The 57,093-nt window shown below is 52.7% G+C and carries 56 protein-coding genes and 1 pseudogene (1 of these 57 only partly in view); 25 read left to right on the forward strand and 32 right to left on the reverse strand.

What is annotated here, in order from left to right; genetic code table 11:
• From mbhE to WKJ03_RS13870, 6 genes are all read left to right on the forward strand, one after another.
• The coding region (mbhE, locus tag WKJ03_RS13845) for a hydrogen gas-evolving membrane-bound hydrogenase subunit E (RefSeq protein ID WP_337842813.1) at positions 1-910 on the forward strand (910 nt) is incomplete at its 5' end.
• Complete coding sequence (locus tag WKJ03_RS13850; protein WP_337842814.1) at positions 910-1,263, forward strand: Na+/H+ antiporter subunit C; 354 nt, start codon at positions 910-912, stop codon at positions 1,261-1,263. The genes mbhE and WKJ03_RS13850, both read left to right, overlap by 1 nt.
• Positions 1,260-2,756, forward strand: coding sequence for a monovalent cation/H+ antiporter subunit D (locus tag WKJ03_RS13855; RefSeq protein ID WP_337842815.1), 1,497 nt, complete (start codon positions 1,260-1,262; stop codon positions 2,754-2,756). Before WKJ03_RS13850 ends, WKJ03_RS13855 begins: the two co-directional genes overlap by 4 nt.
• Positions 2,756-3,253 carry a Na+/H+ antiporter subunit E gene (locus WKJ03_RS13860; protein WP_337842816.1) on the forward strand — a complete coding sequence of 166 codons (498 nt, stop codon included), beginning with the start codon at positions 2,756-2,758 and terminating at the stop codon, positions 3,251-3,253. Before WKJ03_RS13855 ends, WKJ03_RS13860 begins: the two co-directional genes overlap by 1 nt.
• On the forward strand, positions 3,253-3,522 hold the full coding sequence (locus WKJ03_RS13865; RefSeq protein ID WP_337842817.1) for a K+/H+ antiporter subunit F: 270 nt from the start codon (positions 3,253-3,255) through the stop codon (positions 3,520-3,522). Before WKJ03_RS13860 ends, WKJ03_RS13865 begins: the two co-directional genes overlap by 1 nt.
• A gap of 12 nt (positions 3,523-3,534) precedes the next feature.
• Entirely contained in the window at positions 3,535-3,876 is a 342-nt protein-coding gene (locus WKJ03_RS13870) for a Na+/H+ antiporter subunit G (RefSeq protein WP_337842818.1), read from the forward strand.
• 9 nt (positions 3,877-3,885) lie between these two features.
• Here WKJ03_RS13870 and WKJ03_RS13875 read toward each other — a convergent pair whose 3' ends face one another.
• Genes WKJ03_RS13875 through WKJ03_RS13920 form a run of 10 tightly spaced genes read right to left on the reverse strand, consistent with a single transcriptional unit; the run spans position 3,886 to position 10,614 of the window.
• Complete coding sequence (locus tag WKJ03_RS13875) at positions 3,886-4,161, reverse strand: HPr family phosphocarrier protein (protein WP_337842819.1); 276 nt, start codon at positions 4,159-4,161, stop codon at positions 3,886-3,888.
• Complete coding sequence (gene rapZ, locus WKJ03_RS13880) at positions 4,151-5,008, reverse strand: RNase adapter RapZ (protein ID WP_337842820.1); 858 nt, start codon at positions 5,006-5,008, stop codon at positions 4,151-4,153. The genes WKJ03_RS13875 and rapZ overlap by 11 nt, the downstream gene beginning before the upstream one ends.
• Positions 5,005-5,475, reverse strand: coding sequence for a PTS IIA-like nitrogen regulatory protein PtsN (ptsN, locus tag WKJ03_RS13885; RefSeq protein ID WP_337842821.1), 471 nt, complete (start codon positions 5,473-5,475; stop codon positions 5,005-5,007). Before ptsN ends, rapZ begins: the two co-directional genes overlap by 4 nt.
• 10 nt (positions 5,476-5,485) lie before the next feature.
• Positions 5,486-5,773, reverse strand: a complete 288-nt coding sequence (hpf, locus tag WKJ03_RS13890; protein WP_337842822.1) for a ribosome hibernation promoting factor — start codon at positions 5,771-5,773, stop codon at positions 5,486-5,488.
• A gap of 25 nt (positions 5,774-5,798) precedes the next feature.
• Complete coding sequence (locus tag WKJ03_RS13895) at positions 5,799-7,283, reverse strand: RNA polymerase factor sigma-54 (protein ID WP_337842823.1); 1,485 nt, start codon at positions 7,281-7,283, stop codon at positions 5,799-5,801.
• A gap of 45 nt (positions 7,284-7,328) precedes the next feature.
• Complete coding sequence (gene lptB / locus WKJ03_RS13900) at positions 7,329-8,051, reverse strand: LPS export ABC transporter ATP-binding protein (RefSeq protein ID WP_337842824.1); 723 nt, start codon at positions 8,049-8,051, stop codon at positions 7,329-7,331.
• The gene (gene lptA / locus WKJ03_RS13905; protein WP_337842825.1) at positions 8,048-8,548 is read right to left on the reverse strand and encodes a lipopolysaccharide transport periplasmic protein LptA; all 501 of its coding nucleotides are present in this window, start codon (positions 8,546-8,548) and stop codon (positions 8,048-8,050) included. The genes lptB and lptA overlap by 4 nt, the downstream gene beginning before the upstream one ends.
• Positions 8,535-9,089 carry an LPS export ABC transporter periplasmic protein LptC gene (gene lptC, locus WKJ03_RS13910; protein ID WP_337842826.1) on the reverse strand — a complete coding sequence of 185 codons (555 nt, stop codon included), beginning with the start codon at positions 9,087-9,089 and terminating at the stop codon, positions 8,535-8,537. The genes lptA and lptC overlap by 14 nt, the downstream gene beginning before the upstream one ends.
• Entirely contained in the window at positions 9,086-9,646 is a 561-nt protein-coding gene (gene kdsC / locus WKJ03_RS13915; RefSeq protein WP_337842827.1) for a 3-deoxy-manno-octulosonate-8-phosphatase KdsC, read from the reverse strand. Before kdsC ends, lptC begins: the two co-directional genes overlap by 4 nt.
• Positions 9,646-10,614: a KpsF/GutQ family sugar-phosphate isomerase gene (locus WKJ03_RS13920; protein WP_337842828.1), complete on the reverse strand. Its 969-nt coding sequence runs from the start codon at positions 10,612-10,614 to the stop codon at positions 9,646-9,648. Before WKJ03_RS13920 ends, kdsC begins: the two co-directional genes overlap by 1 nt.
• Positions 10,615-10,953: 339 nt before the next feature.
• On the opposite strand from WKJ03_RS13920, the gene WKJ03_RS13925 reads away from it, so the two are divergent.
• The 7 genes from WKJ03_RS13925 to murA are packed head-to-tail and all read left to right on the forward strand — an operon-like array spanning position 10,954 to position 15,483.
• On the forward strand, positions 10,954-11,757 hold the full coding sequence (locus WKJ03_RS13925) for an ATP-binding cassette domain-containing protein (protein ID WP_337842829.1): 804 nt from the start codon (positions 10,954-10,956) through the stop codon (positions 11,755-11,757).
• Positions 11,754-12,536 carry a lipid asymmetry maintenance ABC transporter permease subunit MlaE gene (gene mlaE, locus WKJ03_RS13930; RefSeq protein ID WP_337842830.1) on the forward strand — a complete coding sequence of 261 codons (783 nt, stop codon included), beginning with the start codon at positions 11,754-11,756 and terminating at the stop codon, positions 12,534-12,536. Before WKJ03_RS13925 ends, mlaE begins: the two co-directional genes overlap by 4 nt.
• A 3-nt stretch (positions 12,537-12,539) precedes the next feature.
• A complete protein-coding gene (mlaD, locus tag WKJ03_RS13935; RefSeq protein ID WP_337842831.1) occupies positions 12,540-13,007 on the forward strand; it encodes an outer membrane lipid asymmetry maintenance protein MlaD in 468 nt (155 codons plus the stop codon).
• Positions 13,007-13,669 (forward strand): ABC transporter substrate-binding protein, encoded by a 663-nt coding sequence (locus WKJ03_RS13940; RefSeq protein ID WP_337842833.1) that lies wholly within the window; start codon positions 13,007-13,009, stop codon positions 13,667-13,669. Before mlaD ends, WKJ03_RS13940 begins: the two co-directional genes overlap by 1 nt.
• Positions 13,662-13,982, forward strand: coding sequence for an STAS domain-containing protein (locus WKJ03_RS13945; protein ID WP_337842834.1), 321 nt, complete (start codon positions 13,662-13,664; stop codon positions 13,980-13,982). Before WKJ03_RS13940 ends, WKJ03_RS13945 begins: the two co-directional genes overlap by 8 nt.
• Positions 13,963-14,220 (forward strand): BolA family protein, encoded by a 258-nt coding sequence (locus WKJ03_RS13950; protein ID WP_337842835.1) that lies wholly within the window; start codon positions 13,963-13,965, stop codon positions 14,218-14,220. The genes WKJ03_RS13945 and WKJ03_RS13950 overlap by 20 nt, the downstream gene beginning before the upstream one ends.
• Before the next feature lie 6 nt (positions 14,221-14,226).
• Positions 14,227-15,483: a UDP-N-acetylglucosamine 1-carboxyvinyltransferase gene (murA, locus tag WKJ03_RS13955; protein ID WP_337842836.1), complete on the forward strand. Its 1,257-nt coding sequence runs from the start codon at positions 14,227-14,229 to the stop codon at positions 15,481-15,483.
• 78 nt (positions 15,484-15,561) lie between these two features.
• On the opposite strand, the gene WKJ03_RS13960 is transcribed toward murA, so the two are convergent.
• From WKJ03_RS13960 to WKJ03_RS13975, 4 genes are all read right to left on the reverse strand, one after another.
• Positions 15,562-16,119, reverse strand: a complete 558-nt coding sequence (locus WKJ03_RS13960) for a hypothetical protein (protein ID WP_337842837.1) — start codon at positions 16,117-16,119, stop codon at positions 15,562-15,564.
• Between the two features lie 35 nt (positions 16,120-16,154).
• Positions 16,155-17,225, reverse strand: coding sequence for a trypsin-like peptidase domain-containing protein (locus WKJ03_RS13965; protein ID WP_337842838.1), 1,071 nt, complete (start codon positions 17,223-17,225; stop codon positions 16,155-16,157).
• A gap of 90 nt (positions 17,226-17,315) precedes the next feature.
• On the reverse strand, positions 17,316-18,659 hold the full coding sequence (locus tag WKJ03_RS13970) for a DegQ family serine endoprotease (RefSeq protein ID WP_337842839.1): 1,344 nt from the start codon (positions 18,657-18,659) through the stop codon (positions 17,316-17,318).
• Positions 18,660-18,718: 59 nt separating this feature from the next.
• A complete protein-coding gene (locus tag WKJ03_RS13975) occupies positions 18,719-19,171 on the reverse strand; it encodes a DUF1043 family protein (protein WP_337842840.1) in 453 nt (150 codons plus the stop codon).
• Between the two features lie 124 nt (positions 19,172-19,295).
• Between WKJ03_RS13975 and zapE (WKJ03_RS13980) the strand changes: the two genes are divergently transcribed.
• The 8 genes from zapE (WKJ03_RS13980) to WKJ03_RS14015 all read left to right on the forward strand — a co-directional run bounded on the left by zapE (WKJ03_RS13980) (position 19,296) and on the right by WKJ03_RS14015 (position 25,536).
• Complete coding sequence (gene zapE, locus WKJ03_RS13980) at positions 19,296-20,390, forward strand: cell division protein ZapE (protein WP_337842841.1); 1,095 nt, start codon at positions 19,296-19,298, stop codon at positions 20,388-20,390.
• Positions 20,391-20,566: 176 nt separating this feature from the next.
• Positions 20,567-20,995 (forward strand): 50S ribosomal protein L13, encoded by a 429-nt coding sequence (gene rplM, locus WKJ03_RS13985; protein WP_337842842.1) that lies wholly within the window; start codon positions 20,567-20,569, stop codon positions 20,993-20,995.
• Positions 20,996-21,007: 12 nt separating this feature from the next.
• Complete coding sequence (rpsI, locus tag WKJ03_RS13990) at positions 21,008-21,400, forward strand: 30S ribosomal protein S9 (RefSeq protein ID WP_337842843.1); 393 nt, start codon at positions 21,008-21,010, stop codon at positions 21,398-21,400.
• Positions 21,401-21,809: 409 nt separating this feature from the next.
• Entirely contained in the window at positions 21,810-22,400 is a 591-nt protein-coding gene (gene petA / locus WKJ03_RS13995) for a ubiquinol-cytochrome c reductase iron-sulfur subunit (protein ID WP_337842844.1), read from the forward strand.
• A 14-nt stretch (positions 22,401-22,414) separates the two neighbouring features.
• On the forward strand, positions 22,415-23,674 hold the full coding sequence (locus WKJ03_RS14000) for a cytochrome bc complex cytochrome b subunit (protein ID WP_337842953.1): 1,260 nt from the start codon (positions 22,415-22,417) through the stop codon (positions 23,672-23,674).
• A complete protein-coding gene (locus WKJ03_RS14005) occupies positions 23,674-24,414 on the forward strand; it encodes a cytochrome c1 (protein WP_337842845.1) in 741 nt (246 codons plus the stop codon). The genes WKJ03_RS14000 and WKJ03_RS14005 overlap by 1 nt, the downstream gene beginning before the upstream one ends.
• A gap of 68 nt (positions 24,415-24,482) precedes the next feature.
• Positions 24,483-25,112: a stringent starvation protein SspA gene (sspA, locus tag WKJ03_RS14010; RefSeq protein WP_337842846.1), complete on the forward strand. Its 630-nt coding sequence runs from the start codon at positions 24,483-24,485 to the stop codon at positions 25,110-25,112.
• A gap of 4 nt (positions 25,113-25,116) precedes the next feature.
• Positions 25,117-25,536 (forward strand): ClpXP protease specificity-enhancing factor, encoded by a 420-nt coding sequence (locus WKJ03_RS14015; RefSeq protein WP_337842847.1) that lies wholly within the window; start codon positions 25,117-25,119, stop codon positions 25,534-25,536.
• 27 nt (positions 25,537-25,563) lie between these two features.
• Here the strand turns inward: WKJ03_RS14015 and ilvY are convergent, their stop codons facing one another.
• Positions 25,564-26,460, reverse strand: a complete 897-nt coding sequence (gene ilvY / locus WKJ03_RS14020; RefSeq protein WP_337842848.1) for an HTH-type transcriptional activator IlvY — start codon at positions 26,458-26,460, stop codon at positions 25,564-25,566.
• A gap of 141 nt (positions 26,461-26,601) precedes the next feature.
• Here ilvY and ilvC point away from each other — a divergent pair, with 141 nt between their 5' ends.
• Positions 26,602-28,077, forward strand: a complete 1,476-nt coding sequence (gene ilvC, locus WKJ03_RS14025) for a ketol-acid reductoisomerase (RefSeq protein ID WP_337842849.1) — start codon at positions 26,602-26,604, stop codon at positions 28,075-28,077.
• Between the two features lie 127 nt (positions 28,078-28,204).
• On the opposite strand, the gene WKJ03_RS14030 is transcribed toward ilvC, so the two are convergent.
• From WKJ03_RS14030 to WKJ03_RS14090, 13 genes and pseudogenes are all read right to left on the reverse strand, one after another.
• On the reverse strand, positions 28,205-28,708 hold the full coding sequence (locus WKJ03_RS14030) for a methyl-accepting chemotaxis protein (protein WP_337842954.1): 504 nt from the start codon (positions 28,706-28,708) through the stop codon (positions 28,205-28,207).
• A 30-nt stretch (positions 28,709-28,738) separates the two neighbouring features.
• Positions 28,739-29,512, reverse strand: a pseudogene (locus tag WKJ03_RS14035) (PAS domain-containing protein); the annotation flags it as partial.
• Positions 29,513-30,306: 794 nt separating this feature from the next.
• Positions 30,307-31,395 (reverse strand): LacI family DNA-binding transcriptional regulator, encoded by a 1,089-nt coding sequence (locus WKJ03_RS14040; RefSeq protein ID WP_337842850.1) that lies wholly within the window; start codon positions 31,393-31,395, stop codon positions 30,307-30,309.
• Complete coding sequence (locus WKJ03_RS14045; RefSeq protein WP_337842851.1) at positions 31,325-32,755, reverse strand: MFS transporter; 1,431 nt, start codon at positions 32,753-32,755, stop codon at positions 31,325-31,327. Before WKJ03_RS14045 ends, WKJ03_RS14040 begins: the two co-directional genes overlap by 71 nt.
• A gap of 77 nt (positions 32,756-32,832) precedes the next feature.
• The gene (locus WKJ03_RS14050) at positions 32,833-35,424 is read right to left on the reverse strand and encodes a hypothetical protein (protein WP_337842852.1); all 2,592 of its coding nucleotides are present in this window, start codon (positions 35,422-35,424) and stop codon (positions 32,833-32,835) included.
• Positions 35,425-35,426: 2 nt separating this feature from the next.
• On the reverse strand, positions 35,427-36,986 hold the full coding sequence (locus WKJ03_RS14055) for a sodium/sugar symporter (RefSeq protein WP_337842853.1): 1,560 nt from the start codon (positions 36,984-36,986) through the stop codon (positions 35,427-35,429).
• A 26-nt stretch (positions 36,987-37,012) separates the two neighbouring features.
• Positions 37,013-37,990: an aldose epimerase family protein gene (locus WKJ03_RS14060; protein WP_337842854.1), complete on the reverse strand. Its 978-nt coding sequence runs from the start codon at positions 37,988-37,990 to the stop codon at positions 37,013-37,015.
• Positions 37,987-39,138 (reverse strand): galactokinase, encoded by a 1,152-nt coding sequence (gene galK / locus WKJ03_RS14065; protein ID WP_337842855.1) that lies wholly within the window; start codon positions 39,136-39,138, stop codon positions 37,987-37,989. Before galK ends, WKJ03_RS14060 begins: the two co-directional genes overlap by 4 nt.
• A complete protein-coding gene (locus WKJ03_RS14070) occupies positions 39,138-40,199 on the reverse strand; it encodes a UDP-glucose--hexose-1-phosphate uridylyltransferase (protein WP_337842856.1) in 1,062 nt (353 codons plus the stop codon). The genes galK and WKJ03_RS14070 overlap by 1 nt, the downstream gene beginning before the upstream one ends.
• Before the next feature lie 34 nt (positions 40,200-40,233).
• Positions 40,234-41,265 (reverse strand): UDP-glucose 4-epimerase GalE, encoded by a 1,032-nt coding sequence (gene galE / locus WKJ03_RS14075; RefSeq protein WP_337842857.1) that lies wholly within the window; start codon positions 41,263-41,265, stop codon positions 40,234-40,236.
• Between the two features lie 12 nt (positions 41,266-41,277).
• The gene (locus WKJ03_RS14080; RefSeq protein ID WP_337842858.1) at positions 41,278-43,620 is read right to left on the reverse strand and encodes a glycoside hydrolase family 2 TIM barrel-domain containing protein; all 2,343 of its coding nucleotides are present in this window, start codon (positions 43,618-43,620) and stop codon (positions 41,278-41,280) included.
• Positions 43,621-43,658: 38 nt separating this feature from the next.
• Positions 43,659-44,366: an SDR family oxidoreductase gene (locus WKJ03_RS14085; protein ID WP_337842859.1), complete on the reverse strand. Its 708-nt coding sequence runs from the start codon at positions 44,364-44,366 to the stop codon at positions 43,659-43,661.
• A gap of 61 nt (positions 44,367-44,427) precedes the next feature.
• Entirely contained in the window at positions 44,428-47,070 is a 2,643-nt protein-coding gene (locus WKJ03_RS14090) for a TonB-dependent receptor (protein WP_337842860.1), read from the reverse strand.
• Between the two features lie 262 nt (positions 47,071-47,332).
• Between WKJ03_RS14090 and WKJ03_RS14095 the strand changes: the two genes are divergently transcribed.
• On the forward strand, positions 47,333-47,755 hold the full coding sequence (locus tag WKJ03_RS14095; protein ID WP_337842861.1) for a methylglyoxal synthase: 423 nt from the start codon (positions 47,333-47,335) through the stop codon (positions 47,753-47,755).
• 303 nt (positions 47,756-48,058) lie between these two features.
• Here the strand turns inward: WKJ03_RS14095 and WKJ03_RS14100 are convergent, their stop codons facing one another.
• The 4 genes from WKJ03_RS14100 to WKJ03_RS14115 all read right to left on the reverse strand — a co-directional run bounded on the left by WKJ03_RS14100 (position 48,059) and on the right by WKJ03_RS14115 (position 52,671).
• Positions 48,059-48,625, reverse strand: coding sequence for a hypothetical protein (locus WKJ03_RS14100; RefSeq protein WP_337842862.1), 567 nt, complete (start codon positions 48,623-48,625; stop codon positions 48,059-48,061).
• 163 nt (positions 48,626-48,788) lie between these two features.
• On the reverse strand, positions 48,789-49,532 hold the full coding sequence (locus tag WKJ03_RS14105; protein ID WP_337842863.1) for a DedA family protein: 744 nt from the start codon (positions 49,530-49,532) through the stop codon (positions 48,789-48,791).
• Positions 49,532-50,644, reverse strand: a complete 1,113-nt coding sequence (gene zapE, locus WKJ03_RS14110) for a cell division protein ZapE (RefSeq protein WP_337842864.1) — start codon at positions 50,642-50,644, stop codon at positions 49,532-49,534. The genes WKJ03_RS14105 and zapE (WKJ03_RS14110) overlap by 1 nt, the downstream gene beginning before the upstream one ends.
• Positions 50,641-52,671 carry a S9 family peptidase gene (locus WKJ03_RS14115; protein WP_337842865.1) on the reverse strand — a complete coding sequence of 677 codons (2,031 nt, stop codon included), beginning with the start codon at positions 52,669-52,671 and terminating at the stop codon, positions 50,641-50,643. The genes zapE (WKJ03_RS14110) and WKJ03_RS14115 overlap by 4 nt, the downstream gene beginning before the upstream one ends.
• A 381-nt stretch (positions 52,672-53,052) precedes the next feature.
• Between WKJ03_RS14115 and WKJ03_RS14120 the strand changes: the two genes are divergently transcribed.
• On the forward strand, positions 53,053-56,007 hold the full coding sequence (locus WKJ03_RS14120) for a TonB-dependent receptor (RefSeq protein ID WP_337842866.1): 2,955 nt from the start codon (positions 53,053-53,055) through the stop codon (positions 56,005-56,007).
• Positions 56,008-56,068: 61 nt separating this feature from the next.
• Positions 56,069-57,093, forward strand: partial view of a sulfotransferase gene (locus WKJ03_RS14125; protein ID WP_337842867.1) — the 5' portion only. It continues 448 nt past the right edge of the window; 1,025 of the gene's 1,473 nt are visible here — the first part of the coding sequence; it begins with the start codon at positions 56,069-56,071; its stop codon lies beyond the right edge, outside the window.

The raw sequence follows: 57,093 nt of genomic DNA on the forward strand, positions 1-57,093 counted from the left end.
GTTGATCTCTGTGGTCGGTTTGGTGGTGACGCTGGTGTTTGTGCGTTTTTCAGCACCGGATCTGGCGTTGACACAGTTGGCTGTTGAAGTGGTGACCATAGTGCTGCTGATGCTGGCGCTGTTTTTTCTGCCGCATAAAATCAACCGGGCGTCACAGGCTGGCCAGCTGATGCGCGACGCAGCCATTGCTTTGTTGTCCGGTGTCGTGATTGGCAGTTTGAGTTATGTCTTGATGTTGCAGCCACAACAGCGTATTTCGGAGTTCTTCCTGCAAAACGCCAAATCCGGTGGAGGAGGGTATAACGTCGTCAACGTGATCCTGGTCGATTTCCGCGGTTTTGACACTTTAGGTGAAATCACAGTGCTGGGTATTGCTGCATTGGGTATTTTCAAATTATTGACACGACTGCCTTTATTTAAACCTACTTCGGATGCCGAAGGCCGCAGCTGGGCGCTGGATAAACACCCTTTATTATTAGCGGTCATCTCTCAGGCTCTGTTACCTATGGCACTGATGGTGTCTGTGTATATTTTCTTCCGTGGCCATAACCTGCCGGGAGGCGGTTTTGTGGCCGGTCTGATCACCGCTATTGCCGTCATTCTGCAATACGTGGCTCAAGGCGTGGATTGGGTGAAACAGCGGCTGACTCTGGAATATCACCGGCTGATTGCCACGGGGGTACTGATTGCCGCTGCCACCGGAGCTATGAGCTGGTTGTTTGACCGGCCTTTCCTGACCTCCTGGTTTGACTATTTTGAGCTGCCGCTGATTGGTGAAATTGAGCTGGCCAGTGCCATGGCCTTTGATCTCGGAGTCTACCTGACGGTGGTCGGGGCTACCCTGATGATTTTAGCCAACTTGGGCAAGATGACCACCAGCCACAGGCCTGTGCATGAGGAGAACCGCTGATGGAATTATTGATGGCCGTGTTGATCGGAACCCTGACCTGCTGTGCTGTATTTCTGATGCTACGGGGCCGCACTTTTGCTGTGATGTTAGGGCTGACCATGCTGTCCTATGCGGTGAACCTGTTTATTTTTTCCAGCGGTGGACTGAAAATTGGCGCTGGTGCCGTGCTAAAGGCCTCAGAGGAATACGCAGACCCTTTACCTCAGGCGTTGGTACTGACGGCAATAGTGATAGGTTTTGCAATGACCGCCTTTTTAGTGGTACTGGCCATTCGTGCCCGGGCCGATTTGGGCAATGATCATGTGGATGGCAAACTGCCTGTGCCTAAGCAAAACAGAGGAGGGCAGTCGTGACCAATCATTGGATGGTATTGCCCATTGTCTGGCCTATGCTGGTGGCTTTGTGTTGTCTGCTGCCCCCCTTTGATGCGCTGGCCCGCTACCGCCGGGGCTTGAGCCTGGCTGGCGCTCTGGGGCTGGTGCTGATTAGCCTGGTGTTATGGCAGCAGAGTGCGGACGGACAAAGCCAGCTCTATCAGTTAGGCAACTGGCCAGCGCCGTTCGGCATCAGTTTACTGCTCGACAAAGTCTCGGTGCTGATGCTGGTGCTGACTGCTGTACTGGGTCTGGCTGCTCTGGTGTATGCCTGTGCCGGCGAAGATGAGCATGGGCCTTTTTTTCATAGCCTGTTTCACTTCCAGTTGATGGGGATTAACGGTGCCTTCCTGACCGCTGACTTATTTAACCTCTTTGTGTTTTTTGAAGTCCTGCTGATTGCCTCTTATTCCTTGTTGATCCATGGCGGCGGCAAAGCCAAAACCAAAGCCGCTGTGCACTATGTGGTACTGAATTTACTGGGATCGGCCTTGTTTTTATTTGCGCTGGCGCTGATTTATGGCGCCACAGGCACGCTGAATATGTTGGATCTGGCGGTCCGGCTGCACAGTCTGAGCAGCAGCCAGCAGCTGCTGATGCAAGCGTCAGCCGCCTTGTTACTGCTGGTGTTTGGTCTGAAGGCTGCGATGATGCCGCTGCATTTCTGGCTGGGCTCTGCTTATGCTTCAGCATCACCTGCTGTGGCTGCGTTGTTCGCCGTGATGACCAAAGTGGGCATTTTCAGCCTGTTGCGTGTGTTTCTGCAGGTGTTTGCAGAGGCGGATTATATCGGCAGCTGGGCGTTGTCGTTGTTATGGTGGGCCGGCTTACTGACGATTTTGCTGGCGGCTATAGGCGTAGTGGCCAGCGAGGATTTCCGAAAGCTGGTCGCCTACCTGGTGATTTTATCGGTAGGTGCTATGGTCGCAGCGCTGTCGTTGGCAACACCACAGGCCGTACAAGCGGTGTTGTACTACGCGATACATTCCACTTTGGCGGCGGCGGCACTGTTTTTACTGGCTGATCTGATTGCGGAACAGCGGGGAAAAGCAGGTGACCGGCTGGTCACGGGGCGCAGGGTGGCACAACCGGTGTTGCTCGGCAGTTGCTTTGTGGTGCTGGCGCTGAGCATCACTGGGATGCCTCCTTTTTCCGGTTTTATCGGTAAGCTGATGTTGCTGCAGTCTGTCGGTCCAGGGGCGCAGATGCTTGCATTTTGGCCTGCCATCCTGCTTAGCAGTTTTGTGGTATTGCTGGCATTAAGCCGTTCTGGTGTGGTTCTGTTCTGGCAGGTGTCAGGCCCGAACCAGGGCAGCCGACTGGTCGGCAAATCGCGTACTGTCGCAGTACTGATGCTCTCTGCTGCCAGTGTGCTGCTCAGTGTGATGGCTGGTCCTTTGGCTGCCTGGTGTTTGCAGGGGGCAACGCAGTTTGTTGAGCTGATTCGTCTGTTTCAGGGAGGGCTGCTTTGATGTGGGCACAACTATGGCCGACGCCGATCCGCAGTTGTATTCTGTTTGTGCTGTGGTTACTGCTGAATAACAGTCTGGCCCCCGTGCATCTGGTAGCGGGACTGTTCCTGGCTTGGGCGATCCCCTTACTCAGCCATAAGTTTCGTCTGGTTCAACCTGCACTGAAACGCCCTGGTCTGGCGTTGCACTATGCGCTGCTGCTGCTTTGGGACATTGTCGTGGCTAATCTGCAGGTGGTGCGGTTGGTGCTGGGGTCGAATAAGAAACTGCGGCCAGGTTTTGTGCTGTACCCGCTGGAGCTGAACAATGATCTGGCGGTGACCATCCTGGCCGGGACTATCTCATTGACGCCTGGTACTGTCAGCGCTGACGTGCTGACAGCCGATGACAGCGGCAGACGGGCTTTGTTGTTGCATGTACTGGATGTGAGCAATGAAGCCGCATTGATCGCCGCGATTAAACAGCGTTATGAAAGACCATTGAAGGAGATGTTCTGATGCTGCAAATGATCTTACAGGGCTGTTTTTGTCTGGTGGGTCTGGCGCTTTTGCTCAATCTGTATGCAGTGGTGCGGGGGCCGTCCAATGTTGATCGCTTATTGGCGCTGGATACCATGTACATCAACAGCATTGCGCTGTTATTGCTCTATGGCATTTATCTGGGCACAGGGCTGAATTTTGAGGTGGCGTTGCTGATCGCCATGTTGGGTTTTGTCAGTACTGTGGCCGTGTGCAAGTTTTTGTTGCGCGGCGACATTATTGAATAAGGAGACAGGCAAATGAGTTGGAGTGAAAGCTGTATTGCGATCCTGTCGGTAGCGGGGTCTTTATTTGTGCTGCTGGGGTCTCTGGCTTTGGTCAAACTGCCGGATTTTTATACCAGATTGCATGGACCGACCAAAGCCACCACTTTGGGGTTGGGCAGTCTGGTACTGGCGTCTTTACTGTATTTTAATGGCGTAGAGCAGGTACTGAGTTTGCAGCAGCTATTGATAGCACTGTTCTTATTTATTACGGCCCCCATTACCGCTCATATGCTGATCAAGGCCGCATTGCATCATCAGTTAAAAACCGCAAAATCGACCTCTGGTAAGACTCAGGCGAAACTGGAGTCAGACTGAAAAAGTGGTTCAGTTCTCATCAAAGCCGTTTTCAATCAAAGAGACAACCGCTGTTAAAGCTTCCTGTGCCTGGCTGCCGCTGGTGCAGACTTCCAGGGATTTTCCTTTACTGCTGGCAAGCATCAGCAGCGCTAACACACTGCTGGCATCGGCATTTTTTCCATCCTGCTGCAGTTCTATCTGAGCGTCAAACTGGCGGCATAACTGCACCAGTTTGGTTGCGGCTCTGGCATGTAACCCCAGCTGGTTGACGATGGTGACGGTTTGACTCAGTTTAGCGCCCATGATGCCTCACCAGTTCGCGATGACGGATTTGCACGTCCTCACGTTGTAATCGATAACTCTCAGCCAATGCTTCGGCAATGTATACAGAGCGGTGCTGACCACCGGTGCAGCCGATGGCAATGGTCAGATAACTGCGGTTATTACGTTCCAGCTGAGGCAACCAGGTGGCAATAAACTGATTGATTTGCCAGATATAACGAGCAACGTCTGGCTGAATAACCAGATAGTCTTTTACCGGTTGATCCAGGCCGGTCAGGATCTTCAGTTCCGACTGCCAGTGTGGGTTAGGCAGAAAGCGGGCGTCAAAGACGTAATCGGCATCTTTGGGGATACCATATTTGAAGCCAAAGGATTCAAATAAAATCACCAGGCGGCCTGTCTTCAGGCCCAAAATCCGTTCTCTGAGCTGTTCCGCCAGCTGATGCACATTGAGCTCAGTGGTGTCGATATAAAGGTCGGCACGGCTGGAAACCGGATCCAATAACTGCTGCTCCCGCTGAATGGCTTCGTCCAGCGACATTGCCTGATGGGACAGTGGGTGCAAACGACGGGTTTCGCTGAAACGTTTAATCAAACAGGTGTGATCGGCGTCCAGGTATAGAATCGTCAGGTCCACTTTATTGGGCAGGTAGCAGAGGATATCGGTCAGCTCATCCTGATTTTGAGGCAGGTTACGCACATCTATGCTGACGGCCACCCGTTCATATTGACCCATCACTGACGTGGCCAGGGTAGGTAACAGGTTCACCGGGATATTATCCACACAATAGTAACCCAGGTCTTCCATCACCCGCAGTGCCACGGATTTCCCTGAACCTGATCGTCCGCTGACCACTAAAAGTTTCATTTGTCCTGAACCTGCTCCGCACCCGACAACAGTAACTGATACAGCGCCTGATCGCCCTGACTGTGGCGGATTTTTTTGGTGAAATCTTTCTGGCTCAGCATCCGGGCAATACCTGACAAGGTCGACAGATGCGTCTGGCACTGGTTTTCCGGGATCAGAATGGCACAGAAAATATCGACGGCCTGGTTATCAATGGCATCAAACTGGATCGGATCCTGGCTCACCACAAACACCAGCAAAGGGCTGCTGACCTCTTTCAGTTTGCCATGCGGAATAGCAATGCCACCGCCTATACCGGTAGAACCCAGCTTTTCCCTGGTCATCAGTGCTTCCAGAATACTGTATTCAGGGATCTGGGGCAGATGCTGATGCGCCAGTTCGGCAATGTATTCCAGAATTCGTTTTTTACTGTTAAAAAGGACCGCACTCTTAGTGCAGTCCTCCGATAACATTGAGCTAAGATTCATAAGTTTAGGATCAATGGCGAGAAATTTTCTCTTTATGTTTAATCACTTGGCGATCCAGTTTATCAATCAGCTGGTCAATCGCCGCGTACATATTTTCGTCTTCCGACACCGCAAACACTTCACCACCGTTGAGGTGTAATTTAGCCTCTGCAATCTGCTTTAATTTTTCCACGTTCAGCACTACATGTACATTGTTAATATGATCAAAATGCCGTTCAAGCTTGGAAAATTTGCTGCCAACGTACTCTCTTAATGCTTCAGTGATTTCAACATGACGACCAGTTAAGTTGATTTGCATAGACTCTTCCTTCTTATGCGAGCTTTTAAATCAAGCTCTTGCGCTGATTAGACGGCGGAATAAACATAGCTTCACGGTACTTGGCGATAGTACGCCGTGCAACGTTAATGCCCTGTTCGGACAGAATTTCTGCCATCCGGCTGTCGCTTAACGGCTTGGCCGGGTTTTCCGCCGCCACCAATTTTTTAATAAAGGCGCGGATGGCGGTAGACGAGCATTCGCCACCGCTCTCTGTACTCACATGACTGGAGAAAAAGAACTTAAGTTCAAAAATTCCTCGTGGTGTGTGCATGTACTTTTGAGTCGTGACCCGCGAAATGGTGGATTCGTGCATACTCACCATTTCAGCAACGTCATTGAGTACCATGGGTTTCATCGCCTCTTCGCCATGCTCAAAAAAAGCCTGTTGCTGCTGAACAATGCAGTTGGCCACTTTGAGTAAGGTTTCGTTGCGACTCTCCAGGCTTTTTAAAAACCACTTTGCTTCCTGCAGGTGGGAACGGATGAACTGACCATCCGATGCATTACGCGCCTGCCGGGACATGGCCGCATATTGCTCATTGATACGGATTTTCGGCATTGCATCCGGATTCAGTTCAACCACCCAACGTCCTTTGATTTTTGCGACTGAGACATCAGGAATGATGTAGCTTTGCTCTTGCCGTATCACATCTGCCCCTGGTCTGGGGTTCAGGCTGTGGATCAGCCGCATCACTTCTTTTAATTCCTCTTCTTTGAGTTTAGTCACGCGCATCAAAGAACGGAAATCACGGTTGGCTAAAAAGTCGGTATGATCCCGAATAATGTGTTGGGTTTCTTTCAGATAAGGTGTATTGGGATCAAACTGACGCAGTTGCACCAGTAAACATTCCTGAATGCTGCGGGCTCCGACTCCAACAGGATCAAACAGCTGAATGCGTTTGAGCACAGCTTCCACTTCATCGGCTTCAACATCCGGCAAGCCAAGGGCTTCCAGAATTTCGTCGACGTCAATGGTCAGTAAGCCATTATCATCGATGGCTTCAATAATCACTTCGGCAATGGTGCGGTCGGTTTCAGAAAATGGGGTCAGTTGCATTTGCCAGCGCAGGTAATCCTGCAGGGTTTCTGAGGTTTCACCCTGATAGACAGTATCTTCGTCACCACTGAAGTTATTGTTGGCGACAGGGGCGGCACTGACTAAATCATCCCAGTGACTGTCCAGTGGCAAGTCTTCGGCAATGTTCTGCTCAGCCATGGCCTCGCTACTGTCCGGCACTTCAGGTTCATAGCTGTCATCAGCTGTGACCGAATCGGCGCCGTTGGCATACTCTTCAGTGTTGGCCTCTTTCGACGGAGCCTGGTACTGCTCAAATTCTTCATCCGATTCCAGCAGGGGGTTGGCATCCAGCGCTTCCTGAATTTCCTGCTGCAATTCGATACTGGACAGCTGCAACAGCTTAATGGCCTGCTGCAGCTGCGGCGTCATCGTAAGTTGCGTGCCAATGCGAAGTTGCAAAGAAGGTTTCATCTACTTCCGATCTGCTCCGGACAATCCTTTAACGGATATGGTTACTTACAGCCTGAATTGTTCACCTAAATACACGTCCCGAACCTGTTGATTGGCCAGGACTTCCTGCGGCGTCCCTGCGGCTATCAGCTCGCCATGGCTGACAATATAAGCCAGCTCACAGACATCCAGGGTTTCGCGCACATTGTGATCGGTGATCAGGACTCCTATGCCACGTTGGCATAAATGTTGGATGATTTTTTTTATATCTAACACTGAAATCGGATCAACGCCAGCAAAAGGTTCATCCAGCAGAATAAAAGCCGGATCGGCGGCCAAAGCACGCGCAATTTCCACCCGACGGCGTTCACCGCCTGACAGACTCATGCCCAGGCTGTTGCGGATATGGCCTATATGGAATTCATCCAGTAAAGCATCGGCTTTTTCTTCCCGTTGTTCTTCAGTCAGGTCTTTGCGGTGTTGCAGAATCGCCAGTAAATTGTCATAGACCGTCAGTTTACGGAAAATAGAGCTTTCCTGCGGCAGATAACCAATTCCCAAACGGGCGCGGGCATGGATAGGGTCAAAGGTAATGTCTTTGCCATCCAGGGTAATGCTGCCCTTGTCGGAGGGGACTAAACCGACAATCATATAAAAAGTGGTGGTTTTTCCTGCGCCATTCGGGCCAAGTAATCCGACAATCTGGCCGGCTTTCACTTCAAGGCTGACGTCTTTCACCACCTGGCGGCCTTTATAGCTTTTAGCCAGATGAGCGGCGACTAACTTCATTGGTCCTGTTTTCCTTCCGGTGTAAAGACTGTGGTCACCCGTTCAGACTTCTTGCCATCGGCTTCAGCAGCCAGCTCCTGCTTTTCCAGGTTGTAGCGGATCACTGAGCCCTGCACCATACTGCCCGCCTGGCTCAGTTCAGCGTCGCCGGTCAGGATCAGCAAAGCGGCACCCACGTCGTATTTGATTTCTTTGGCTTTGGCGGTAATTTTTTTGCCCTGTTCAAACTCTTGTGAGTAATGAGCCGGATTACCGCTGGCAATAAAGACTTCTTTGCCTTTGCCCTCGGTGGCGATCACTTCCAGCTTGTCGGCTTCAATCAGCAGGCTGCCCTGTTGTACCTTCACATTGTCGACAAAGGTCATCACTTTGTCTTTCAGCGAGCCAAACTGGCGATCGGAACCAACCTGAATTTCCTTTTTATGATCGTCCTGAGCCGCCTGCACGACCAGACTGGCTGTGCAAAGCAACAAGGCCAGAACCTTAGTTATCTTCATTGTAATACACCGTTTTTGTGTGCTGTTTCAGTTCAATTTGTTGTTGGTTCAAATCCGCCACCATACCCTGACCTGAGATTTGAAAGCCATGGCCGAATATTCTGACCTGCTCTGTGGACTGCAACAGATTGTCGGCAAGCAGCAATTCCACAGCAGGCATTTCGATTCGGGTGAATAAGGAATCCTGGGACATGCTGCGCAATTCCACCCGGCGTTCCAGGATCAGTTTGTCATCAGGATAAAGCACGGCCTGTTCACTTGTCACTTGCCACATGGCTGCTTTTTGCTGGTACAGGGTGTAAATGGGAAATTCAAACTGAATAAAACCGAAACGGTCAAAATGTTCCATGCGCTGGGCCCGGATCAGGTCGGATAAATGCCCTTCCTGATCGTAGACAAACCGCGTCATATTGGTGGCGATAAAATCGGGTTGATTGTCCTGAGCTTGCTGCAACTGAGTTTCCTGTTGTTGCATCAACAGGCTGAACATCACGGCGGCACCCACCGCCACCAGCAACCACCATAAAAATTGTTTAATCATGAACTGCTTCCACAGAATTCTGCGAACTTACCTCTGCTGCACAGCAGCAGATCGGCCAGTTCCCGTACAGCACCAAAACCCCCGGCTTTGCTGGTGCGGTAATGGGCATTCAGGGCCAGATAGGGGTGTGCATCTGACACGGCGACCGCCAGGCCACAGTGCTGCATCACCTGCCAGTCAGCCAGATCGTCACCAATAAAGGCTATCTGAGTCGCTTCGAGTTGCAATTGTTGCCCAAGTTCAGCAAAGGCTGTGTTTTTATCTTCCTGCCCCTGATAAATGTAAGGCACGGTCAGGGCTTTCATTCTGTGTTCGACAATGGCGGAGCGCCGGCCTGTGATCACGGCCACTTCAATTCCGGCCTGGCGCAGTGCTTTAATGCCGTAGCCATCGCGCGTATGAAATGCCTTCAGTTCTTCGCCGTCATTGCCTAAATAAATCCGGCCGTCAGAAAAGACACCGTCGACGTCACAAATGAGCAAGCGGATTGCCGCTGCTTTTTGCCACAAGTCGGGGCTGACCTGCTGATACATCTGACTAAATAATTGCTGCTGCATCAGAGGACCCCTGCTTTTAACAAGTCGTGCATATTCAGCGCACCAATGGGTTTATGTTCGGCATCGACCACAATCAGACCATTGATTTTGCGCTGTTCCATAATTTTCAGGCCTTCGGCGGCCAGCATTTGCGCTTTGGCAGTGATGCAGTTTCTGGTCATTAACTGCGCGATGCCAGCACTGTGGATATCAATATTCAAGTCCAGCACCCGGCGTAAATCACCATCGGTGAACAACCCCGCCAATTTACCCTGGTCGTCGGTGACACAAGTCATACCCAGGCCTTTGCGGGAAATTTCCAGCAATGCTTCTTTCAGGCTGACGCTTTGATGCACCTGCGGCAGGTCGTCGCCTTTGTGCATGATATCGTCCAGCCGCAACAACAGCCGTTTGCCCAAACTACCGCCTGGGTGCGACAACGCAAAATCATCGACGGAAAATCCCCTTGCATCCAACAGTGCTACTGCCAGCGCGTCACCCATGGCAAGAGTGGCTGTGGTGCTGGCAGTCGGCGCCAGCCCAAGAGGGCAGGCTTCTTTTTCCACTCGGACACAGAGATGGACATCGGCCAGGGTCGCCAGGGTGGAATCCGGCCGACCTGTCATCGCAATCAGCCGGATGCCACGGCGTTTGAGTACAGGTATTAAACTCAGCACTTCGCTGGTTTCGCCTGAATTGGAAATGGCCAATACAATATCAGCATCGGTAATCATGCCCAAATCACCGTGACTGGCTTCGGCCGGATGCACAAAAAAGGCCGGGGTGCCGGTTGATGCCAAGGTCGCTGCTATTTTGTTGGCAATATGTCCGGATTTTCCCATACCCAACACCACGACACGGCCAGCCCCTTGAAATATCAGGGAGCAGGCCTCATTAAAGCGGGAATCGATGTATTGAGCCAACTGAGCCACAGCTTCAGCTTCGATGCTCAGTACCTGCAGCGCGTGCTGACGAAAATCAATATTCATAACTCAGACCTTGTAAGCAATACATCCAGCTGACCCCCTGTAAATCAGGCACATAGCGCCGATGTTAAGCCGGCATTCAGTTAAGTCTGGTCAGACTGCAAACCCGTAAGTGGCGGTATTTTCGGATCAATCCGGCGTAAATGCAAAAGATTCAGGGCAGGGCAGTGGAATATTCGGTTTTAGCAAACAGTTGTTACGAATTTTTCTAAACCTTTGACAGTTAAAACCCTTTACAATAACGGCTTGTGCTTTCGTCACATTGCTTGATGCGTTCTAGCTGCAGTTGTATAGTGCGCGCCGCTTTGCCCAAGGCTGTATCAGACTTTAAAGAGGAACTTTGTGTCAGATATTCTGATAGATATTCAGCACCTTACCTTTAAACGTGGTGACAGGGTCATTTACGACGATCTGAATATGCAATTTCAGCGTGGCAAAGTGACAGCCATTATGGGGCCCAGCGGTATAGGGAAAACCACCTTATTGCGCCTGATCGGCGGGCAGTTGAAACCTGAGCAGGGCAAAATTCTGATCAACGGTCTGAATATTCCGACCCTGAATCGTAAAGACTTGTACAAAGCGCGGCAGAAAATGGGCATGTTGTTTCAAAGTGGCGCGTTGTTCAGTGATATGTCCGTTTACGACAATGTGGCGTTCCCTATCCGTGAACATACCAAGCTGCCAGAAGCGCTGATCCGGCTGATGGTATTAATGAAACTGGAAGCCGTGGGTTTACGTGGTGCCCGTGACCTGATGCCTGCGGAGTTATCCGGCGGTATGGCCAGACGGGCCGCTCTGGCCCGCGCCATTGCATTGGACCCTCAGCTTATTATGTATGACGAGCCTTTTGCCGGACAGGATCCTATTTCTATGGGCGTGATAGTGCGGCTGATCCGTTCGCTGAATAATGCCTTGGGTCTGACCTCTGTGGTGGTGTCGCATGACGTGACCGAAGTGATGAGCATTGCCGATTATGTCTATGTGGTGGCCGAACAAAAAGTGATTGGCGAAGGCACGCCGGAACAGTTGCGTCAGCATCCTTCCGCGCTGGTTCAGCAGTTCCTGCAGGGCGAAGCAGATGGTCCTGTGCCTTTTCATTTTAAAGCCAACAACTACAGCGCAGAATTAATGGAGTCAGGTTTGTGATGCTGAATCAACTTCAACAACTGGGGCAACATAGCATTGCCCAGGTACAAGGCCTGGGCAAAGCGGCGCTGATGCTGTTTGGTGCTCTGGTGGCATTGCCAACCCCTCGTAAGAGTTTTCCGTTACTGCTGAAACAACTTTATGTGGTTGGTGTGTTATCCCTGCTGATCATACTGGTGTCCGGTTTGTTCATTGGCATGGTGCTGGCGCTGCAGGGCTACACTGTATTATCAAAATTTGGTGCAGAGCAGATGTTGGGACCTTTGGTGGCGCTCAGTCTGCTTCGTGAACTGGGGCCTGTGGTGACCGCCTTGTTATTTGCCGGCCGGGCTGGCAGTGCACTGACAGCTGAAATTGGGTTGATGAAGGCCACGGAGCAGCTGTCTGGGATGGAGATGATGGCGGTAGACCCCCTGCGCCGTGTTATAGCGCCGCGCTTCTGGGCTGGTGTGATCAGTATGCCGTTACTGGCCGTGATTTTCTCCGCTGTGGGTATTCTGGGTGGCCACCTGGTTGGTGTTGACTGGCTGGGTGTGGATGCCGGGGGCTATTGGTCCGCCATGCAAGCCAATGTGGATTTTCAGCAGGACATTGTTAACGGTCTGATTAAAAGCCTGGTATTTGCCTTTATTGTGACCTGGATAGCACTGCACAAAGGCTTTGATGCAGTGCCAACCTCTGAAGGTATCAGCAGGGCAACGACACAAACAGTGGTCACTTCGTCGTTGGCCGTCCTTGGTTTTGATTTTGTATTAACAGCTTTAATGTTTGGTGGATAGAACATGACCTCGCGCAAAGTAGAAGTGTTAGTGGGTTTATTTGTGGCCCTGGCCATTGCAGCTTTTTTAATGTTGTCGCTGCGCGTAGCCAATTCGGGTTCTGCAGGCTCCGGCGAAACTTATTCGCTTTATGCCAAGTTTGAAAATATAGGCGGTTTAAAAGTGCGCTCGCCGATCAAAGTCGGCGGCGTGGTGGTAGGACGGGTCAAAGCGATTCGGTTGGACCCGACTGAATATGCACCTGTGGTGGAGATGGAAATCAGCAGTCAGTACAACAACTTTCCTGAGACCAGTTCGGTGGCCATTCTGACCTCAGGTTTGCTGGGAGAACAGTATCTGGGCTTACAACCGGGTTTTATTGATGAGACTGTCTCTATCCTGAAAAACGGTGATTCGGTGGAGGACACCAAATCGGCTCTGGTGTTGGAAGAGCTGATAGGCCAATTTTTATTTAACAGAGGGAGCAACTAATGAGCAAAGCTCTGATGAAGCTGGTATGGGTACCAGTGGTTCTGATGCTGAATTTTGGCGGTGCTGTGCAAGCGGCAGATGTGCCTCAATACAAGGACCCATCCAAAATGATGGAAGCTGTGGCGGATAAAACTTTCCGCCGTATTGCGGCAGACCAGGAGATCATTAAAAAGGATCTGGAACATTTGCGAGTGGTCGTTAATGAAGAGCTGGTGCCGTACATTGACACCCGTTATGCCGCCTTTCGGGTGATTGGCAACTACATCAAACAAACCAGTGAGCAGGACCGCGAAGACTTTGTGAAGGCCTTCACTGATTATATGGTGGGTACTTACGCTGGTGCTTTTACCCAGTACAAGAACCAGAAAGTGATTATTGAACCGGCGAAAGTGGGGGACGGCCAGAAGATTATCTCCATTAAAACCCGGGTGGTTGATCCGGGTAAACCAGACATCAATATTGAGTTTAAATTGCGTCGTGTGAAAGACAGCGAGCATTGGCTGGTGTTTGATATGGTGGCTGAAGGTATTTCCTTGCTGGACAGTAAACGTGCCGAGTTGGGCTCCATGATCCGCCAGCAGGGCTTGCCGAAAGTAACAGCGCTGCTGGCTGAAAAAGCCAAGACTCCTGTAGCACCACTGGTTAAAAGCAACAATGCTTAAAGTTGAACAGCGTGAGCAGTTACTGCTGCTGAGCGGTGCGATGGACAGAGACACAGTCTCTGCCCATTTTCCTTTTAAGCTGCTGCAAAAGATGAGCGGTGAGGTGTTGTTTGACCTGAGCGGACTGACCTTGGTGGATACAGCAGGCCTGGCCTGGTTGTTACATCAGGTGTCATCGGCGAAACAACAGGGTCTTACCATTCGTATGCTGAATGCGCCGGAGCAGTTAAAGTCTTTGGCCGCTTTGTCAGACGTGGTATCTTTATTGCCTTTAGTCGACGGAGATGCCGGGTATGCAAACCCAACAAATTGAGCAGTTGCTGCAACAGCAGCTGCAGCTGGCCGAAGTGTATGTCAGCGCAGAAGGCAACCATTATGCAGTCACCGCTGTGGGGGACTGCTTTGATGGAGTCAGCCGGGTCAAACAACAGCAAATGATCTATGCCCCTCTGATGGGTGCTATTGCAGACGGCAGTATTCATGCTGTTTCGATCAAAACTTTTACGCCCGGTCAGTGGCGTCGTGAAAAATTACTTAACCCTCCGGTGTAACCCTATATGCAACAGTTTCTGGTTTCCGGCGGCGCCACCTTAAAAGGCGACGTCGTTATTTCCGGCGCTAAAAATGCCGCTTTACCCATTTTATTCGCCACTATTCTGGCTGAACAACCCTCAGTACTGAGCAATGTGCCTGTGCTGAAAGATATTGATACCACCTTTAAACTGTTGCGTTTGTTTGGAGCTGATGTGTCAAGCGAAGGCCATCAGGTCACAGTGGATGCCACAGCTATCAACAACCAGGTGGCGCCTTATGAGCTGGTGAAAACCATGCGGGCTTCTATTCTGGCGTTGGGCCCGTTGCTGGCCCGTTTTGGTTATGCCGAGGTGTCATTGCCTGGGGGTTGTGCTATTGGCGCCCGTCCGGTCAACCTGCATATCGATGGTCTGAAAAAAATGGGCGCTGATATTGTCGTCGAAAACGGTTATATCAAAGCCAAAGCCAGCCGCCTGCAAGGGGCTCACATTGTGATGGATATGGTCAGCGTTACAGGCACAGAAAACCTGATGATGGCCGCTGTACTGGCGGACGGTGTCACTGTGATTGAAAACGCTGCCCGTGAACCAGAAGTGGTGGATTTAGCCAAATATCTGACTGCGATGGGGGCTCAGATTGAAGGTGCCGGCACCGACAGTATCCGCATTACCGGCAAAGCCAGGCTGTTAGGGGCTGCCCATACCGTATTACCGGATCGAATTGAAACCGGTACTTTCCTGGTGGCTGCTGCAGTCACAGGTGGCGATGTGACCTGCCGTAATACAGACCCGACCGAACTGGAAGTGGTGCTGGAAAAACTACGCGAAGCCGGAGCAGAAGTCACAACAGGTGCTGACTGGATCCGGCTGAATATGACAGGCCGGGTACTGAAATCGGTCAATATCAAAACGGTGCCGCACCCGGGTTTTCCAACCGATATGCAGGCGCAGTTTACTGTGCTGAATGTGGTGGCAGAAGGGGTGGGTCTGGTCACAGAAACCATTTTCGAAAACCGCTTTATGCATGTGCCAGAACTGCAACGTATGGGCGCAGATATTCAACTGGAAGGTAATACGGCCCTGGTGAAGCATAGCGCCAGCCTGACCGGTGCCCAGGTGATGGCAACGGACCTGCGAGCGTCTGCCAGCCTGGTGATTGCTGGACTGGTGGCTCAGGGGCAAACTGTGGTGGACCGCATTTACCATATCGACCGCGGTTATGAGCAAATCGAACACAAACTGCGTGGCTTGGGCGCACAGATTGAACGTATTAATGGCTGAACCTAAGGGGTAGCGGCAGAAATAAAAACGGCAAGAGTGGTCACTTGCCGTTTTCTTTTTTCACTGCAGCTAAAAGGATCAGCTGCTGCTATCGCAGTTGAACCCGGCGATATCCAGCCGCTTTTCGTGCTCACCTTCATAGTCCTTATGCTGAATAAGCAATTCATCTCCTTGCTGCTGAAAGCTAAATTCACCCAGCCAGTCGAGCGTTTCGATGGGTTGTAATCTGTAAAACCAGAAGTCATCCCGGCAGATCAAACTGAAATGATGGTAGGACTTTGCCATCGCCCCCGCGTTTGCGGTGTAAACATGAATAGTGCCGCTTTCCCTGAATAAATCTGCTTTTGTACCGAAGATTAAATAAGACAGACAGACCAGGCTCAGCAGCAAGGCGTGGCAGAGGCCGATACAATAGGGGGCCATGTGCAGGTAAGACAAAGGGGACCGAAACCCGGTCCGATAGATCAGTATCGTGCCAGCAATAGTCAGCAGCATTTTTATCGGCACCAGAAAAGTGCTGATTTGGTACATCAGTTTGGGGCTATGCCAGTTCAGACCAAAGGTATTCCCCAGCAACAGTGTTTCTGCCAAGGGCAGCAGGATCAGGCTATAGCCGAGTAATAACCTGTGGTTCATCAGATATCCATATCTTCATTGTGAATGCTGTCGTGTTAATTCAGTTCCTGAATCACCACCGGAATGGTCAGATTCTGGCCTTGTCGGTCTACCAGCATATTCAGCGTGGAGTTCGGGGCCGTTTCGGCAATAATATCCAACGCATGGTGCACACTGGACAACTGGACTCCGTTAATCTGCCGCAGTATATCGCCGGTTTTGATGCCAGCAATGGCGGCAGGACTTAAGGGTTCAATAGAAGTAATACGCACACCATACAGGGTTTGTGCTGTGGAGATTAAGGGTTCACCGGCCTGATTCACCACAGGGTCACCACTGACGCCGAGATAACCGCGGATCACCCGGCCGTGCTGGATCAGTTTCTGCAATACGCTATTGGCCAGTTTGTACGGCACCGCAAAAAAGATGCCCTGAATATCCTGATTCCGCTGACGCTGAAAGGCGGCGGTGTTAATACCCACCAATGTGCCGTTGCTGTTGATCAGCGCACCGCCTGAGTTACCGGCGTTAATGGCCGCGTCCATTTGCATAAAGTCGGCATAGCCATTGGCAGGGCTCAGACCGGCCCGCCCTGTCGCGCTAATCACCCCTTGGGTAATGGCCTGACCGAGGTTAAAAGGGTTACCTATGGCCAGCACCAAGTCACCTACCTGAGGGTCAATGCTGGCATCCTGTGGGATCACAGGCAGATTGCTGGCTTCGACATAAAGTACAGCCAGATCGGTGAGCTGATCCTGACCAATCAGAACTGCATCAAAGACCCGGCCATCCTGCAAAGCCACCGAAATCTGGTCGGCACCGTAGACCACATGGTAGTTCGTCAGAATATAACCCTGCGCATTCATAATGACGCCAGAACCCAATTCCTGACGCTGAATAGTGCGGTTTTGATAAGACCGAGGATCAGCGGATGTCGCTTTGGTATAGACATTGACCACAGCCGGAGCGGCAGAACGCACCGCACGGGCATAAGACACAGGTTCGGCTTTGGCTTGTTCTGCAGACGTGAACCGCAATGGCGTATTACTGAAGAAAATCAGCCAAATCATGGCAGCGGCAAGACCATAAGCAATACTGCGCAACAGGCTGAACAAAATTTTTGGCACGGAGATTCAATAAAAAGTGAATAGTGTCAAAAGCATAACACTAAATGAATGGTTGCAGTAGCAAGCCTTTGGCCTGCTACTGCAAAATAGTTAACGGATCAGAATGTATAAGATACGGTTACCCCGTTGAATTTGCAGCGCTGTGGTGCCAGAGGCTTTACCCAGTAATTCCCTCAGCTCTTTGGTGTTGCCCACTTTAATGCGGCTGACCCCAATGATCAGATCATCCTTTTCCAGGCCAATCATGGCGGCAGGCGAACGGTTAGCCACTTCCTCCACCAGCACGCCGTTTTCGCTGTCTTTCAGCGTGGCACCTTCCAGCATGGGGTGCAGGGTTTTAGCTTCAGCAACTGTATCTTCACGCGCCTGCAGTTTGGCGGTCAGCGTCAGCTCTTTGTCTTCACGCAGAATACCCAGTTTAATTTCTTTGCCAACGCCCAAAGTGGCCACTTTGGCCTGCAGTTCAAGGAAAGAGTCGATTCGTTTGCCATTTAAGTGGGTAATCACATCACCGCTTTTCAGGCCGGCTTTTTCGGCCGCCGAACCCGGCACTACCTCTTGCACAAAACCACCTTTATTGGCTTTGACATTCATGGACTTGGCAATTTCCGGGTTCAAATCGCGGCCAGTCACCCCAAGAGCGCCACGACGCACTTCACCAAACTCAACAAACTGGGACACCAGGTTCTTCATCATATTGGCCGGAATGGCAAAACCAATACCTATATTGCCGCCGTTGGGGCCCAGAATAGCGGTGTTAATACCGATCAGTTCACCTTTCAGGTTCACCAAAGCACCACCGGAGTTGCCGCTGTTAATAGCGGCGTCGGTCTGAATAAAATCTTCGTAGCCTTCAATACCCAAGCCGCTACGGCCCAGTGCACTGACGATACCTGAGGTGACAGTCTGGCCCAGACCGAAGGGGTTTCCGATGGCGATGGTGAAATCACCGACACGCAACGCATCGGAATCGGCCAGTTCAACCTGGGTCAGGCCGTCGGCTTCAATTTGCAGCAGCGCAATATCACTTTCGGGGTCTTCACCAATTTTTTTGGCTTTTAACACTCGGCCATCTTTTAGGGTGACTTCGATTTCGGACGCGTCGTTGATCACATGGTGATTGGTCACCACATAACCTTTTTTCGCATCAATAATGACGCCAGAACCTAAACCACGGAATGGCTGTTCCTGGCGCAATTCGCCACGACCAAAAAACTGCTCCAGCCCGCCTGGTAACCGGGCCCGGACTTCGCGGCTGCCTGCCACTGAGATATTGACTACGGCAGGGGTGACTTGCTCCAGCATAGGCGCAAGGCTTGGCATTTCCTGCGAGTCAGAGCCAAAAAAAGGAATTTTTGCCTGAGCTGGCGCTACAGGCGCCAGCACCAAGGCCGTCAGAATAGCTGCGGTTAAAACAGAAAACTGCGACTTCATAAGAGGTAATGCTCCTTACAGGGACGACGCCACTAAGAATGCGTTACCAGTCAAAAAGTTCAATTGTCTGAAGCAGTTCGCTCAGTGGTTGAACGCATCAACCCGCTGGCATCAGCCGAATAATCCAAGGGCTGATGTGAAGCCTGATCCTTCACTTTGCGACGCTCATCCAGTTTATGAATTGACTGGCGGATTTGGGCCGCAGTGTCACCAGCTAAATAATTGACGTCACTGCGGGGTTCAAAACCAGGCCGTTCAATTAACTGCATTTTGGTTTGTGCCATATGGCGGGCTATTTTGTCATAGTGCTCATGCAGCTGATTCATCAACTGATGAGTGGTCTCTATATGTTCAGTGACATCAGTACGGTACTGCTGTAACTGTTGTTTGGTGTCATTCAGTTCCAGCTGCAATTTGTTCTGATTAAACTGACGTACACAATAAAACCGGGTTGCCACTATGCCAACCACCAAACCTGCAATTAACCAGGCCAAGGCAAAAGTAACAGTCATATCCACTCCTGATAAATAATCTCGTCCAACAACAGTTTAACTCAACTTGTTATCCAAAGTGGTAGAGCATGTTACTATTACGACCATTATCTAAGGCTGAAACAGTAGTTTTTCAATCCGTCGTATGACCACTCCATTACAAAAATATCAGCAGGACCTGACCCGGGACGATTTCCAGTTTGATGCGGCGCAGCAACATGCAGTGAATCAACTGCAACGGTTGTTTGATGATTTTGTCAGCCGCACTCCGGCCAAAGCCAGTTTGTGGCAAAAGCTGACAGGGAAAACCAATGCAGAGCAGCCGCTCAAAGGGCTGTATTTTTGGGGCGGTGTAGGTCGGGGCAAAACCTATCTGGTCGATACCTTTTATGAGTGCCTGCCGACAGAGCGCAAGTTACGTATTCACTTCCACCGCTTTATGCATAAAGTACATGACGAGCTGAAGACCCTGGCCGGTGTCTCTGACCCGCTGAAAGTGGTCGCTGACCGCTTCAAAGCGGAAACCGATATTTTGTGTTTTGACGAGTTTTTTGTGTCTGACATTACTGATGCGATGATCCTGGGCACCCTGATGCAGGAATTATTTGCCCGCGGTATTACCCTGGTGGCCACGTCCAATATTGAACCGGACGGCCTGTACCGTAACGGTTTGCAGCGGGCCCGTTTCCTGCCAGCTATTGCATTGATCAAACAGCACACGCAGATCGTCAATGTCGACAGTGGCATTGATTACCGGCTGCGTACGCTGGAGCAAGCCGAAATTTACCACTCCCCTCTGGATGAGAAAGCCGAAGCCAATTTGCATTGTTATTTCCAGGCTTTGTCGGTTGACCCCCGACAGGATGCGGTTGCCATTGAAATCGCTGGCCGAAAACTGCAAAGCCGAAAAGAGGCGGATGGCATTATCTGGTTTGAGTTTTCAGAGCTTTGTGAGACCGCCCGTAGCCAATACGACTATATGGAATTAAGCAAACTCTACCATACGGTGCTTATCTCCAATGTCACCCAAATGGGGCAAAGCAAAGACGATGTGGCGCGGCGTTTTATTGCGCTGGTGGACGAGTTTTACGAACGTCATGTGAAGCTGATTATTTCTGCGGCGATACCTATGGAACAGCTCTATACCGAAGGCATTCTGTCTTTTGAGTTCAAGCGCTGCCTGAGCCGTCTGCAGGAGATGCAGTCGCGTGACTATCTGGCGCGCGAGCATTTACCGTAATTTTTAGTGAAGTGGCTGTTTTTTGTTAATTCCTCCTGTATAATCCCGCGCTGGCCCACGTTACAGCCTGAAATCTGCCTTAGCCAGGCAGTGTTGTACTCGAAGGGGTACGTTCAAGCGATCCGGTGAAGGCCGGATTATAGGTGTAACAGCTTTATTTAATTGGGTAGTTTTTGATGAAAACTTTTACTGCTAAACCAGAAAGCGTACAACGCGACTGGTACGTTGTTGATGCTTCAGGTAAAACCCTGGGTCGTCTGGCAACAGAAATCGCCGCTCGCCTGCGTGGCAAGCACAAGCCAGAATACACTCCTCACGTTGACACCGGCGATTACATCGTTGTTGTAAATGCTGAGAAAGTAGCTGTGACTGGCAAAAAAGCACAAGACAAAATGTACTACTCTCACAGTGGTTTCCCAGGTGGTATCAAAGAAATCAACTTTGAAAAATTAATCGCCAAGAAACCGGAGATGGTACTGGAAGCTGCTATTAAAGGCATGCTGCCAAAAGGCCCACTGGGCCGTGCTATGTTCCGTAAACTGAAAGTGTATGCAGGCGCCGAGCATCAACATGCTGCTCAGCAACCGCAAGTATTAGACATCTAACGGGAGCAGAACATGGCAACTAATCAATATTACGGTACTGGTCGTCGTAAGACCTCTACAGCTCGCGTATTCATCAAAGCAGGTTCAGGTAACATCGTTATCAACCAACGCTCTATCACTGAATACTTCGGTCGTGAAACTGCTCGTATGGTTGTAATGCAGCCGTTAGAGCTGGTGGATATGGTTGGCAAATTTGACCTGTACGTCACTGTAAAAGGTGGTGGTATCTCTGGTCAGGCCGGCGCTATCCGTCACGGTATCACCCGTGCGCTGATGGAATTCGACGAATCTCTGCGTCCAGCTCTGCGTAAAGCCGGTTTCGTTACACGTGACGCCCGTCAGGTGGAACGTAAGAAAATCGGTCTGCACAAAGCACGTAAGCGTCCACAGTACTCCAAACGTTAATTCGTTTGTTGTCTGCCAAAAACCCGGCTTTATGCCGGGTTTTTTTATGGCTGCAACCGGCCTTCCATGCCGGAGCACCTTTGTGGTTTTGTTGCAAAGGCCGCCTGCACGCTGCCAACAAAGTTTGTAGCTGAACCTGTCTTTCCTTACTGAATCTGCTAAGTTTTTTGACAAAGTTTTAGCCTGGGTCATTGTCAGTATTAATAATTTGTGAAAGGGCCATTTACACTGTGATCGGCTAGGGGCATTCGTCGAAAAAATGCCGCTCAACCTCAATTGAATTGGGCTTAATCCTTGTGTAAAGCAGGGCTTTTCTTTATGATCCGCCGTATTTTTCAACTTATAATAATTGCTGAAAATCAGCCGCTTAAAAAAACAACATTTAAGCGTTTAACGTGGAGATGAGTGGATGAGCAATGCGCCTGTAGACCATGGTCGCCGCCGCTTTCTGACCATTGCGACCTCTGTGGTCGGTGGGGTTGGTGCGGTTGGAGCTGCTGTTCCCTTTTTAGCATCCTGGAATCCGAGTGAAAAAGCTAAACAAGCAGGTGCTGCGGTGACTGCCGACATTAGCAAACTCGAAGACGGGCAGCTGATCCGGGTAGAGTGGCGAGGCAAACCCGTGTGGATCGTCAAACGGACTCCGGCCATGCTGGAAAGTCTGGCAAAAGCTGAAGAAAAACTGCGTGACCCGGCTTCTGAAGAACCACAACAACCAGATTATGCCAAGAACCAACACAGGTCGAAAAAACCAGAAATTTTCGTGGCTGTGGGGATCTGCACCCACTTGGGTTGTTCTCCAACCTATCTGATTAATGATTTTGCCGCTCAGGTTGAAGGTATTCCTTCCGGTTTCTTCTGCCCATGCCACGGGTCAACCTACGACATGGCCGGCCGGGTCTTCTCTGGTGTACCAGCACCGAAAAACCTGATGATCCCACCTTATATGTTCGTCGACGACACCACCATTCTGATTGGTGCAGATGAGGGGACAGCCTGATGTTTAAAAATCTGATGAGCTGGATTGAATACCGCATGCCATTTATGGAGAAAATGAATCTCCACGTGCTGCAGTACCCAGCGCCAAAAAACTTTAACTTCTGGTACTTCTTCGGCTCTCTGGCCATGCTGGTACTGGTCAATCAGATCCTGACCGGGATCTGGCTGACAATGAACTTCGTTCCTACCTCAGAAGGCGCTTTTGCTTCTGTTGAATACATCATGCGTGATGTCGACTACGGCTGGTTGCTGCGTTATATGCACTCCACCGGTGCTTCGGCGTTTTTCGTTGTCGTGTATCTGCACATGTTCCGCGGCATGATGTATGGCTCTTACCAGAAGCCACGTGAGCTGCTGTGGATCTTCGGTATGCTGATTTTCCTGGTGCTGATGGCCGAAGCCTTTATGGGTTACCTGTTGCCTTGGGGCCAGATGTCGTTCTGGGGAGCTCAGGTAATTATCTCCATCTTCGGTGTGATTCCGGTGATTGGTGATGATTTAACGCTGTGGATCCGTGGTGACTACGTGATTTCAGGCGCGACGCTGAACCGTTTCTTTGCCCTGCACGTGATCGCTTTACCTCTGGTGCTGGTGATTCTGGTGTTCCTGCATATCATCGCACTGCACGAAGTGGGCTCAAACAACCCGGATGGTATCGACGTGAAACGTGCCAATGACGGTACGCCTTACGAAGACAACGTGTCTGAGAAGTTCAAATTCCATGAATACTTCACCAAAGGTGGTAAGAAAATTATTGTGGATGCCATTCCATTCCACCCTTACTACACAGTGAAAGATATTGTGGGTGTGGTCGGTTTCCTGCTGGTGTTCTGCTGGGTGATCTTCTTTGTGCCTGAAGGCGGCGGTTTCTTCCTGGAACCACCAAACTTTGAACCGGCTAACCCAATGAAAACCCCTGAGCACATTGCGCCAGTGTGGTACTTCACCCCCTTCTACGCCATTTTGCGTGCGGTTCCGGACCAGCTGTTTGGTGCCATTGCAATGTTTGTGGCCATTATCCTGCTGGCACTGTTGCCATGGCTGGACCGTTGCCCGGTGCGTTCAGTACGTTACCGCAGCACCTTCCACAAACTGAACCTGGTGAACTTTGTGATCAGCTTTATCGCACTGGGCGTGTTAGGGGTGTTGCCTGCAACTCCAACTTACACTCTGTTTGCGCAAATTTTCTCGCTGACCTACTTCGCTTACTTTGGCCTGTTATGGTTCTACAGTAAAAACGAAAAAACCAAGCCGCTGCCAGTGAGGTTATCATAATGATGAAGAAGTTATTGACTGTGCTGGCGCTGGTTGCATCCGGCGCCGCAATGGCGGCAGGTGGCCATGCGGTGCACCTGGACAAAGCACCCATCAACCTGCATGACAAAGAATCGCTGCAGCGTGGTGCCCGTACTTTCCAGAACTATTGTCTGGGTTGTCACCAGATGCAGTACCAGCGCTATTCCCGTACCTTCCGAGATCTGGGTATTCCGGAAGATATCGGTATGGCAACTCTGGCTTTTGGTGCGGAAAAAGTGGGTGAACACATCACCAACGCTGCCCCCAAAGAAGACCTGGCCCGCTGGTTTGGTGCCGCACCACCAGATTTAACCAACGTGGCCCGTGTTCGGGGTCCGGACTGGATTTACACTTATCTGCGTTCATTTTATGTGGACCCAAGCCGCCCATTTGGTGTGAACAACAAAGTGTTCCCAATGGTGGGTATGCCTCACGTGCTGCAGGAATTGCAAGGGGTGCCTTATGAGGCCACCGAAACCCGTCTGGTGGACGGTGTACCAGTGGAAGTTCATGTCGGTATCAAAACCGACGGTTCAGGTGAGCTGAGCACGGAAGAATACGACCGTACAGTGGCCGACCTGGTGAACTATCTGGAATACGCAGGTGAACCTTCTAAGCTGGAATCACACAGCTTAGGTATTAAGGTTATGATCTTCTTAGTGATCTTCTTTATCTTCGCTTTCCTGCTGAAGAAAGAATACTGGCGCGACGTACACTGAGTTCGCAGCCAACGCCGATAAAGGGGCCATCAGGCCCCTTTGTATTTTTGCCAACAGTGGAGGAAAACATGAGTCAACACGCCAACAGACGTACTGGCATGACCTTATTTTCAGACAAAGACGAACTGTACAGCCATCTGGTCCGGATTGTGCTGGCAGAAAAAGGCGTGGCCTACGATCTCGTGTTAGTGCGGCCAGAGCAGGTGCCGGAAGATGTCTACGAGGTGAACCCCTATGGCAGCCTGCCAACTTTAATTGATCGTGAGTTGTCGGTATTTAAAGCGCCCATTATTAATGAATACCTGGACGAGCGTTTTCCGCATCCGCCTTTAATGCCGGTGTACCCGGTGGCCCGCGCCAACAGCAGGGTGATGATGCACCGTATTGAACAGGACTGGTTTAGCCTGGCCAAAAAAATTCTGAGCCACAGCGATGATGCAGTTATAGCCCGACGCGATCTGCGCGAAGGCTTATTGGCGATGGCACCATTGTTTCAGGAACATCCGTATTTTATGAGTGACGAATTCAGCCTGGTGGATTGTTATCTGGCAGCCTTATTGTGGCGTTTACCTGCGATGGGCATTGAGCTGTCCGGTATGGGCAGCAAAACGCTGAACCTGTATATGGGGCGTATTTTTGAACGTGATGGTTTTCAGTTGTCTCTGACCGCTGCTGAGCGTGAGATCAGAAGAGGGTAATACGATGGAAATGACGTCCAATAAGCCTTATTTGGTGCGTGCTTTTTATGAGTGGATTGTTGATAACAACCTGACACCTTATCTGGTGGTCAATGCGACTTTGCGTGGGGTGAAAGTGCCTCAACAGCACGTGCAAAACGGCCAGATAGTGCTGAATATCAACCCTTCAGCCATTGGCAATCTGCAAATGGGCAATGACATCATCAGCTTCAACGCCCGTTTTGGTGGCCAGCCTTTTGCGCTTTCTGTGCCATTAAAAGCTGTGCTGGCCATTTATGCCCGTGAAAACGGCGCAGGCACTATGTTTGAAGCCGAGACGGAAGACGACGACATCGAACTGGACAGTGAAGAGCATTCACCAGAGCCACCTGAGCCCACGTCCCCTGCCGGCAAAAAAGTGTCTCACCTGAAAGTGATCAAATAAGCAACAAGCGGGCGTTCGCCCGCCGCTTTATTTCAATTCCGAGGCCACTTGCCAGAAAGCCCGTAGCAGCGGCTCGTGCAAACGTTTCGACAGTACACACAAACCCAAATCAAAAGGCTCAAACTCATGGTGCTGGCTGATAAAACGCACCCTGTCTTTGGCCGGGCTTTGCAGCGCCACAATAGAAGGTGCGAGCGCGACACCTGTGCCCAAGGCCACCATACTGACCATGGCTTCGTGGCCTTCTGCTTTGGCGACAATTTTCGGCTCTATGCCACGGGGTTTACGCCAGTGTTCAAAGCGGTCCCGCAGTGGGCCATGCTCAGGCAAAATCAGCGGCACCTGGTCCCAGGGCACCGGGTTTTGGCTTAGTAAGTCATTGGCTTTGCAGGGGATCACCGGTGCGATCAACTGCAGCTGCACTTTGGCAATGCTGCGAAACGCCATATTCATCGGCAAATGCTCCGGATACACCGCCAGCGCAATATCGGCTTCATCCTGTTTGACTTTGTCCAGCGCCTGACCGGCATCACCGGTGATCAACTTAATTTCCGCCAAAGGGCAGATCAGCCGGAACTTATCCAAAATGGCTGGCAGGTGGCTGAAGCTGGCTGTCACAGTACAAAACAGCCGGATTTCCCCTGTGAGATTTGCACTGTTTTGGTTCAAATCCAGCTGCAACTGATGCCACTGCTCCAGGTAATTTTTCACAAAACTCTGCAGCCGGATACCAGCGGCGGTTAAGCGCACCGAGCGGTTGTCGCGGATAAATAATTCCACATGCAGTTCCTGCTCCAGCCGCTGAATGGTGCGGCTTAAGGTGGAGGGGCTGACATACATCTGTTCACTGGTACGGGCAAAGTTCAGGCTGCTGGCCAAATGCAGAAATAACTGTGCAGTGCGGATATCCATTCTGTGTTGCATAAAGTGAAATACTGTATTGTGAATATATCACTTCACGCAATGAATGCACTGTTTTATTCTCAGTCGCATCAAAACAGTGCGAAGTGTCAGCCACTGTTACGCTGTGCCAGAGAGCCGGCCCAAAGAATATGTGAGACCTGTATGAGCAATTATTTCAACACCTTAAATCTGCGTCAGCAGTTAAAGCAGTTAGGCAAATGCCGCTTTATGGCCAAAGAAGAGTTCGCCAATGGTTGTCAGCTGTTAAAAGGCTGGAAAGTTGTGATTGTAGGCTGCGGTGCTCAGGGTCTGAATCAGGGCCTTAATATGCGTGACTCTGGTTTGGATATCAGCTACGCCTTACGTGCGGAAGCCATTGCCGAAAAACGCAAGTCGTTCCAGAGCGCTTCATCCAACGGTTTTAAGGTAGGCACTTACGAAGAGTTAATTCCAACGGCTGACCTGGTGTTAAACCTGACGCCGGACAAGCAGCACACTTCAGTGGTGCAGGCCATTATGCCATTGATGAAACAAGGCGCGACGCTGGCGTATTCACATGGGTTCAACATAGTGGAAGAAGGCACCCAAATTCGTAAAGACATCACAGTAGTGATGGTAGCGCCTAAGTGCCCGGGCACTGAAGTACGGGAAGAATACAAACGTGGTTTTGGTGTGCCAACGCTGATTGCAGTGCACCCGGAAAACGACCCGAAAGGCCTGGGTTTAGAAATTGCCAAGGCGTACGCTTCAGCCACAGGCGGCGACCGTGCCGGTGTACTGGAATCGTCCTTCGTGGCTGAAGTGAAATCCGACTTAATGGGTGAACAAACCATTCTGTGTGGCATGTTGCAGACAGGTTCCATCCTGGCCTACGACAAAATGGTGGCTGAAGGTATTGAGCCAGGTTATGCCGCCAAGCTGATCCAGTTTGGTTGGGAAACCACCACAGAAGCGCTGAAGCACGGCGGTATCACCCATATGATGGACCGTCTGTCGAACCCGGCGAAGATCAAAGCTTTTGATCTGGCAGAAGAGTTAAAAGTAAAACTGCGTCCGCTGTTTGAAAAACACATGGACGATATTATCAGCGGTGAGTTCTCCCGCACCATGATGGCCGACTGGGCCAATGACGACAAAAATCTGCTGGGCTGGCGTGAAGAAACCCGTCAATCCGGTTTTGAAAGTGCACCAGTGTCGGACGAACAGATTGCCGAGCAGGATTACTTCGACCGCGGCATCTTGTTTGTTGCCATGGTCAAAGCAGGTGTCGAACTGGCGTTCGAAACCATGGTGGCGGCTGGCATTATCGAAGAGTCTGCTTACTATGAATCGCTGCATGAAACGCCGCTGATTGCGAATACCATTGCCCGTAAGCGCCTGTACGAAATGAACGTGGTGATTTCGGACACTGCAGAATACGGTAACTACCTGTTCAGCAACGCTGCGGTGCCGCTGCTGCGCGATTTTGTGAACCAGTTAAGCACTGAGTATGTAGGTAAAGGTTTAAGTTCCGCCGCCACCGGCGTGGACAATATCCGTCTGATTGCGGTGAACGAAGCGATTCGTCAGCACCCGGTAGAGCAGGTGGGTAAAAAGTTACGGGGCTATATGACCGCAATGAAGAAGATTGTCGGTTAGTAGCGAGGCTCCCTAAGCCTCATCCCCAGGTACCGAGTTTTTACGTGGACCTTGGTTGTTTGCCCGGCTATGCCGGGCTTTTTTTTCAGCAATCAGGCCGCTGAGCACGACCTGACTGAAGGTGATATTAAGAGGTCATAATCACGTTAGAAATTTGGCTGACCACGTTGTCTGCCCCCGCTTTAATATCAGACATCACATCTTCAACTTCACTAATGCGCTCGTTGACCTGCTGAGCTGACTGATTGACACCAGTCATGACAGTCATCATTGAGTCAACAATCTGCTGGGTTGCAGAAATCACAGTTGCAATTTCTGATGTTGAATTCGCTGTTCTTGAAGCAAGACTGCGCACTTCGTCGGCAACCACAGCAAAGCCCCGCCCTAAATCTCCGGCCCTGGCCGCTTCAATGGCAGCATTTAAAGCCAGCAAATTGGTTTGTTCCGCAATAGAGCGAATGGTGCCAACGATACCATCTATATTTTTTGCGTGCGAAGTCAAGGTTTCCGCCTGCTGGTATGCGTTGCCTATTCTGCCAACCATAGTGTTGGTGACGCTGACGGTTTCCAGTAACTTTTCTACACCTATGGCAACAATCACCGAGGTTTCTTCTGACGTGTTACCTGCCATGTCTGCAGCATGTCTCACTGCCTGTTCTTTATTCACTGCCGCTGTGATGTCGGAAGCAAATTTTATAACCCGTACTACTTGACCACTGCCGTCAAAAATGGGGTTGTACGTAGCTTCAATCCAGACAATCTGACCATTTTTAGCTACACGTTTGTAGCGTCCAGAGCAATGTTTTCCGGCAGCCAGCTCACTCCAGAAGCGAGGGTTTTCTTTATAAAACTCTTCGTCACAGAACATCCGGTGGTGTCGTCCCACCAGCTCAGTCCCGCTGTACCCCATGAGCTGTTGGAAATTAGTATTCGCTTCCAGCACATTGCCTTGTGGATCAAAGTGAATTACAGCCGTAGAAAGGTTGATCGCATCAAAAACTGCGTTTTTTGTATCAAGCTCTATTTTGGAAGCCGTAACATCGGAGGCAATTTTGATCACTTTTTCAACAGTCCCATCACTGTTTCTGACTGGGAAATAAGTCGCCTCCAACCAGGCGATCTGTCCATCTCCGCGCACTCTTGGAAACTGACCGCCGAAACAATCCCCTTGTTTTAGCCTCGACCAGAACTGGTTGTATTCACGCGAATTTATATAGTCTCTGCTACAAAACTTACTGTGATGCTGTCCTATGATGGCATCTGGCTGCACCCGCATCATGGAGTTAAATAACGCATTACTCTTGAGCACATAACCATCGGGACTAAACTCAATTACCGCTAAATAGGTTTCAATAGCGCTCAGGTCAGCAGTAGCTAAGTTCACCTGTGTTGTTAAGCTTTCAATTAAGTCTTTCGTTTTACGGCCAAAAATCATAAGTCACCCCATATCGTTGAAATAAAGCGCTCGTAACTTTGTCGACAATGGATATCAACACAGTGAATTCACTTGCGCTTCTTTGCTTGGGTCCAGTTCCTGCTGAACATACAAGAACAGGCGACAAAACACTTAGCCTGTAACATCAATCCATGCTGCCAGAATATCAGGGTAAATACGAAAAATCAATAAAAATGATAAAAGTGATAAATTCAATCAAATCATCATACTGCCAACGCAATTTCTATTTATTGGGAAGCGTCATTTGAGAAATCGCCTTTGGCATCAGTCGCTGTCAGGTGAAATTCTGCCGCCACTGGCGTGGACGATATCCGTCTGATTGCGGTGAACGAAGCGATTCGTCAGCACCAGGTCGAGCAGGTGGGTAAAAAGTTAAGGGGCTAGATGACCGCAATGAAGAAGATTGTCGGTTAGTAGCGAGGCTCTCTAAGCCTCATCCCCAGGTACCGGGTTTTTACGTGGACCTTGGTTGTTTGCCCGGCTATGCCGGGCTTTTTTTGCGCCAGCATTGGCGCGTTCTTGCCCAATAGCTAATTTATCCGAACGCATAAGTTAGCTATTGTTTGTATGGTTTAAATATATAACTTGTGAGATCGAACAAATTATCTAAGGAATTCTGGTCGATTCAACGAACATTTCAGTATTTTTTTTGCGTCAAGTTAGCTTAGTAAAGAGTTCGCCAAAGGCGAAAGCTTTGAGTAAAACCCCGCTATTCGTTGGCTAACGAAACAGATTGTTCAAACAATGCTTTCATGCTGCCAGCCCGGAAAAAACTAAACCCCCGGCGCATCTGCCACTGAATCCCGTTCCACCAAATGTGGAATAAACAAGTGGGTGCGGTGGTGGCTGGCTTCGGGCTGTTCTCCCAGTTCAATGGCGAGTTTGGTGGCGTAGCTGGCCATTTCTTCCACCGGGTAATGTACTGTGGTCAGGCGGGGGCGGCAGACTCGGCTGATGATCAGGTCGTCAAAGCCAATCACCGACACATCGTCCGGCACCCGCAGGCCGGCTTCGAATAAGGCGTGAATGGCGCCTATGGCCATATTGTCGTTGTAAGCCAGCAGGGCAGTAAATTTCACCCCTTTGGCCAGCAGGGCTTTCACGGCCTGCTCGCCGCCTTCCAGGTTGGCGGTGGATTCTTCAATGGCCTGTTCATTCAGTGCCAGATGGGCGTTTTTTAATGCTTCGCGAATGCCCTGCAGCCGGAAGCCCGGGTCGCCGTTTTGGTAAATACTGGTGATTACGGCAAAGTTTTTGTGGCCGCGTTTAAGCAGGTACTCAGTGGCCTGCCGGGCGCCGGTCTGGTTGTCCAGCCAGACGCAGCGGCTGGAAATGGCCGGAATGTAGCGGTTAATCAGCACCAGGCCCGGAATTTCTTCGGCCAGTTTTAATAAGGTTTTTTCGTCGGAATATTCGCTGTGCAAAATAATGGATCGGCAGTTATGGTCGCGCAGCGACTCAATGGCTTCCAGCTCCGATTTAGTCTCATACAAGGAGTTGCTCATCAGGCACTTGTAGTTGTTTTCGCGGGCGCCTTTTTCCACGCCACTGGCTAAGCTGCCGAAAAACGGCATCGAAATTTTTGGTGTGACCACGCCCAGCGTATTGGTGGTTTTGCTGACCAGGGCGCGGGCGTTGCTGTTGGGTCTGTAGCCCAGTTCGGCTATCACTTTTTTCACCCTGGCCCGACAGGCATCACCCACCTGGCCACCGTCGTGGATCACCCGCGACACTGTGGCAATGGACACGCCAGCCACTTTGGCTACGTCTTTGATTGTGACCATAAAATTCTTATTCAGCTCCTGCTGTTTCTGTTCCGATAGTATCAGTTTGCTGCCGCTGGCGTAACTGCAGCTGCTCACGGTTTTTCCTGCACTGGGCAGCGTCCAGCTGGTAGTGGCGCAGCAGCCAGAGTGACAACAATGCAAAGAGCACAGTGCCGCCGGATAAAATAGCCCGCATCCAGTCCAGCGTCTGCGGGCTTTGGGCCGCGCCCAGATGGGCGTCAAACTGGATTAGGTTCAGGCAAAGCCCGGTGGTCAGTAAAGCCAGAGCTGCACTGAAGTGGGTGACCCAGCCATGCACCGCAGCAAAGGCGCCGTCGCGGCGCTGGCCATGGCTGAGTTCATCCTGGTCCGACAAATCAACAATCATCGATGGGATCAGCATGGTCATGGCGGTCCAGCTGGCGGTGCACAGCAAAGCATCCAGCCATAACCAATACACACCTTCTGGCGTGTAGATAAACCATTTGGCGATACCTCCGGCCAGTGTCAGCCAATACACCCAAAGCAGAGCCGTTTTTTTGCCGACCCGTCTGGCCAGGCTGGCCAGCAGCGGAATGGAGAAGATGCCCAAAGCGGCAAACGCCATCGACAGCCAGCCTTTGAGCACAGCGCCTTGTTCTATCGAGCCTGCGCTTACCGCATACACCAGCAGGTAATAATCCAGGCTGGCGACAGCAGCGCCACCGGCCATTTGTAATAAAGTCAGGCCAAGCAGCACCTTCAGGCCCGTATTGCCGGACAAGGTTTTCAGGCTGCTCAGCAGGGGCGGGCGCGGCGCAGCCACGGCGCTGACACGCACTTTTTCGCTGCAGCCAAGCGCGGCTAGGGTGCCCAGCGCACCCAGCAACAGAATACCAACACCCCAGCCCACCACCTGAATGCCAAAAAACACCGAGCCAAACAGACTAAGCTGCGCCAGTGGAAATAACCATTGGTACAGCAAGGATCCCAGTTTCAGAAAATAGCTGGTAAAACCCATAATTTCGGTGCGTTGGTGGTAATCCGGGCTCATCTCGTAGGCCAGGCAGGTCATGGGCACGGCCACCAGGGTGGCGCAGATATAAAAACACAAGGAGCAGAGCACAAAATACAGCAGCTGTGCCCAGTCGGCCCAGCCGGCAGGCACCATCCAAATCAGACCAAAGCTGATGCAGCTGGCCCAGGAGCCAAGCAGAATAAAGGGTTTACGCCGGCCAAAGCGGCTCTGGCTGTGGTCGGATAAATGACCAACCCAGGGGCCTAACAGGCTACCGAGCAGCAGCGGCAAAGTCAGCGCCAGTGCCAGCAGAACAGGGTCCAGCCCCAAGGTCATCTGGTAATAAGGAATAGCCAGCACAGCCACAGACTGACTGGCAAAAAAGGTGGATAAAAAACCAAAGCCCAACGCCAGCTTAGGGCCTGTTGGCAACGCAGTCGGGGCTGAGGTTGGGGTCATAAGTTGCGGGTTCTGGCTTTGAAGCAAAACCGATTATAGGCCGGGCTGAATTTCTTCAGCAACCGGCCTTTTCAGGCTTAACGCTTCAGCAGACTGACTTCGGCCAACTCGACGCCTTGCCAGCCGCTCTGGCCACTTTGGCGCAGCAACTGCAGTTGCAGGCCTTGCAGTTGGTGTAGCTGCAGTGGTTTTGGCTGAACCTGACTCGCAGGCAGTAACGGCGACGAGAAGGTTGGGTAAGCCTGTGGCAGCACAGTATCCACCGGCTTCAACTGGCTCAGCGGGATCAGCACCTGCTGCCAGCCGGTTTTCACGCCAAACTCAGCACCATGGGCCAAGCCATCCTGATCTAACAGCGCCAGCCGCAGTTGCTGTGGCTGATAGCTGCGCAGTTTTACCGACAGGCTGTTGTAGCCCTGCAGGTTATAAGCGCTGAGTTTCAGGTTCGGGCTTAAAGTGGTTTTCAGCAGCGGCACTGCGTCCGTCGGCTGGGCTTTGATATCGCTAATGCCCAGTTGCAATGCCATGCCGTCCGAGGTCGTCAGCCAGCGCGGTTCGACACTGGCCTGCTGTGGGTACTGGCTGGCGCTTTGGTCCAGCGCGGCACTAAACAGCCGCACCGGTAAGCCGGGCTCGACCAGCCGGGTTTGCCAGTAGGCTTGGGTCTGCACAAAGTCCCAGTCCTGCGGGCTGCCCTCTGCATTACCTGGGAAACTGCGTTGCTTGCCGTTTTCTGTGACTACCAGTGCATAGTCCAGCACACCAGGGCGGTTAAACAGCTCTGTGGTGTTGAGCTGCAGCTGGTAATCGCCGCCAAAGCCGGTGTTGGTACTTTGCAGCGGTAGTGTCGTGAACTGGCGGTCCCCCTGGTAACGCACCAGGAGCTCCACTTTTTCTGGTGCTTTGCTGCTACCTATACGGAAGCTCAGTGGCAACTGTTGGTTTAGCGTCACTTCACGCGAGCTGTGGTGCTCTACCGCTAACTCTGTGGTTTTCAGCTCAGGCAGAAGGTAGGTGCTGTCGATGGCGGCGCTGCCAAGCTGAGCGGCCGTTTTGGCCAGCAGGTACACCCCAGGCTGAACCTGCACTGTGCCAGCTTTGGTTTGCTGGTTGCTGTGGTTACCGGCATTAATGGCTTTGAGCTGGTAGCTTTGGCCTAAATCCGGCAGCTGCACTCTGAGACTGCGGCTGGCGCTGTACAGGCGGCGGGCTTCGCGGCGCAGGCTGGAATTCTGGTAAGGGTCCTGTAATTCCAGCACGTCCGGATACAGCTCTAAACGCCACAGGCCGTCTTGCTGTTTATCAAGGAAATAAGCGCCATTGCCCTGGTACTGCACTAAGGCCGACGAACCCACACCGGCAATCTGGGTCAGTTGTTTGATATTTTTGGCTGTGGCGGCCGTGCTGTTGCTGTACAGCAACTGGCTGTCGCTTTGCAGCAGGGCGACATCGGCCTGCGGGTCCAGTGTGACATTGCCTGCAATATTGCTGGCCGGGTAGGCTGCTGCTTGTTGCTGGCGTGGCCATTGGCGGAACTGCTGGCCGGCAATCATCAAACTGATGGCTTTGGACGGCGTGTACAGCAGGTTCAGGTAGTGGGTGTTGTATTCCGAGTTGGTATGAGCGGCGTAAGCAGCGTCATAGGCAAACTGGGTCGCCCATTGCATACCGGCGCTGCGGAAACTACGCGCCATCGCCGGATATAGAGTGCTGGCGGCGACGTCGGCCGCATCAAATTCATACACCATTTTGGCTTTGCTTTGGCACTGTTCAATACCAGCAAAAGGGTTATGGTAAGCCGCCACTGCGCTTAGCATATTGCCGTTAATAGCGCTGTATTTGAGCAGGCCCGTTGGGTACCACTGAAAGGCGACCCCGTCTATTGAGGTTTCGCAAAGGGCTTTGGCAAAGTCAGGCTGGTTGCCTTGTTCGCTGGTGTTGTAAAACAGGGGTTTGCTCACACCGGCTTTACGCACCACATCTATCAGGCCCTGAATATAAGCCGCGCTGTGGGCAGGCGCCTGGCCGTGTTTGGGTTCGTTAAACAGCTCAAAGGCAATAATGTTCGGGTCCTGGCCATAGGTTTTGCCCGTCAGCGGGTTTTTGTGCGCCATCAGCTGGGTCAGGTAACGGTGCTGGGCGGCAATAGCGGCTGGATTTTCGTTCATCTGGTTTTTGCTGTAGTGGCGGGCAAAACCGGTTTCGACCGGATCCGGCTCCGGATAGCCGCTGCCCCACCAGGCGATCGGGGTGATGATCACCTTGATCTGGTGTTTTTCCAGCTCGGACAGCAAATAATCGAACAGCTCCAGGTGCTCGTTTTGCAGCAGGTTGCCTTCGTCATCGGCCAGCTCGCGGTCCCATAAATGCACACGGTAGGCGTCCAGACCCAGTCGCGCCATATGGGCCACATCCATCCGGATCGCCGCTTTATGGTCCACGCCCAGCCGTTTCAGTGAGCGGTAGCCATAGGCAAAAGGCGCACTGTAGTTCACGCCAAACAACGCCACTTCGGAACCGTCCGCCCAGCGCATCACGCCGTTGTCGACTTTCACCGGGCCCTGCGGGGCCGCAGTGGCGGTGGCAGTGACCAGACTGGCACTGGCCAAGGCCAGCGCCATCATCAGCAGGGAAGGCCGCAGCCCAGCTATTCTTGTGAAGTTTTTCATTCTTACCACCAGGTTGCGTAGAAGGCGACCAGCACCAGGCAGACCGCAACAGAAGCCCAGTTAAAACTGGCACGAGTGTCGAATTGAATATCGGCAAGCTCAACCGCTTTGCCGCTGTTATCTTCCGGCTTCAGCAGGCTGACCAGTACGGCCAGGCCCAGACAGCAGAGGAACACCAGACCCACACGGTCCATAAATGGCAGCTCTGGCAGCTGGAACTTAAACAGCAGTGACAGCGCCGCTGAGCCGACCGCGGCCACTAAGGCGGCAGTGGCGGTCATTTTGCGCCAGAACATCCCCAGCAGGAATAACACCACTATACCCGGGGTAAAGAAGCCGGTGAACTCCTGAATATACTGGAAGGCCTGCTCGAATTTGCCTAACAGCGGTTCGGCGGTCAGCAGTGCCAGCACCAGCGCCAGCAGGCTGACCACACGGCCGACCAGCACGTATTGTTTCTGGCTTTGGTTAGGTTTCAACTGAGCGTAAATATCCATGGTGAAAATGGTGGCGACACTGTTGGTCATCGAGGCCAGGCTGGACAGAATGGCAGCCACCAGCGCGGCGAAGATCAGGCCTTTGACACCGGCAGGCATCAGACTCATCAGTTGCGGGTAGGCCTGGTCTGGTTTGCTCAGCTCTGGCAGGATCAGCACGGCAGCAATGCCCGGCAGCACCACAATCACCGGCATTAACAGCTTCAGGAAGGCGGCAAACACAATGCCTTTTTGTGCTTCTGGTAAGTCTTTGGCGGCCAGAGTGCGCTGAATAATGTATTGGTTAAAGCCAAAGTACGACAGGTTCATCACCCAGAGGCCACCTACCAGCACCGAAATACCCGGCAGGCTGACGTAATGCGGGTTGTCCGGCGTCAGGATCATATCGAATTTGTCCGGCGCTTCGGTAAACAGACGGTCTAAACCGGCCAGCACACCGGCGCCATCGCCCAGTTGCTGCAGCGCTAAGGTCGACAGAAATAAACCACCGGCCACCAGCAGCACCACCTGAATAATGTCGGTGTAGGCCACGGCTTTTAAGCCGCCGTATAAGGAATACGCCACCGACAGTAGCGCTAAAATCAGCATGCTGGCAGTTAAGTCCAGCCCTGTCATGGTGTTAATGGCCAGCGCGCCTAACCAGAGCACCGCCGTCAGGTTCACAAACACATAGACACCCAGCCAGAACAGCGCCAGCGTAGTGCGCACGCGGTTATCAAAGCGTTGCTGCAGGAACTGCGGCATGGTGTAGATTTTGCGTTTGAGGAAAACAGGCAGAAAGTACTTACCGACAATAATCAGCGTCAGGGCGCCCATCCACTCGTAGGAGGCAATACCCAAACCTATGGCGTAACCTGAGCCGGACATCCCGATGATTTGCTCAGCCGAAATATTGGCCGCAATCAGCGAGGCACCAATGGCCCACCAGGGCAGGCTGTTGCCCGCCAGGAAATAATCGTTGGTGTCTTTCTGATGATTGCCCTCGTCGCGGGAAATCCACCAGGCCAAAACCAGCAGGCCAATCACATAGATGACCAGAATGCTGAGATCCAAGTTACTTAACATAAGTTATACCCTGTACGTCATGACGTTTATTGTTGTTGGCTGAAACGGAAGGAGATGCAGTGCTGATACAGCTCGCCCGGCCATAAAATGGCGGATGGCGCCAGCGGCTGGTTCGGCGCATCCGGCCAATGCTGAGCTTCCAGGCACAGGCCCTGGCGCTGGGCAAAGGGGCTGTCCAGGTAATTGCCGGTATAGAGCTGAACTGCTGGTAAATCCGACCAGAGCTCCATCGCAATGCCGGACTCTGGCGAATACAGCCGGGCCTGGCGTTGTGGCAGCTGGCCAGCTTGCCAGTTGGGCCAGACATAACTGTGGTCAAAACCGCGCGCCAGTTCCAGCTGAGGGTGCTCTGCCGCTAAGGCCTGTGCCACCTGCTGGCCCAGGGTCCAGTCAAAAGCCGTGCCTGCAACCGTAGCAATCTCACCAGTCGGAATGGCCTCTGCTGTGGTGGGCAGGTACTGATCGCTGAAGATCTGCAACTGATGGTTACCAACCGGCGCATCGCTGCTATTGAGGTTGAAATAGCTGTGGTTGGTCAGGCTGAGTGGGGTGGCTTTGCTGCTTTGTGCTTTAAACAACAAACGCACTTCGCCTTGTTGCAGCACAATGCGTTGCCAGACTTCCACCGTGCCGGGGTAGCCGTTTTCGCCATCTTCAGCGCACAGGTACAGCAGAGCTGAATCGGCTTTCTGATCCAATACGCGCCAATGGCGCTGGTGCCAGCCGTCCGGTCCGCCATGCAAATGGTTAGGGCCATTATTGACCGGCAACTGATAGTGTTGGCTGTTCAGGCTGAACTGGCCTTTGGCGATTCGGTTAGCAAAGCGGCCAACCGTTGAACCTAAATAAAAGGGGTTGTGCTGATACGCTGCCGGGTCGCTGTAACCGACTGTCACTTCAGTGCCATGAAAACGGATGCGCTGGATGCTGGCGCCAAAAGGCAGCAGCTCCAGCTCCAGGCCAGCGCCATCAGTTAAGCGGATTGGCGTAAAAGCCGCACTCACGCCACTTGCTCCGCGCCCTGGCTGGCAGTGCAGACAAACACATCGGCGGTTAAACCGGTTTTTGCTGCATAGTTGGCGGCAATCAGTGCTTTGATGGGCTCCACCTGAGCTTCTGGCACCAAAGCCACCACACAACCACCAAAACCACCGCCTGTCATACGAACGCCACCGGTCTGGCCCAGTTCGGCACCCACCAGCTCCACCAGGTAATCAATGGCCGGTACGGTAATTTCAAAATCGTCACGCATGGAAAGATGCGACTGCGCCATCAGCTGGCTTAAACGGGCGATATCGCCTTGCGCCAGCGCCACTGCGGCTTGTTCGGTGCGGGCGTTTTCGGTCACCACATGGCGGGCGCGTTTGGCCACCAGTGGGTCCAGCTCGCCGATGCGGCTTTGCAGTAATTCCGGGCTGAGATCCCGCAGCGCCTTGACGCCAAAAGTGGCGGCGGCTGCTTCACATTGCTGACGTCTGGTGTTGTATTCGCTGTCGACCAGGCCACGTTTGACGTTGGAGTTGATGATCATCACAGCGAGGCCTGCAGGCAGTGGTACGGCTTTGCTGTCCAGGCTACGGCAGTCAATCAGCACCGCATGGCCTTGTTGGCCCTGGGCTGAAATCAGCTGGTCCATAATGCCGCAGTTGCAGCCAACAAAGGTATTTTCGGCATGCTGACCGTTCAGTGCATTGTCGCGGCTGGACAGTTCAATGCCAGCGATGGTGCTGTAGGCCAGGCCCAAAGCGACTTCGAGTGACGCAGAGGAACTTAACCCCACGCCTTGCGGCACATTGCCGCTGATCGCCAGGTCGCAGCCTTTCAGCGCAAAGCCTTTTTGCAGCAGACTGTTGGCCACACCTCGTACATAGTTGGACCATTGTTGGGTGGCGTGATGCGAAAGTGGCGCAATGAGGCTGAACTCATCGGTCTGGTGGCTGTAATCCAGCGCCAGTACCCGCACCAGGTCGTCCTGGCGTGGGCGGGCCACAATCACCGTGTCGTAGTTAATAGCGCAAGGCAACACAAAACCGTCGTTGTAGTCGGTGTGTTCGCCTATCAGGTTCACCCGGCCCGGGGCACGGAACACCAGTTCACCTGGTTGCTGATAATGGCGGAGGAATTCGGCTTTTACCTGTTCAATCAGAGACATCAGTGGGTACCTTGCTGTTTGTAGTGGACAGGGCTTAACTCACGCAGACGTTCTGCGGCCTGTTCCGGGGTCATATCACGTTGGGTTTCGGCCAGCATTTCGTAGCCGACCATAAATTTTTTGATGCTGGCTGAACGCAGCAGTGGCGGGTAGAAATGGCCATGCAATTGCCAGTGGCTGTGTTCGGCTTCGGCCTGGCCCGGGCTGTACGGCGCGCAGTGCCAACCCATGGAATAAGGGAAAGCGCACTGGAACAGGTTGTCGTAACGAATGGTCAGCTGCTGCAGAATATCGGCCAGGCTGGCTTGTTGCGCGTCGGTTAACTGCTCCATTCGCGCCACCGGGAATAACGGCAGTACCAGGGTTTCGAAGGGCCAGCTGGCCCAAAACGGCACCACTACCAGCCAGTCGGCGTTGGCCACCACTGTGCGTTCGCCGTTTTGCAGCTCTGTGTGGGCGTAGTGCACTAACAGCGAACGGCCATGGCGCTGAAAGTAATCTTTCTGCGCCGCGTCGGCTTTGGCTGGCAGGGTCGGCACTGTGCTGCTGGCCCAGATTTGGCCATGCGGGTGCGGGTTGGAGCAGCCGTTAATAGCGCCTTTGTTTTCAAACACCTGCACCCAGCTGTACTGCTGCGACAACTCTTTGTATTGACCAATCCAGGTGCGCACTATGGCTTCAATCTGGCTGGTGCTGAGTTCCGGCATGGTTTTACTGTGATCCGGTGAATAACAAATCACCCGGCTGGTGCCACGTTCGGATTTCAGCTGGAACAGCTCGTCGTCGGCCTGATGAGCAAAAGGGGTGTTGTCCATCAGGGCCGCAAAGTCATTGGTGAACACAAAAGGCTGCTGATAATCCGGGTTCAGATCGCCCGAGATCCGGGTGTTGGTCGGGCATAAAAAGCAGCTCGGGTCATAACCTGGGTTCTGCTCCGTGTCTGCTTTTTCAATCTGGCCCTGCCAGGGGCGTTTGGCACGGTGCGGCGACACCAGCACCCAGTCCCCGGTCAGCGGGTTATAACGGCGGTGCGGGTGATCTTTGGCTTCAAATTCAGACATGTCTGAAAACTCCGGGTTGAGCGTTAGTCAAAACTTAATCTTTGGCATAACCGCTGGGGTTCTGGCGCTGCCAGTTCCAGCCGTCTGTGACCATTTGGGTTAAATCGCGGCTGGCGTGCCAGTTCAGTTCACGCGCCGCTTTGCTGGCGTCGGCGTAATAACAGCCAATATCACCCGGGCGGCGTGGTGCGATCTGGTAATCAATCGGCTGGCCAGAGGCCTTGCGGTAGGCTTCCACCATTTGCAAAACAGAAATACCGCTGCCAGTGCCGAGGTTGTAGGTATGCAAACCTGGCTTAGTCGCTAATTGTTCCAGCGCCCGCACATGGCCTTCAGCCAGGTCGCAGACATGGATATAGTCCCGTACGCCTGTGCCATCCGGCGTGTCGTAGTCGTTGCCAAACACCGACAAAAAGGGCCGGCGGCCAACCGCGACCTGATTGATAAAAGGCATCAGGTTATTGGGAATGCCTTGTGGGTCTTCGCCAATGCGGCCTGACGGATGGGCGCCCACCGGGTTGAAGTAACGCAGCACCACGGCGCTGAATGCGGGCGCGGCCACCACCAGGTCCCCCATCATCTGCTCCACCATCAGTTTGGTACGGCCATAGGGGTTAAAAGGCCGGGTCGGAAAATCCTCAGTCACCGGCACCTGGTCCGGTTCGCCGTAGACTGTGGCAGAGGAGCTGAACACCAGGCAGTTAACGCCATGCTGCTGCATTGCTGCCATTAAAGTGCGGCTGGCGCTGACGTTGTTGTCGTAATAGGCCAGAGGAAACTGCACCGACTCACCGACCGCTTTGGAGCCAGCGAAGTGGATCACCGCATCGACCGGCTGGCCAGTCGCGGCCGCTGCCGTAAAGATTTCAGCGAGCAACGCCTCGTTGCGAACATCACCCTGAATAAACTGCAGCGCTTTACCGGCCAGTTCTTCAATGCGATGGATGGCTTCCAGGCTGCTGTTGGCCAGGTTATCCAACACCAGCACCTGGTGGCCGCTTTGCAGCAGTTCCACGCAGGTATGAGAGCCAATATAACCAGCACCGCCTGTCACTAAAATCTTCATTGTTCAGTCCTTTTACTCAAATGTGATTTGTTGTGCCGGTATCGACAGCTCTGTCACACCGGCCTGAATGCTGGCCCCGCTGAAGTGTTCGCCAAGCCGCACTACCACTGTAGCAATACCCTGCTCAGTCACTGTGACATCCGGGTTTAAAATTTGTACATCCCCTGTGCTGGTAAATTGCACTGGCTGGCCTTGTATTGGCACTGTGCTGCCTTTGGCATCCTTCAGGTAAGCCCGCACAAAAATCAGGTCGTGAGGAACAGGGGCAATACCCTGAGTATCCAGCTCAAGCCTGATGGCGCTGGCCTGACCCGGCGTGCTGACCTGATGCTCTGCCACCTGTTTGCCGCCACTATAGGCGCGGGCTGTTAAGGTGCCCGGGGTAAAGGCAGGCAGCTTAAATTCAAAAGGCGGATGCTGCAGATGGGTGGAGTACTTGTCCTGGCTGGGCTTCTGCCGGGCGACCGGCTGGCCGTTGAGCAGTAGCTCCACTTCCTCCGCATTACTGAACACCCGCAGATCCAGCGCCGAGCTGGCGGTCCAGTCGCTGGCGATATAGACCATAGGACCAGCCTGGTAGGTGCTGGACTGAATCGCCGGGCTACGCTGGCTTTGGTAGAAGAAATAACTGTATTTCGGCAGACGGTAAATGCTCATCAGGCCGGACGCTTCCAGGTCGTTGGCATAACCGCGGTTGTAATCAAACATCACCCAGTAACCGTCGGCATAAGCCGGGGTGCTCAGGTTGTCGTTATGGGCTTCCTGCACATTACGTGCCTGTTGCAGCAGGCGTTTTTCGCCATGGCTCAGCAACTGACGGCTGGTGCGTTCTTCTTCTTTTAAATCGGCCCAGCTGTCCTGTGCCAAACCGGCGTTTTGTGCGTAGTATTCCCAGTCGCCATACTCCGACACATTGTAAGGCTGGGTCGGGGTTTCGTAGTGCATCTGGCGGTGCTGACGGGCCTGCAGGTACATGTCGTAACCATGTTGCCAGCCGGCAGAATAGGCGCCAGGGTATTCCTGTTTTACTGTCTGGTGCAGCGTGGCGATAAAATCTTTCGGCATGTCGGATTCATTCAGCGAACATTCCCAGGCCAACACGCTGGCATGGTTACGGTCGCGGCGAATGAGGTCGCGGCAGCTTTGAATGGTGTGGGCCCTAAAGGCCGGATCCGGGTTGTAATACTGCCAGCCTAAAATGGCATTCATCAGCACTAAACCCAGTTCATCCGCCGCCTGCATAAAGGCTTTGGAATGTGGGTAATGCGACAGGCGCACGTAGTCAAAACCGGCCGATTTAATCCGTACCGCGTCACGGTAATCGGCGTTGGCGGAGCTGGCGTACCCCACATGAGGGTGTTCCTGGTGGCGGTTCACACCCCGTAAAAAGGTCGCGTTGCCGTTGATCAATAACCGGTGATCCGCAGTAAAGCTGAACTGGCGCAGGCCGATTTTCTGGCTTTGTTGTTCCAGTAACTGGCCCTGTTGCCAGAGACTGGTTTCCAGCCGGTACAGGTTCGGGTGGTCCGGGCTCCACAGCGCCGGCTGTTGCACCTGCAGCAGCTGAGTCAGTTGCTCTGTGCTGCGGGCGGCTAAGGTCTGGTCCTGTGTGGTACTGCCGATCAGCCGGTCTTGCCAAAACAGTTGCTGACGTACACTGATGGTGGCGTCGGTGGCGCCGCTGTTGGCCAGTTCAGTTTGAATGGACACCTCGGCCTGTTCGGTACTGATTTTGGGGTAACGCACAAAAATGCCGCCACCGGCCACCCGGTTAGCTAGTTGTTCATCGGTAATATGCACCGGGTTTTTCACCAGCAGACGCACATCACGGTACAGGCCGCCATAGGTATTAAAGTCGAGCAAATGCAGTGGTTTTGGCCCTGTAATGGCATTGTCTCTGTTGTCCAGTTTGACCAGCAGCTGGTGCCTTTGCCCGGCTTTGACTTTGTCGGTCAGGTCCAGGGTAAAGGGCAGGTAACCCCCTAAATGATCGCCAATTTTCTGGTGATCCAGATAAACCTCGGCATGGTTCATCGCGCCTTCGAATCTCAGTAACAGGGTTTTCCCCTGCCATTCCGGCGCTATGGTCAGCTCGCGTTTGTACCAGGCAAAGCCCTGCCACTGGTTATTCACCAGTAAAGGCTCGATTTGTGGGGTGTGTGGCAACGTCACGGCTTGCCAGCTGGCCTGGGTTAAATCCGCGTCCGCCATCTGGCTTTTAAAAAACTGCCAGTGCTGGTTCAGCTGCAGCTCCGTGGCCGCACTGACGGCAGCAGGCTGTTCTGTCGATGTTTGGGGGGTACAGGCGGCCATCATGGCGCTGAAGCATAAAATCTGCATCACTCGTGTTAACACTGGGTTATTCCTTTTGATCAGGGCCATGGCTGCGGACGTCAGCCGTAATTGGTTTCGGCTGCAGGCCGCAGTACCAGCTCATGCAGCTGGCTGGTGCGGGCGCTTTGCAACATCAGCAGCACAGCGTCGGCCACTTCATCGGCCGACAGATAATCCGGCCGTGCTGTGGCTCTAAATTGGGTATTAATGCCACCGGGGTACAGCGACATCAGCCGCACGCCGCTGCCGGTCAGCTCTTTGCGCAGCACTTTGCTGTAGCTGTCCAGAGCGGCTTTGCTGGCGGTGTAGGCAGCAATACCAGGGTTGGAAAATAAACAGACAGTGGACAGCACATTCAGAATGTCGCCTTGGCCTTGCTGGCGCATGGCCGGCAGTACCAGGCTCATCAGTTGCACGGGCGCTTTAAAGTTCACTTGCAGCATCAGCTCCAATGCAGCCCAGTCGGGCAACTCAGCCGGAGTTCTGCTGTTATTCAGGCCAGCACAGTTCACCAGCACATCTACAGCACCAAAAGCTGCTGTGGCCTGCTGATAAAACACTTCTGTCTGTTGCGGGTCAGCCAGATTAAAAGCCCTGGCGAACAGCGGGCTCTGGCTGGGTAACAGGTCGAGGCTGTGTTGCAGTTTCTCTGCATTTAGCCCACACAAACTCAAGCGGTAACCAGCCTGAGCCAGACGCAGCGCAATGGCGCGGCCAAGCCCGGAGGAAGCACCTGTCAGCAGTACGTGGGGGGAATGCAGAGTCACACCATTTACCTCGGAAAGCTGGCCCCGCCACGCAGGGCCAGTCTGGTTACGTCTGTGGGAATTACATATTCAGCTGGAAGCCCAGCAGGAAACGACGACCCCACTCGGTGTAATTGGCCGGACGGCTTGGGTCGTTATCAAAGTAGGTCACCGCAGGTTCGTTGGTCAGGTTTTGCCCCTGCAGCATGACCTTGAAGTTTTCGGTCACTTCGTACGACAGGCTGGCGTCTAAGGTTGCCTCGGCGTCCGCACGGGTGATCTCAGTTGGTGTCCAGCTGCCGACCCGGGTATTGGCGCTGCGGTAGTTGTACGACAGCTTGGCGTCATAGCCGGCTTTGTAGTACCACAGGGTCAGGCTGCCGACGTGTTTGGACAAACCACCCAGCGGCATTGGGTTATCGGCTGGTACAAACTCATACACATTGCTGTCGGTCAGTGAGTAGTTGGCGTAGAAGCCTAAACCGTCGAACGGCTCTGGCAGCATATCCAGTGCGCGCTGATACATCAGCTCGATACCCTTGATCTGACCACCGTCGCCGTTAATTGGGCCGGTAAACTGGTACAGCACGCCATCAATAGTCACTGGTTCAGTGGCACTGCCGATATGAGTGGTCAGGTCTTTGAAGAAGGTTGACGCTGAAAACGCATGTTTCTCCGACCAGTAATATTCAAAGCCCAGGTCCACCTGGTTGGCGACAAACGGATCCAGACTTGGGTTACCACCTGACCCTGTTTTCACCGGGCTTTGCGCGTCCAGCTGGAAGCCCGAGCGCATTTCAATCAGCGGCGGACGGGACAGGGCGCGTGACAGACCAAAACGCACTTGCGCTTCGTCTGACAGGTTAAAGATCATATTCAGCGCCGGCAGAATTTCGGCGTAGTCATGGTCAACCGACACTGGCGAATAGACGCCGTCTTTAAACTGGTAGCCACTGGAGGTGGAATCGGTGCGGACATAACGCACACCGAAGTTACCGGTGTAAGGCAAATCGCCCAACTCGCCTGCCATTCTGAACATGGCGTAAGCGGCCGTGTTGGTTTCGGTGACATGCCAGGACGACACCCGGTCTGTGTCGGTTTTTTCATGTTCACTGCGGTTATCAATGCCACCAAAGGCGTCGCTGACCACCTGATCCCAGTTGTTTATACCGTACAGCGCCGGTGCTGTGAAATCACCACCCATGCTGTAGCTAAAGCCATAATCGGTCAGGCTGCTGTTGGTGACCGGCTGCCACCAGCTTTGTACGTCGTTGTCTTTGTCGCGGTCGCTGTAACGCAGGCCCAGCACCAGGCTTTCCACCACACCCCAGTCCAAGCCTCGTTCAAAGTCGGTGCGCACAGACAGCATCTCATCGGTCAGGTCGCGGTCGGTGTCAACGTTCATGCCGGACAAAGTGTAATAATCCGGGTTACCAATATCTTCGTTGACCCAAATGCCTAAACGGCCACCGGCATTGCTCCAGCCGATATCCAGCGGGGTAGGGCCATTGTAGGCCGAGGTCAGGTTCACCCAGCGGGATTCAATGCTGGCTTCTGAGTAACCAAGATCCAGAGTGGAGGTCCAGACATCGCCGGTAAAGGTGGTTTTCAGGCCTGTGCTCAGTAAGTCGTTTTTCTGGAACCAGGTGGCGTTGTTGGCTGAATGGGCGCCCCACAGCAGGCCGCCGCCGGTAATTTGCTGGCTGCCATCGGCTTTGGTGATGATGGTCGGGGCTGTGGCTGAGTTGTTGTAGTTCCAGTTGCTGCTGTCCTGCCAGTTACCCCAGCCGTCAAACCAGAACTGGTCTTCCCGTTCTTTAATATCGAACTCAGAGTAGAACAGGTCGTATTTAAAGTTCAGCGCTTCAGTGGGTTGCCATTCCAGGATCATCAGGCTGCCAACACGTTCGTTGTTGCCCAGCTTGGTGCCGGCTTTACCACCCCAGGGGGCTACTTCTTTGATGCCGTCGCCGTTCACGTCACCCATATCGGCGTCGGTTTTGTTGTAAGAGTAAGACGCGGTTTCACGCTGAATAGATGGCTGGTCCTGATAGGTCAGGCCAAACACCACCCCAAAATTGTCGGTCCACTGGTCGACGTACGAGAAGGAACCTTTTTTGCCTGTACCATCGGCACCTGGCAGATCGTCCGCCATTGGGTAATCCATCAGGTTGCCCGTAATGGTGATCATGCGTTTGTCTTTGGCCAGTGGGCTGACAAAGTTCATATTCACCAGCCCGGCAATACCGCCTTCGAGGTTCGACGCCAGCGGGCTTTTGTACACTTCTACTGAGTTAATCAGCTCGGCAGGGAACTGCTCGTAACGCACGTCGCGGCTGGGTTCGGCACTGACAATTTCGCGGCCGTTCATGGTGGCCGCATTTAAACGGGCACCCAAACCACGAATGGAAATGCTGCTGGCATTACCCCGGTCACGCTCGGCGGCGATGCCGGGCAGGCGGGCCAGCGAGTCGGTAATGGTCACATCAGGCAGCTGACCTAAATCGTCGGTGGTGACAATTTCCACTGTGGATTCAGCCAGTTTTTTCTGCATTAAGGATTTACTGAGCGACGCACCAAAACCACGAACTTCGATCACCTCGATGGAAGGTTCGGCTTTTTTAGCTGTTTGTTCAGTGTCTTGCTGCTGAGCCAGCAGCGGAGTTGTGACTAAAATCTGTGCCATAGCCAGTGCTACAGCAGTTTTCTGGAATCGAGCTGTCATTGCCTACCCCTGTCGTACCGAAGTGATGTTTGTTGTTGTTTTGCAGGTTATGAACCTGACTGGTGTTTATTTATACCACTTAAGGAAAACGTTTACCAAAAAATATTTGGTTTATACAGGTTAATATTTGTCAAGTGTATGTTTTTTATTAAGATAAATTGAGAAAGCGATTTCCTGTATTTCTGGTAAAACCAGCAGACGCTGTTTCCCAATGATGGGCTGTGGTACAACAAGGCTGACGAGCGGATGACGGGAACTCAGAATGAAAACAATAGCTTTGGTAGCGCACGACGGGAAAAAGGCGGAATTGCTGGAGTGGGTGAAGGTGCATGCGGCCTTTTTCCAGGACAAAGAGCTGGTGGCGACAGGCACCACAGGGCGCTTATTGGGCGAGGTGCTGCAAAAGCCGGTGAAATGCCTGGCCAGCGGTCCACTGGGCGGTGACCAGCAAATTGGCGCTTTAATTGCCGAACAACAAATCGATTGGCTGGTGTTTTTCTGGGATCCATTGTCATCACAGCCGCATGACCCGGACGTCAAAGCGCTGATCCGGCTGGCCGTGGTGTGGAATATTCCGGTGGCCTGTAACAAAGCCACAGCCGACTTTATTGTGCACTCCACCCTGGTAGCGCAGGACTACCAGCGCACTGTGCCGGATTTCTCAGCGCACAATAACAGGCTGTGATGCCAAGGTAAAAAAACCACTAATGCTGTTAATGCCAATCAGATAAACAGTTTTGATGCAAAAAACTGCTTATCTATTCATTAGCTGGTTTCGATGCAGCGGAAAAGGCAAAGCTCACGCAGACACGCCGTGTATATATCCCTATAGGCTCGGCTTTGGCATCCATGCCAAAGACGGTCTGCTTAGTTCTTTGCCTTCCCTCGCTTTGGATAGATTCAGTTACTTCACTGTTTTAGTTCAGAGGCATCCTGATATTGCGCCACAAAAAACAATGCCAGTCAGCTTAACTGACTGGCATGACCACTAATGCTGTGGGGTGTTAATGTGCGAGCAGTCTGTTTCTGTTGCCTGTTCTGGGCTTAGTTCAAAACAGAGATGGGGTGGGTAATCGTCATTACCTACTTCATAGGTTCGCCCAAGCTTGACAATTAACTTATCGTCTTTCTGAATAAACTCTGCAGTGTTGTAGTGGTAGGCATCTTTTAATGTGCGTTTGTTATGCAGTATAAAATGGCCGTCCATCACACGAATCATGGCGCTGGCTCCGGATAATGCTCCCGACATATTATTGGTTTGCACAAAATACAGTTGTGAACCTGAGCGAAAATGTGAATAGACATTCCAGTCTTTCCCTACTGGGCCAAACAGGTAATTCAGAAACATTAACGAGATCAAGGTTTGCGCTAAGTGCATTCTGTTGGGTGATGTTCGTTTCAGGCCAAGATAAAAACAGCCGCCAGCCAACAGCAAGGTCAATAGCGTGCCCGCCAGTGCGCCGGTAATTTCCCATTCAAAATACCAATTGAGCAGGAAACACAGAAAGTAAACCAGGAATGGGATGTACGGGATGAGGTAATTGAAAAATCTCATTTTTTAGCTTTTCCTTAAGCCAGTATGGGTTTAATCGCTGCAAAAACGCTCATAAGCTAGCAACAATGTCAGCTTAATAAAAGCAGGTTGTTCCTATTTTTCTCCGGATGGTATTGAGACGCTGTGGTGCTCTTAACAGCGTCTTTGACTTGCCGTTTCGTGGTCAGAACATCAACCCAGACAGCTGCTTCAGGTAAACAGGCGTGGCCGGGTGCTGGCTGAGTTCGAACAGACAAAAAGCGGTCAGCAATGCGCTGAGCAAGGAGCTCCAAAACCAGGGCTGACCAGGTTTTTCCTCTGGTTCCGTAGACCCCAGATAGCGTGTAATCAGCCAGGCAGATAACAGCGCCAGCACAATAGAACCCGCGAGCAGCAGATAAAACCAGGTGAGATTGGTGCCTTTCAGTTGCCAGGCGACACCGGCCAGAATACCGGGCAGGAAATACACCACAGGAAAGAGGCAACAGGCCAAAATGGACGCCGGAAAATAACGGGCTGGTGCCAGTTGCAGCATACCGGCCAGCAATGGCAACAAAGGCCGGCTGGGGCCGATAAAACGGCCGGCAATAATGGCGACCCAAACGCTTTTATCCAGCATGGCCCGCACTTTATCCAGCTGCTTTTGCTGTTTCGCCAGCCAGGACCAGCCTTCCAGCTGAGGGCGGAAATGCCGGCCTGCCAGATAAGACAAACCGTCACCCAAAATACCTGCGGCGGCACCGACCAGACAGGCTTGCCAGAAGCCAATCTGACCTGACCCAATCAGCAAACCAAAACTGAACATCAACGCGGTGCCGGGCAACAGTAAACCGAGCACAGCCACAGACTCAAAAAACACCAGACCAAACAGGATCAGTAACGCCAGATGTTGGTACTGCTCCAGTAACTGATGTAAATACTGCTCCATTAACGTCTCCTGCTGAGCTCTGAGAGGGGTGGCGGCGTCCAGCGCTGCATCTCAATCAGCCTGGATATGGTGCGTGCAAAGGCAAATTGCAACTGGCTGGCCTGGTATAACTGCTCGACCGGAACTTCGGCGCTGATTAGCAGCAGGCAGCCCCTGTCGTAACACTCATCCACCAGCGCAATAAAACGCCGGGCTTCATTGTCGAGCACAGCGCTTTGGTCAGCCACAGTGTCACGCTGATAGCCATCTTCCGTACCTTGGGTGACAGTTGCCTGAACACTGGCGCGAAAGGCAGGTACGCCACAGAGCAGCACCAGCCGGTAATGGCTGGCCAACGCCATATAATCAAGCTGGCTACGGCCTTCGCCGCACAGGCTGAAGAAGTCAAAGGCGATGGCCTGCTCATTCTGACCAAGGCAAGGCAACCGGCGCTGGTTCAGCAGTAATTCAGTGGGGGCCGACAGCTGGCCTGTGTAAGGCGCCGCCCGTTGCAGCGTGGTTTGAGTGTCGGTGTTCAGCCAATAATACTGCGGCAACGCGGCACCCAACCGGCGGTAATCCTGGCCTGCGTCCAGCTGCAGAATTTGGCAATGCTTTTGCAGTAAATCAATAAAGGGTTCGAAGCGCTCGCGCCTGTGGCCATTCTGGTACAGCTGCTGCGGTGCACAATTGGAGGTCGCCACCAGCATCACACCTGCATCAAACAACGCCTGCCACAGGTTTCCCAGCAGCATAGCGTCTGCAATGTCGGTGACAAAAAACTCGTCGAAACACAGCACCTGATACTGTGCCGCCCAGTCCTGTGCCAGCTGTTGCAAGGGGTTTTTCTGGCCTTGCAGCTTGAATAAGGCTTTGTGCACTGCAGCCATAAAGTGGTGAAAATGCAGCCGGTTTTTCCGCTCGCCGGGAATGGCCTGATAAAACCAATCCATCAGCAGGGTTTTACCACGGCCGACCGGGCCATACAGATACAACCCCTGCATAGGCCTGTGCTGGATCAGTGCCTGCAGCCGCAGTTCCAGCTGAGCCAGCGCCTGCTGCTGGCCAGCATCGGCACGCAGCAGGCCTTGTTGCACCTGCTGCTGATAACGTGCACTGAGCGAGGGGATCAATCGGTCGGACCTGCCGGTACATAACGTTGCAACCAGCCGGTAAATTCCCGGTACCAGAACAGCGAGTTATTCGGCTTTAACACCCAGTGGTTTTCATTGGGGAAATACACCAGCCGGGCATCGATGCCTTTGCCTTTCAGTACACCGTAAATCTCCAGCCCCTGAGTGACCGGCACCCGGTAATCCTGCTCACCGTGCATAATTAACATAGGGGTGACAAATTTGTCGGCAAACATGGCCGGGCTGAATTGCAGCAAGGCCTGCAGGCCATCCCATGGCGCACCGCCATAGGCCGCTACTCGGTGTTCGGTCGAGTCAGAGGCAAACTGGGCCATCAGGTTGTACACCCCGGCGTGGTTGATCAGTGCTTTGTAGCGGTCGGTGTGACCGGCAATCCAGCTGATCAGGTAACCGCCGTAGCTGCCGCCGGCAGCGGCCAGCCGGGTGGCGTCAATAAAGCCACGGGAAATCATGTAGTCCACAGCGGCTTCGCTGTCGGCAAAAGGTTTAGTGGCATGGTCGCCCTGAATGGATTCGGCAAAGGCCTGACCAAAACTGGTCGAGCCGTGGAAATTCGGCTGGATCACCACATAACCGGCCGCTGCAAACACCTGCGGGTTCCAGCGGTAGCCAAAGCTGTCGGCGCTGAAACTGTGCGGGCCGCCGTGCAGCACGTTCAATAGCGGCCATTTTTTCGCCGGGTCAAAGTTGGGTGGGTAGGTCACATAAGCCTGTACTTGCTTACCATCGGCACCGGCAAAGCTGACATCTTCGGTTTTGCCCCAGGCCAGTTTTTGCTGTAGTTCGCCGTTGATACGGGTCAGCTGTTTCAGGGTGCGGCCTTTGTTATCCAGGCTATAGAGTTCGGGCAGCTGATTCAGACTGTGGTGGATAAAGTACAGCCGCTGTCCACCAGCCACGATCAAATCCTGGCTGTCGCCCTGGCGGAAAATTTGCTGCACCTTACCGCCTGCGGCTGGCATGCTGTACAGCGCTGTTTTGGCGCGGTCGGCGGCAGAAAAATACAGCGTCTGGCCGCTTGGGTCTGTCTGCCAGTCCTGTCCAGATAAATCCAGTTGGGCGGTCAGCGGGTCTTTTTTGCCGCTGGCCAGCTCCAGCCGGGTCAGCTGCACATTGTCGGATGAAAAGCTGGTGCTGCGCTGCGCACCGTAATAGAGGTAATTACCGTCCGGACTGAAGTGCGGTTTGCTGTCATCGGCCGGGTTGTCGGCCGTCAGGTTGGTAAACTGGCCTGAACCGTCGGTTTTTAGCAGCAGAATATCCTGATTCAGTTTGTTATAAGGCGCCGGGCTGGTATTGGCGCTAACAGCGATAAAACGGCCGTCTGGCGATAACTCAAATTCAGTGCCGCCATTCAGGCTAAACCAGCGGTCCCAGCCTGGCGTCAGGTCAATAATTTCACCGCTTTGGACATTCAGGCTGAATAAATGCGGGTAGCTATCGTCGGTCAGCCAGTGGTCCCAATACCGATAGACACGGTTTTCCGTGACTCTGGCCGTCACATGCTGTTCTTTTTTCTGCTTCAGCTGCGCTGCTAATGCAGTGAAATCACCATTAAAGCCTTTAGGCACATCAGCGAGGAATAAAATTCGCTGGCCGTCCGGAAACCAAACCGGCTGCTGCACCGCAACAGGTAACTGGGTCAGGTTTTTCGCTTCGCCGCCGGTCAGTGGCATCACAAATAACTGCGGCTTGTCAGCGCCGCGTTTGGATAAAAACGCCAGCTGCTGGCCGTTTGGGCTCCAGATCGGGCTGGTATCAGGGTCCGGATGCGAAGTCAGTGCGTGCAGCTGATTCGAACGCAAATTCAGCAGATAAATATCGGCGTTGCTTTTGTCGGTGGCCAGGTCAAAGCGGGTCAGGGTAAAAGCCAGCTGGCTGCCGTCGGGTGACAGCTCCAGGTTGCCAGGTCTGGCGACCTGCCATAAGTGCTCCGCTGTGATGGGTTCAGCCGCCTGAAGACTGCCCGTCAACAGCAGCGCGGCGCAAAATGCAGAAACTTTCATTGGGGTGTCCCTTTGTTTTGGATTGGCAAAAACTAACACAGCCATGACCGGCTGCAAACCTTCTGCCCGGCCTTTTGCTATGGCTGGCCTGTCAGCTGGGATCAAGTCAGACAAGTTGATGGTTTTCTGCGCTGTTTGCCGCGAATTTAGCCGTCTGAACATCTGCTTATATTAGGTGTTGGTGAAGTTTTGCTTTTGCTGGGTTGCAGCGAATTTCTTGCGCTGAGCGGTCTGCGAGCTGCGTCTAACGGCCCCCTATTGCGGGGCTTCTGAGTTGTAAGCAAAAGAGTCAGGTGGTAAACCGCACGCCGCGCAACAGTGTTTTTGCGCCTTTTTTCTGTAGTACAACAAGCCAAAGTGAACCTATAAATGACAAAAAACATGTTTAGCAAGACGCTGACCGCAGTAGCTGTCATGGCGTCTTTGGGTGCTGCTGCACCGGCATTCGCACAAGATGCATCGCGCGGAACTTTAATTGGCCAGGCTCAGGATCAGAACGGCCAGGTGATCAGTGACGTGGTGATCACCATCGTCAACCTGGAAACAGGCTTAACCCGTACTGTCAACAGTAGCGGCAACGGTGCTTACCGTTTCCCGCTGTTACCACCTGGTGCTTATTCGCTGAAAGCCACCAAGTCTGGTTATGAGGTGGTCGCGGAAGAAAAGTTTGCGGTCTCAGCCGGTGGCAACACCAGTCTGAACCTGACCATGCTGCCGGAAGGCAATGTGGAGTCTATTCAGGTGCGTGGTTCCCGTGTGGCAGCCATTGACACCCGTTCAGCCGAAGCGGAAATTGTGGTCAATGCGGACTTCCTGTCCAAAGTACCAGTGCCACGGGATCTGGCGTCTGTAGCGCTGTTGGCACCGGGCACCACCAAAGGTGACTCTGATTTCGGTAACCTCGCCTCGTTTGGTGGTGCGTCAGTTGGCGAAAACGCCTTTTATGTCAACGGCCTGAACGTGACCAACTTCCGTAATGGTTTGGGTGGTTCTGAACTGCCATTTGAAATGTACGAGTCGTTTGAAGTGAAAACCGGTGGTTATTCTGCCGAGTTTGGCCGTTCCACCGGCGGTGTGGTGAACGCCCGCACCAAATCCGGTTCCAATGAATTTAAATCCGGCGCCAGCGCTTATTTTGAGCCGTCGTCCCTGCGCGCTGAGCGTCCGGACGTGATTCTGAGCGACGCTGCGCAAATCAATGAAAACGGCACGCCCTATTATGTGGTTAACAGCAATCACGACATTGGTGAAAACAACTACAACGCCTGGGCCAGCGGTGCTCTGGTGGAAGACAAGTTGTTCTTCTTCGGTTTAGTCAACTACAAAGACCGCGTCAGCGATTACACCACGGACGATCTGGCCTACGACCGCGATTCAGGTGACGTGTTGTACTCCGCTAAAATTGACTGGTATATCACCCAAAACCATATTCTGGAATTTACCGGCTGGGATAACTCCACTGAGCTGGAAGCCAGCAAATATGCCTACAGCTTCGGCGAAAACAGCCGTGGTGAACACTTTGGTGATTACGTACTGGAAGGCGGCGGTAAGTCCTATGCCGTGCAGTACACCGGCATCCTGACGGATGATTTAACCATCAGCGCTTTATACGGTGTGAATAAAACCTCGTACAGTGAGCTGAACACGGGCAATACAGGTGTGGCGGCCACAGATTTGACCGCAGGTATTCAGTTAACACCTTACGCGCTGTCTACTCCCACCATGCAAAACGACAAACGTGAAGCCATGCGGTTTGACGTGGATTGGTATGTGAATGATGACCACAGCCTGCGTTTTGGTATCGACTATGAAGACATGACGGCCAAAGAGGCGACTGGCCGTGTCGGTGGTGCTTTGTATCAGTACATTGGCTGTGACTCTGCGTTTACCTCGCAGCGTGACCTGATCAATGCCGGTTGTACCCGCGTGCGTTTTAATGAATACAGCAACACGGGTGACTTCCAGACCAAGTCGAATGCGTACTACATTCAGGACACCTGGTCTGTCACCGACCAGTTAACGGCCCGTATTGGTTTGCGTAACGAGCAGTTCCAGAACTTCAATAAAGCTGGCGAGAAATTTATTGATGTGTCAGACCAGTGGGCACCTCGTGTCGGCCTGGTGTATGACCTGACAGGTGAAGGCGAAACCAAAGTATTTGCCAACTATGGCCGTTACTTCCTGCCAGTGGCCACCAACACCAATATCCGCTTAGCCGGTGACGAGCTGTACACCCTGACCACCTACAACCTGTTAGGGGTGAACCCGGATTTTTCGCCCATCGTCGATCTGAATTCGCCTGTTGGTAAAACTGTTTATGCCGACGGCACCTTAAAGAGCACTGGTGAAACAGTAAATGCCGATATCGACCCTATGTATCAGGACGAGTTTATTCTGGGCTTTGAAACCATGCTGGATGACGACTGGTCAGTCGGCGTGAAAGGGACTTACCGTGATCTGAAGAGCTCGCTGGAAGACGTGGCCATTGACTACGGCTTTAACCAGTACCTGGAGCAAGAGTTTGGCTCCAGTTGCACCCTGTGTTCAGGTTTCCACTACTACGTACTGACCAACCCAGGTAAAGACGTGACTATCACCACAGATCCGGACGGTGACGGTGCGCTGCCAAACCAGCAATACACCATTCCGGCTAACCTGCTGGGTTACCCGAAAGCCGAACGTCAGTACGGCGCCATCGACTTTAATGTCAAGCGTGCTTTTGATGATGTCTGGATGTTAGATGCGACCTACACCTGGTCACACAGCTGGGGCAACAACGAAGGTTTCGTCCGTTCAGATAACGGCCAGGACGATGCCGGTGGCACCACCAACTATGACCAGCCAGGTCTGGTCGATGGCGCTTCAGGTAACCTGCCAAATGACCGCCGTCATATGGTGAAAGTACAGGCCTCTTATGCGCTGACGGACGCTTTCTCTTTAGGCACCAACTTCCGCTGGGAATCTGGCCGCCCCCTGAGCTCGTTTGGTTTCCACCCAACCGACGTATTCGCGTCGCAGTATGAAGCGGAATCTTTCGTGCATAACGGTCAGTTGTCGTCCCGTGGTGCTATGGGCAGAACGCCAAGCACCTGGACTTTGGACCTGACCGCGACTTATGCGCTGGATGTATCAGGGACAGACCTGGTCCTGCGTGCGGACGTGTTTAACGTATTCAATAATCTGCGTGCCACTGAGTTTAACGAAGTGAACGAGATTTATGCGGATGAAGACCCGGAGACAGGCCGGTACATTGGCGAAAGCAGCGCCTTGTACGGTTTGCCAACGGCATTCCAGACACCACGTTATGTACGTTTAAGTGCAGAAGTGAAGTTCTGATCCTATAAAAAGTGAAGACAAAGCCGGAGCCTGTTGCTCCGGCTTTTTACGGAGCTTCCTGATGACACAAGCTCAACCTCTTTATCAGACCGACGATTTAATGGCGGCGGTCCGCTCCGGTCGCAGGGCCGAAGCACAGGCCATTCTTGAATATCTGGCCGGTTTGTCTGAGCCACAAAACAAATTGCAGTTGGCCGCTATCGCTATTGGTATAGCTGAACTGACCCTGGCGCTAATGCTGCTGGAGCAGTTCCGCCAGCGTAAACAAATGACGCTGAATGAACTGCTGCAATGCGCCGGTTTATACGCCGAAGCGGGCCAGCCGGAACTGGCTGTGCAGTTGGTGCAACCGCAGGCCGATCAGGGCTTACCTTACCCTGGTATTTACCATTTGCTGGGGACTGTCAAAGCTCAGACTGGCCGCATTCAGGACGCAATCAGCGATTTAAAAAAGGCGCTGAGTTTAAGCCCGCAGTCCGGCATCAGTTGGCTGACGCTGGCAAGCCTGGTGAATTTTGCCAAAGACGAGCAGGCCTTTCGCCGCTTGTCGACGGCTTATCAGCAGCACTTACAGCCAGAACAACCCGAAGCAAGGCATTTTTATTACGCCATGGCCAAAGCCTGGGATGACCGTGGCGACTACCAGCAAGCCTGGCAATGCTACCAGCAAGGCGCGGCATTGGCGGCGGTACAAAGCCGTTATCAGCAGGCGGAACATCAGCAGTTTGTGCAGCAGTTAATGGCGGACAGCCAGTGGCCGCAGCCCAAGCGCCAGCACCGTGTTGTCGCCGAAAAACCACCAGTGGCTATTTTGGGTGTACCGCGCAGTGGCACCACCTTGCTCGGTCAGATGCTGGGGTGCCACAGTGCACTCAATGCCGCCGCTGAACACCCGTCGCTGGCCGTCAGCTGTATGCATTTAAGCCGGACGCAAATCAGTCAGTTTAATCAGTATCTGGCGGCGCATGGCGCACCGGACGCCGCTTTGGAGCATATGGCTGAGTTGTACCTGCGTTTGGCTGGCGAACGCACACCGGGGCAGGGCGCTATGGTCGATAAAGCGCTGAATCTGACCCAGTACTTTGA

Source organism: Rheinheimera sp. (assembly GCF_037442525.1).
In the GTDB taxonomy this organism is placed as follows: Bacteria; Pseudomonadota; Gammaproteobacteria; order Enterobacterales; family Alteromonadaceae; genus Pararheinheimera.

Coding starts and splice junctions, on each gene's coding strand:
- WKJ03_RS13850 (WP_337842814.1), top strand. CDS start 910: ATGGAATTATTGATGGCCGTGTTGATCGGAACCCTGACCTGCTGTGCT.
- WKJ03_RS13860 (WP_337842816.1), top strand. CDS start 2,756: ATGTGGGCACAACTATGGCCGACGCCGATCCGCAGTTGTATTCTGTTT.
- WKJ03_RS13865 (WP_337842817.1), top strand. CDS start 3,253: ATGCTGCAAATGATCTTACAGGGCTGTTTTTGTCTGGTGGGTCTGGCG.
- WKJ03_RS13870 (WP_337842818.1), top strand. CDS start 3,535: ATGAGTTGGAGTGAAAGCTGTATTGCGATCCTGTCGGTAGCGGGGTCT.
- WKJ03_RS13875 (WP_337842819.1), bottom strand. CDS start 4,161: ATGGGCGCTAAACTGAGTCAAACCGTCACCATCGTCAACCAGCTGGGG.
- rapZ (WP_337842820.1), bottom strand. CDS start 5,008: ATGAAACTTTTAGTGGTCAGCGGACGATCAGGTTCAGGGAAATCCGTG.
- ptsN (WP_337842821.1), bottom strand. CDS start 5,475: ATGAATCTTAGCTCAATGTTATCGGAGGACTGCACTAAGAGTGCGGTC.
- hpf (WP_337842822.1), bottom strand. CDS start 5,773: ATGCAAATCAACTTAACTGGTCGTCATGTTGAAATCACTGAAGCATTA.
- WKJ03_RS13895 (WP_337842823.1), bottom strand. CDS start 7,283: ATGAAACCTTCTTTGCAACTTCGCATTGGCACGCAACTTACGATGACG.
- lptB (WP_337842824.1), bottom strand. CDS start 8,051: ATGAAGTTAGTCGCCGCTCATCTGGCTAAAAGCTATAAAGGCCGCCAG.
- lptA (WP_337842825.1), bottom strand. CDS start 8,548: ATGAAGATAACTAAGGTTCTGGCCTTGTTGCTTTGCACAGCCAGTCTG.
- lptC (WP_337842826.1), bottom strand. CDS start 9,089: ATGATTAAACAATTTTTATGGTGGTTGCTGGTGGCGGTGGGTGCCGCC.
- kdsC (WP_337842827.1), bottom strand. CDS start 9,646: ATGCAGCAGCAATTATTTAGTCAGATGTATCAGCAGGTCAGCCCCGAC.
- WKJ03_RS13920 (WP_337842828.1), bottom strand. CDS start 10,614: ATGAATATTGATTTTCGTCAGCACGCGCTGCAGGTACTGAGCATCGAA.
- mlaD (WP_337842831.1), top strand. CDS start 12,540: ATGACCTCGCGCAAAGTAGAAGTGTTAGTGGGTTTATTTGTGGCCCTG.
- WKJ03_RS13940 (WP_337842833.1), top strand. CDS start 13,007: ATGAGCAAAGCTCTGATGAAGCTGGTATGGGTACCAGTGGTTCTGATG.
- WKJ03_RS13945 (WP_337842834.1), top strand. CDS start 13,662: ATGCTTAAAGTTGAACAGCGTGAGCAGTTACTGCTGCTGAGCGGTGCG.
- WKJ03_RS13950 (WP_337842835.1), top strand. CDS start 13,963: ATGCAAACCCAACAAATTGAGCAGTTGCTGCAACAGCAGCTGCAGCTG.
- murA (WP_337842836.1), top strand. CDS start 14,227: ATGCAACAGTTTCTGGTTTCCGGCGGCGCCACCTTAAAAGGCGACGTC.
- WKJ03_RS13960 (WP_337842837.1), bottom strand. CDS start 16,119: ATGAACCACAGGTTATTACTCGGCTATAGCCTGATCCTGCTGCCCTTG.
- WKJ03_RS13970 (WP_337842839.1), bottom strand. CDS start 18,659: ATGAAGTCGCAGTTTTCTGTTTTAACCGCAGCTATTCTGACGGCCTTG.
- WKJ03_RS13975 (WP_337842840.1), bottom strand. CDS start 19,171: ATGACTGTTACTTTTGCCTTGGCCTGGTTAATTGCAGGTTTGGTGGTT.
- zapE (WP_337842841.1), top strand. CDS start 19,296: ATGACCACTCCATTACAAAAATATCAGCAGGACCTGACCCGGGACGAT.
- rplM (WP_337842842.1), top strand. CDS start 20,567: ATGAAAACTTTTACTGCTAAACCAGAAAGCGTACAACGCGACTGGTAC.
- rpsI (WP_337842843.1), top strand. CDS start 21,008: ATGGCAACTAATCAATATTACGGTACTGGTCGTCGTAAGACCTCTACA.
- petA (WP_337842844.1), top strand. CDS start 21,810: ATGAGCAATGCGCCTGTAGACCATGGTCGCCGCCGCTTTCTGACCATT.
- WKJ03_RS14000 (WP_337842953.1), top strand. CDS start 22,415: ATGAGCTGGATTGAATACCGCATGCCATTTATGGAGAAAATGAATCTC.
- WKJ03_RS14005 (WP_337842845.1), top strand. CDS start 23,674: ATGATGAAGAAGTTATTGACTGTGCTGGCGCTGGTTGCATCCGGCGCC.
- sspA (WP_337842846.1), top strand. CDS start 24,483: ATGAGTCAACACGCCAACAGACGTACTGGCATGACCTTATTTTCAGAC.
- WKJ03_RS14015 (WP_337842847.1), top strand. CDS start 25,117: ATGGAAATGACGTCCAATAAGCCTTATTTGGTGCGTGCTTTTTATGAG.
- ilvY (WP_337842848.1), bottom strand. CDS start 26,460: ATGCAACACAGAATGGATATCCGCACTGCACAGTTATTTCTGCATTTG.
- ilvC (WP_337842849.1), top strand. CDS start 26,602: ATGAGCAATTATTTCAACACCTTAAATCTGCGTCAGCAGTTAAAGCAG.
- WKJ03_RS14030 (WP_337842954.1), bottom strand. CDS start 28,708: ATGGCAGGTAACACGTCAGAAGAAACCTCGGTGATTGTTGCCATAGGT.
- WKJ03_RS14045 (WP_337842851.1), bottom strand. CDS start 32,755: ATGACCCCAACCTCAGCCCCGACTGCGTTGCCAACAGGCCCTAAGCTG.
- WKJ03_RS14050 (WP_337842852.1), bottom strand. CDS start 35,424: ATGAAAAACTTCACAAGAATAGCTGGGCTGCGGCCTTCCCTGCTGATG.
- WKJ03_RS14055 (WP_337842853.1), bottom strand. CDS start 36,986: ATGTTAAGTAACTTGGATCTCAGCATTCTGGTCATCTATGTGATTGGC.
- galK (WP_337842855.1), bottom strand. CDS start 39,138: ATGTCTCTGATTGAACAGGTAAAAGCCGAATTCCTCCGCCATTATCAG.
- WKJ03_RS14070 (WP_337842856.1), bottom strand. CDS start 40,199: ATGTCTGAATTTGAAGCCAAAGATCACCCGCACCGCCGTTATAACCCG.
- galE (WP_337842857.1), bottom strand. CDS start 41,265: ATGAAGATTTTAGTGACAGGCGGTGCTGGTTATATTGGCTCTCATACC.
- WKJ03_RS14090 (WP_337842860.1), bottom strand. CDS start 47,070: ATGACAGCTCGATTCCAGAAAACTGCTGTAGCACTGGCTATGGCACAG.
- WKJ03_RS14095 (WP_337842861.1), top strand. CDS start 47,333: ATGAAAACAATAGCTTTGGTAGCGCACGACGGGAAAAAGGCGGAATTG.
- WKJ03_RS14100 (WP_337842862.1), bottom strand. CDS start 48,625: ATGAGATTTTTCAATTACCTCATCCCGTACATCCCATTCCTGGTTTAC.
- WKJ03_RS14105 (WP_337842863.1), bottom strand. CDS start 49,532: ATGGAGCAGTATTTACATCAGTTACTGGAGCAGTACCAACATCTGGCG.
- WKJ03_RS14115 (WP_337842865.1), bottom strand. CDS start 52,671: ATGAAAGTTTCTGCATTTTGCGCCGCGCTGCTGTTGACGGGCAGTCTT.
- WKJ03_RS14120 (WP_337842866.1), top strand. CDS start 53,053: ATGTTTAGCAAGACGCTGACCGCAGTAGCTGTCATGGCGTCTTTGGGT.